This window comes from Desertivirga brevis, assembly GCF_017355835.1.
The window spans coordinates 1-57,671 of record NZ_JAFEWF010000003.1; the positions used below are offsets into that span (position 1 = coordinate 1).

44 protein-coding genes and 1 tRNA gene (1 of these 45 running past the window's edge) are annotated in these 57,671 nt (G+C 39.6%); 32 read left to right on the forward strand and 13 right to left on the reverse strand.

Annotated features, from left to right (window positions below; all coding sequences use genetic code 11):
- The 5 genes from J4N25_RS10435 to J4N25_RS27135 form a co-directional block, all read left to right on the forward strand.
- Window positions 1-206: GIY-YIG nuclease family protein (locus J4N25_RS10435; protein WP_207422148.1), on the forward strand; the 206-nt coding region annotated here is incomplete at its 5' end.
- Window positions 207-269: 63 nt separating this feature from the next.
- Complete coding sequence (locus tag J4N25_RS10440; RefSeq protein WP_242695863.1) at window positions 270-554, forward strand: GIY-YIG nuclease family protein; 285 nt, start codon at window positions 270-272, stop codon at window positions 552-554.
- Window positions 555-617: 63 nt separating this feature from the next.
- Window positions 618-902: a GIY-YIG nuclease family protein gene (locus J4N25_RS10445; RefSeq protein ID WP_242695864.1), complete on the forward strand. Its 285-nt coding sequence runs from the start codon at window positions 618-620 to the stop codon at window positions 900-902.
- Between the two features lie 96 nt (window positions 903-998).
- Window positions 999-1,250 carry a GIY-YIG nuclease family protein gene (locus J4N25_RS10450; RefSeq protein WP_207422149.1) on the forward strand — a complete coding sequence of 84 codons (252 nt, stop codon included), beginning with the start codon at window positions 999-1,001 and terminating at the stop codon, window positions 1,248-1,250.
- A 95-nt stretch (window positions 1,251-1,345) separates the two neighbouring features.
- Window positions 1,346-1,522, forward strand: coding sequence for a GIY-YIG nuclease family protein (locus tag J4N25_RS27135; protein WP_207422150.1), 177 nt, complete (start codon window positions 1,346-1,348; stop codon window positions 1,520-1,522).
- A 98-nt stretch (window positions 1,523-1,620) separates the two neighbouring features.
- Here J4N25_RS27135 and J4N25_RS10460 read toward each other — a convergent pair whose 3' ends face one another.
- Window positions 1,621-2,196 carry an alpha-ketoglutarate-dependent dioxygenase AlkB gene (locus tag J4N25_RS10460; RefSeq protein ID WP_207422151.1) on the reverse strand — a complete coding sequence of 192 codons (576 nt, stop codon included), beginning with the start codon at window positions 2,194-2,196 and terminating at the stop codon, window positions 1,621-1,623.
- A 93-nt stretch (window positions 2,197-2,289) separates the two neighbouring features.
- Entirely contained in the window at window positions 2,290-3,900 is a 1,611-nt protein-coding gene (locus J4N25_RS10465) for a M1 family metallopeptidase (RefSeq protein ID WP_242695865.1), read from the reverse strand.
- A gap of 141 nt (window positions 3,901-4,041) precedes the next feature.
- On the opposite strand from J4N25_RS10465, the gene J4N25_RS10470 reads away from it, so the two are divergent.
- The 3 genes from J4N25_RS10470 (at window position 4,042) to J4N25_RS10480 (ending at window position 8,052) form a co-directional block, all read left to right on the forward strand.
- Window positions 4,042-5,202, forward strand: a complete 1,161-nt coding sequence (locus J4N25_RS10470) for a GNAT family N-acetyltransferase (protein WP_207422153.1) — start codon at window positions 4,042-4,044, stop codon at window positions 5,200-5,202.
- 62 nt (window positions 5,203-5,264) lie between these two features.
- Window positions 5,265-6,668 carry a dihydrolipoyl dehydrogenase gene (gene lpdA, locus J4N25_RS10475; protein WP_207422154.1) on the forward strand — a complete coding sequence of 468 codons (1,404 nt, stop codon included), beginning with the start codon at window positions 5,265-5,267 and terminating at the stop codon, window positions 6,666-6,668.
- Between the two features lie 364 nt (window positions 6,669-7,032).
- The gene (locus J4N25_RS10480; protein WP_207422155.1) at window positions 7,033-8,052 is read left to right on the forward strand and encodes an acyltransferase; all 1,020 of its coding nucleotides are present in this window, start codon (window positions 7,033-7,035) and stop codon (window positions 8,050-8,052) included.
- Between the two features lie 88 nt (window positions 8,053-8,140).
- Here the strand turns inward: J4N25_RS10480 and J4N25_RS10485 are convergent, their stop codons facing one another.
- The 5 genes from J4N25_RS10485 to J4N25_RS10505 form a co-directional block, all read right to left on the reverse strand.
- Entirely contained in the window at window positions 8,141-11,317 is a 3,177-nt protein-coding gene (locus tag J4N25_RS10485; protein ID WP_207422156.1) for an efflux RND transporter permease subunit, read from the reverse strand.
- Window positions 11,318-11,341: 24 nt separating this feature from the next.
- Window positions 11,342-12,406: an efflux RND transporter periplasmic adaptor subunit gene (locus J4N25_RS10490; RefSeq protein WP_207422157.1), complete on the reverse strand. Its 1,065-nt coding sequence runs from the start codon at window positions 12,404-12,406 to the stop codon at window positions 11,342-11,344.
- A 7-nt stretch (window positions 12,407-12,413) separates the two neighbouring features.
- A complete protein-coding gene (locus J4N25_RS10495) occupies window positions 12,414-13,778 on the reverse strand; it encodes a TolC family protein (protein ID WP_207422158.1) in 1,365 nt (454 codons plus the stop codon).
- 14 nt (window positions 13,779-13,792) lie between these two features.
- Window positions 13,793-14,401, reverse strand: a complete 609-nt coding sequence (locus J4N25_RS10500; protein WP_207422159.1) for a TetR/AcrR family transcriptional regulator — start codon at window positions 14,399-14,401, stop codon at window positions 13,793-13,795.
- A 169-nt stretch (window positions 14,402-14,570) separates the two neighbouring features.
- Window positions 14,571-15,155 carry a TetR/AcrR family transcriptional regulator gene (locus tag J4N25_RS10505; RefSeq protein WP_207422160.1) on the reverse strand — a complete coding sequence of 195 codons (585 nt, stop codon included), beginning with the start codon at window positions 15,153-15,155 and terminating at the stop codon, window positions 14,571-14,573.
- A gap of 96 nt (window positions 15,156-15,251) precedes the next feature.
- Here J4N25_RS10505 and murB point away from each other — a divergent pair, with 96 nt between their 5' ends.
- Window positions 15,252-16,268 (forward strand): UDP-N-acetylmuramate dehydrogenase, encoded by a 1,017-nt coding sequence (murB, locus tag J4N25_RS10510; protein ID WP_207422161.1) that lies wholly within the window; start codon window positions 15,252-15,254, stop codon window positions 16,266-16,268.
- Window positions 16,269-16,434: 166 nt separating this feature from the next.
- Complete coding sequence (locus J4N25_RS10515; RefSeq protein WP_207422162.1) at window positions 16,435-16,974, forward strand: sigma-70 family RNA polymerase sigma factor; 540 nt, start codon at window positions 16,435-16,437, stop codon at window positions 16,972-16,974.
- Between the two features lie 898 nt (window positions 16,975-17,872).
- On the opposite strand, the gene J4N25_RS10520 is transcribed toward J4N25_RS10515, so the two are convergent.
- On the reverse strand, window positions 17,873-18,598 hold the full coding sequence (locus tag J4N25_RS10520; RefSeq protein WP_242695866.1) for an esterase family protein: 726 nt from the start codon (window positions 18,596-18,598) through the stop codon (window positions 17,873-17,875).
- Between the two features lie 35 nt (window positions 18,599-18,633).
- Window positions 18,634-19,236 carry a GDSL-type esterase/lipase family protein gene (locus J4N25_RS10525; RefSeq protein WP_207422163.1) on the reverse strand — a complete coding sequence of 201 codons (603 nt, stop codon included), beginning with the start codon at window positions 19,234-19,236 and terminating at the stop codon, window positions 18,634-18,636.
- Window positions 19,237-19,476: 240 nt separating this feature from the next.
- Between J4N25_RS10525 and J4N25_RS10530 the strand changes: the two genes are divergently transcribed.
- Window positions 19,477-19,881, forward strand: a complete 405-nt coding sequence (locus J4N25_RS10530; RefSeq protein WP_207422164.1) for a response regulator — start codon at window positions 19,477-19,479, stop codon at window positions 19,879-19,881.
- A 159-nt stretch (window positions 19,882-20,040) separates the two neighbouring features.
- On the forward strand, window positions 20,041-20,997 hold the full coding sequence (locus J4N25_RS10535) for an acetyl-CoA carboxylase carboxyltransferase subunit alpha (RefSeq protein ID WP_207422165.1): 957 nt from the start codon (window positions 20,041-20,043) through the stop codon (window positions 20,995-20,997).
- Between the two features lie 76 nt (window positions 20,998-21,073).
- Here J4N25_RS10535 and J4N25_RS10540 read toward each other — a convergent pair whose 3' ends face one another.
- The gene (locus J4N25_RS10540; protein WP_207422166.1) at window positions 21,074-24,097 is read right to left on the reverse strand and encodes a glycosyltransferase family 117 protein; all 3,024 of its coding nucleotides are present in this window, start codon (window positions 24,095-24,097) and stop codon (window positions 21,074-21,076) included.
- 204 nt (window positions 24,098-24,301) lie between these two features.
- On the opposite strand from J4N25_RS10540, the gene J4N25_RS10545 reads away from it, so the two are divergent.
- From J4N25_RS10545 to J4N25_RS10565, 5 genes are all read left to right on the forward strand, one after another.
- A tRNA-Gln gene (locus J4N25_RS10545) sits at window positions 24,302-24,372 on the forward strand.
- Window positions 24,373-24,441: 69 nt separating this feature from the next.
- On the forward strand, window positions 24,442-25,386 hold the full coding sequence (locus tag J4N25_RS10550; RefSeq protein WP_207422167.1) for a ribose-phosphate pyrophosphokinase: 945 nt from the start codon (window positions 24,442-24,444) through the stop codon (window positions 25,384-25,386).
- A 32-nt stretch (window positions 25,387-25,418) separates the two neighbouring features.
- Window positions 25,419-26,000, forward strand: coding sequence for a 50S ribosomal protein L25/general stress protein Ctc (locus J4N25_RS10555; protein ID WP_207422168.1), 582 nt, complete (start codon window positions 25,419-25,421; stop codon window positions 25,998-26,000).
- 149 nt (window positions 26,001-26,149) lie between these two features.
- Window positions 26,150-26,710, forward strand: coding sequence for an aminoacyl-tRNA hydrolase (pth, locus tag J4N25_RS10560; protein WP_207422169.1), 561 nt, complete (start codon window positions 26,150-26,152; stop codon window positions 26,708-26,710).
- A 203-nt stretch (window positions 26,711-26,913) separates the two neighbouring features.
- On the forward strand, window positions 26,914-29,367 hold the full coding sequence (locus J4N25_RS10565; RefSeq protein ID WP_207422170.1) for an outer membrane beta-barrel family protein: 2,454 nt from the start codon (window positions 26,914-26,916) through the stop codon (window positions 29,365-29,367).
- A gap of 35 nt (window positions 29,368-29,402) precedes the next feature.
- On the opposite strand, the gene J4N25_RS10570 is transcribed toward J4N25_RS10565, so the two are convergent.
- Complete coding sequence (locus J4N25_RS10570) at window positions 29,403-30,554, reverse strand: adenylyltransferase/cytidyltransferase family protein (protein WP_207422171.1); 1,152 nt, start codon at window positions 30,552-30,554, stop codon at window positions 29,403-29,405.
- Between the two features lie 383 nt (window positions 30,555-30,937).
- Here J4N25_RS10570 and J4N25_RS10575 point away from each other — a divergent pair, with 383 nt between their 5' ends.
- Window positions 30,938-31,282, forward strand: coding sequence for an ArsC family reductase (locus J4N25_RS10575; protein WP_207422172.1), 345 nt, complete (start codon window positions 30,938-30,940; stop codon window positions 31,280-31,282).
- Window positions 31,283-31,333: 51 nt separating this feature from the next.
- Complete coding sequence (locus J4N25_RS10580; protein WP_207422173.1) at window positions 31,334-33,313, forward strand: M1 family metallopeptidase; 1,980 nt, start codon at window positions 31,334-31,336, stop codon at window positions 33,311-33,313.
- Window positions 33,314-33,500: 187 nt separating this feature from the next.
- Here the strand turns inward: J4N25_RS10580 and J4N25_RS10585 are convergent, their stop codons facing one another.
- Together J4N25_RS10585 and J4N25_RS10590 are read right to left on the reverse strand one after the other, a co-directional pair.
- A complete protein-coding gene (locus tag J4N25_RS10585; protein WP_207422174.1) occupies window positions 33,501-35,210 on the reverse strand; it encodes an IPT/TIG domain-containing protein in 1,710 nt (569 codons plus the stop codon).
- A 16-nt stretch (window positions 35,211-35,226) separates the two neighbouring features.
- A complete protein-coding gene (locus tag J4N25_RS10590) occupies window positions 35,227-36,042 on the reverse strand; it encodes an autotransporter outer membrane beta-barrel domain-containing protein (RefSeq protein WP_207422175.1) in 816 nt (271 codons plus the stop codon).
- Window positions 36,043-36,238: 196 nt separating this feature from the next.
- Here J4N25_RS10590 and rhaT point away from each other — a divergent pair, with 196 nt between their 5' ends.
- The 13 genes from rhaT to J4N25_RS10655 form a co-directional block, all read left to right on the forward strand.
- Window positions 36,239-37,315 (forward strand): L-rhamnose/proton symporter RhaT, encoded by a 1,077-nt coding sequence (rhaT, locus tag J4N25_RS10595; RefSeq protein WP_207422176.1) that lies wholly within the window; start codon window positions 36,239-36,241, stop codon window positions 37,313-37,315.
- A gap of 69 nt (window positions 37,316-37,384) precedes the next feature.
- Entirely contained in the window at window positions 37,385-39,505 is a 2,121-nt protein-coding gene (locus J4N25_RS10600) for a bifunctional aldolase/short-chain dehydrogenase (RefSeq protein WP_207422177.1), read from the forward strand.
- A gap of 132 nt (window positions 39,506-39,637) precedes the next feature.
- Window positions 39,638-40,912 carry a sugar isomerase gene (locus J4N25_RS10605; RefSeq protein ID WP_207422178.1) on the forward strand — a complete coding sequence of 425 codons (1,275 nt, stop codon included), beginning with the start codon at window positions 39,638-39,640 and terminating at the stop codon, window positions 40,910-40,912.
- Window positions 40,913-41,033: 121 nt separating this feature from the next.
- The gene (locus J4N25_RS10610) at window positions 41,034-42,422 is read left to right on the forward strand and encodes an FGGY-family carbohydrate kinase (RefSeq protein WP_207422179.1); all 1,389 of its coding nucleotides are present in this window, start codon (window positions 41,034-41,036) and stop codon (window positions 42,420-42,422) included.
- Window positions 42,419-43,153: a (Fe-S)-binding protein gene (locus tag J4N25_RS10615; protein WP_207422180.1), complete on the forward strand. Its 735-nt coding sequence runs from the start codon at window positions 42,419-42,421 to the stop codon at window positions 43,151-43,153. Before J4N25_RS10610 ends, J4N25_RS10615 begins: the two co-directional genes overlap by 4 nt.
- Window positions 43,154-43,238: 85 nt before the next feature.
- Window positions 43,239-44,618 (forward strand): lactate utilization protein B, encoded by a 1,380-nt coding sequence (locus J4N25_RS10620; protein WP_207422181.1) that lies wholly within the window; start codon window positions 43,239-43,241, stop codon window positions 44,616-44,618.
- Between the two features lie 167 nt (window positions 44,619-44,785).
- A complete protein-coding gene (locus J4N25_RS10625; protein ID WP_207422182.1) occupies window positions 44,786-45,367 on the forward strand; it encodes a LutC/YkgG family protein in 582 nt (193 codons plus the stop codon).
- A 131-nt stretch (window positions 45,368-45,498) separates the two neighbouring features.
- Window positions 45,499-46,092 (forward strand): RNA polymerase sigma-70 factor, encoded by a 594-nt coding sequence (locus J4N25_RS10630; RefSeq protein WP_207422183.1) that lies wholly within the window; start codon window positions 45,499-45,501, stop codon window positions 46,090-46,092.
- Between the two features lie 124 nt (window positions 46,093-46,216).
- Window positions 46,217-47,227: a FecR family protein gene (locus tag J4N25_RS10635; RefSeq protein WP_207422184.1), complete on the forward strand. Its 1,011-nt coding sequence runs from the start codon at window positions 46,217-46,219 to the stop codon at window positions 47,225-47,227.
- A 182-nt stretch (window positions 47,228-47,409) separates the two neighbouring features.
- The gene (locus J4N25_RS10640; RefSeq protein WP_207422185.1) at window positions 47,410-50,970 is read left to right on the forward strand and encodes a TonB-dependent receptor; all 3,561 of its coding nucleotides are present in this window, start codon (window positions 47,410-47,412) and stop codon (window positions 50,968-50,970) included.
- A gap of 28 nt (window positions 50,971-50,998) precedes the next feature.
- Complete coding sequence (locus tag J4N25_RS10645) at window positions 50,999-53,014, forward strand: RagB/SusD family nutrient uptake outer membrane protein (RefSeq protein WP_207422186.1); 2,016 nt, start codon at window positions 50,999-51,001, stop codon at window positions 53,012-53,014.
- Between the two features lie 523 nt (window positions 53,015-53,537).
- Complete coding sequence (locus J4N25_RS10650) at window positions 53,538-55,754, forward strand: fasciclin domain-containing protein (protein WP_207422187.1); 2,217 nt, start codon at window positions 53,538-53,540, stop codon at window positions 55,752-55,754.
- Window positions 55,754-57,671 carry the 5' portion of a SusC/RagA family TonB-linked outer membrane protein gene (locus J4N25_RS10655; RefSeq protein ID WP_242695867.1) on the forward strand. Its footprint extends 1,397 nt past the window's final position, so the window shows 1,918 of its 3,315 coding nt (coding positions 1-1,918); the start codon lies at window positions 55,754-55,756; its stop codon lies off the right edge, out of view. Before J4N25_RS10650 ends, J4N25_RS10655 begins: the two co-directional genes overlap by 1 nt.

Here is a 57,671-nt window from a genome sequence, read left to right on the forward strand (position 1 = left end):
ATATCGGTAGTACCTCTAACTTGCCTGAGCGTTTAAGGAAGCACAATACCAAGCATAAAGGTTTTACTGGCGGTCCGTCGGATTGGGAGGTTGCTTTTATGGAGAAGTATGAAAGGAAAGAAGATGCCCTAAAGCGAGAGAAGCAAATTAAGGCGTGGAAGAGTCGGATTATGATCGAAAGACTGATTAGCTCAGCTGGTTCATAGCATCCCGATTGCATCGGGAGAGTCACTGGTTGGAATCCAGTATCTCCCACAAAAGCTGCAGAAATGCGGCTTTTTTTATTTTGGCCTTATCCGGATATGTATATCGCATACATTCTTTATTCCTCCTCCTTAAACAAGTATTATATCGGTAGTACCTCTAACTTGCCTGAGCGTTTAAGGAAGCACAATACCAAGCATAAAGGTTTTACTGGCGGTCCGTCGGATTGGGAGGTTGCTTTTATGGAGAAGTATGAAAGGAAAGAAGATGCCCTAAAGCGAGAGAAGCAAATTAAGGCGTGGAAGAGTCGGATTATGATCGAAAGACTGATTAGCTCAGCTGGTTCATAGCATCCCGATTGCATCGGGAGAGTCACTGGTTGGAACCCAGTATCTCCCACAAAAGCTGCAGAAATGCGGCTTTTTTTATTTTGGCCTTATCCGGATATGTATATCGTATACATTCTTTATTCCTCCTCCTTAAACAAGTATTATATCGGTAGTACCTCTAACTTGCCCGAGCGTTTAAGGAAGCACAATACCAAGCATAAAGGTTTTACTGGCGGTCCGTCGGATTGGGAGGTTGCTTTTATGGAAAAGTATGAAAGGAAAGAAGATGCGCTAAAGCGAGAGAAGCAAATTAAGGCGTGGAAGAGTCGGATTATGATCGAAAGACTGATTAGCTCAGCTGGTTCATAGCATCCCGATTGCATCGGGAGGGTCACTGGTTCGAACCCAGTATCTCCCACAAAAGCTGCAGAAATGCGGCTTTTTTTATTTTAGCCTTATCCGGATATGTATATCGTATACATTCTTTATTCCTCCTCCTTAAACAAGTATTATATCGGTAGTACCTCTAACTTGCCTGAGCGTTTAAGGAAGCACAATACCAAGCATAAAGGTTTTACTGGCGGTCCGTCGGATTGGGAGGTTGCTTTTATGGAGAAGTATGAAAGGAAAGAAGATGCGCTAAAGCGAGAGAAGCAAATTAAGGTGTGGAAGAGTCGGATTATGATCGAAAGACTGATTAGCTCAGCTGGTTCATAGCATCCCGATTGAATCGGGAGGGTCACTGGTTCGAACCCAGTATCTCCCACAAAAGCTGCAGAAATGCGGTTTTTTTATTTTAGCCTTATCCGGATATGTATATCGTATACATTCTTTATTCTTCCTCCTTAAACAAGTATTATATCGGTAGTACCTCTAACTTGCCTGAGCGTTTAAGGAAGCACAATACCAAGCATAAAGGTTTTACTGGCGTCCGTCGGATTGGGAGGTTGCTTTTATGGAAAAGTATGAAAGGAAAGAAGATGCGCTAAAGCGAGAGAAGCAAATTAAGGCGTGGAAGAGTCGGATTATGAAATGCGGCTTTTTTTATTTTATGCTGTTTTGGCTTTCTCCCAAAACATACTTCTTTTTATAAGCTTCCTCTTAACGTTCTCAGAGTGATAGAAAATCTTTTCGTCGTAACAGGTGCAATACTATGTTCCCAGTCAATTCTTGCTTCTCCTTCTATGATATAGAGAGACCTTCGCTGTAGAGGGATGGAGATTATAGATGACCGCGTTTGCTCGGATTTTTCATATGGACGGAATCGGAATTTGCAGTCGGTAAGCAGGGATATGCCTGCGATGATATCAAAGGGAGGGGCATCACGGTGCCAGTTAATGACTGAGCCATCAGGATACTCGGTGACCAGTAGCTCTTCAATTTCTTTAGAGTCCAATGGAATAAAAGAAGCTACTTTTTCAATAATGCCATTAAAATCAGCTGGGATGTTTTTTCCTTTTGATAATGTTCTTGTTTCAAAGCTCCAGTCGCAGCCGTAACTAACTACTTTACGTTTTGCCTTATAGCCCTGAAATTTAAAAGTGTGAAGCTCCAATGCCGATACTAAGCTAAGAAGCGTGTCTTCCTCTTCCTTACTGATAAAGTTTGGTACATATCTAAAACCAGAAGGATATATTGGCTGCAAGGGAAATAAAGTATTCATAGAGGAGGATAAAGTACCTTCATTTAGAAATACAATTTGATAGTACTTATGTTGGACGTGAGACAGTATTCTTGTTGAAGGAAGGAGGTTGTGTTATTTTACAACTGTAGTGATGTAAAAATTATCTGTATCTACTTTGATATTTCCAAGCCCACTGCTCTTTAATGTCTTCAACGCGGTCGTGGGATAGATTTGTCTCCATTTTTTATCTCCAGGCAACATGATCCTTACCGGCATATTAAAAGTGGCGATATCAGCTTTCCACTTATACGAGATAGAGCCATTGCTTCTCCGGTTAATTTGAAGCTCAGGTATGGCTGTATGGTTTAGATATTGAATAAAAACACTAGTAAGATCTTTTTTAGCGTGCCTGTTAATATAGGTTATGATATCGTTTGTAGTTACAGTTTTTAATCCATACTCTTTATTAAGGCCTCTCAAAATACTTTTCCACAAGCTATCATTCCCAATTATTGTTCTAACAGTGTGCAGGAGGTTTGCTCCCTTAAAGTACATGTCGCCCGAGCCCTCTTTATTCACGTTGTACGGACCAATGACAGGCTTGTCATTCCTGATATTTTTCCTTTCACCCCTCAGGTATTGGATAGCTGCCTCTTTCCCCCAGTTGCACTCGATAAATAAACTTTCCGAGTACGTTGTAAAAGCTTCATGGATCCACATATCAGCAATATCTTTGGATGTAATATTGTTACCAAACCATTCATGTCCTGATTCATGTATGATCAGATAATCCCATTTTAGTCCCCAGCCCGTGCCTGATAGATCTGTACCCGCATAACCTTTTTGGTACTTATTCCCATATGCGACGGCCGATTGATGCTCCATGCCGAGATAAGGAGCTTCTATAAGTTTGTACCCGTCTCGATAAAAAGGATAGGGTCCGAACCAGTTTTCAAAACAACTTAGCATAGGTTTAACATCCGTGAAATGCTCTTTTGCTTTCTGAAGATTTTCTCTCAATACATAATAATCTAAGGGAAGGCGTCCATTTTCTCCGGTAAAGTCATCTGAAAAGTGTTCGAAATCGCCAATGTTTAGTGTTACGTTATAGTTGTTTATCGGGTAGGAGACGAACCAGTTGAATTTAGTGGACCCGTCCGGCTGCACTTCTTTGGATCTCAGGGTTCCGTTGCTGATATTCTGTAAGCCTCTTGGAACGGTAACACTTATGAGCATGCTGTCCACTTCATCTGATTGGTGATCTTTATTAGGCCACCAAGAACTTGCGCCTAATCCCTGGCAAGCGACAGCTATCCAAGGAGCCCTATTACTATCTTCGGTAAAGATGAAGCCACCGTCCCAGGGTGCTTTTCTTGCAATGACAGGGCTGCCCGAATAATAGACAATGAACTCCGCTTGCATTCCCCGCCGAATGACCTCAGGAAATTCTACAAAGACTGCGTCGTATTCTGTAGTATAGTTCAAGGTTTGGTTTTTATATTCGATTTTCTCGATCTCAAAGTTATCAAAAAGGTCAAACTGTAGTTTGTTTAAGTCTTTCGTGGCAGTAAATTTAAATAGATTAGACCCTGATATTGAGCGATTGTCGACATCTACTCTTATATCAAGATGATAGTAAGCGATATCATAGCACGCTCTCAAGTTAGACAGCATTCCTCTAAGCGTATCAGCCCTGGTAAAACCTTCTTCGCCACTTTGCGTTTGAGAGAAGGCGTTACACATTGAAATCAAGAAAACTATTAAAACTGATAATCTTTTTATCATCTTGGCCACACCAATATTCTGCTAATATCAATAATATTAAAATAATATGCTCAACTATAGTCCCGAGACAAGGACTACTTATGAATATTTCTCTTGCTGATGAAGTTAATTGAAGTTCAGACAAATGAACAACAGAGGAAGTTTTTAGAACTCCCTTTGTTTATTTACCAAAATGATAAAAAATATATACGACCGCTTGATGAGGATATCGAAAGGGTTTTTGATCCTGAAAAGAATCAATTATTAAGGGAAGGTAAATGCAGGCGCTGGCTACTGCAGGATGTGAATGGGAAATTCATTGGACGTATAGCTGCCTTTATTAATCCGCTAACTTTCGGAGTGGAATTCGAAAAAGTTGGGGGGATGGGTTTTTTCGAGTGCATTAATAGTCATTCAGCGGCAAATCTTCTATTTGAAGTGGCAAAGGGCTGGCTGCTGGAGCAAGGGGCAGAAGTAATGGAAGGGCCGATAAACTTTGGCAGCCGGGAGAGATGGTGGGGGCTCCTTGTCGACGGGTTCTACTCCCCATGCTATTGCAGTAATTATAATCCCCCTTATTATAAAGATCTGTTCGAATACTATGGCTTTAAACTTTACTTTAAACAATATACCTACCATCGTAAGGTTCGAGAACCTCTAAAACCGGCATTGCTGGCGGTATCAGAAAGGGTGTGTCGAAATAAGGACTATCAATTTCAGCACTTTAAAATGGATAAGCTCGACAAGTTTGCAGGTGATTTTCAAGAGGTGTACAACAAAGCATGGGTGAACCACCAGGGAACGGAGGAAATGAGTTTAGAACAGGCTAAAAATCTAGTGTATAGTTTAAAGCCTGTGATCGATGAACAGATTATATGGTTTGCTTATTATAAAAATGATCCGATCGGATTTTTTATCAGCCTGCCTGAGTTAAACGAACTGTTTGTGAAGTACGTTGGAGGGAAATTAGACACCTTCGGAAAACTGCGTTTACTCTATAATAAATGGAGAGGAAATTCTAAGACAATGTTCGGTCTGGTGTTTGGAATTATACCAGAATATCAGCGGAAGGGTATTGAGGTTGCATTAATTGTTTCTGCCGCTCATGAAATTTCAAGAAAAACAAACTATTCAGATATTCAAATGAACTGGATTGGTGATTTTAATCCAAGAATGATGCAAGTGGCCGAACAAATTGGGGCCAAAATTTATAAAACTCATCACACTTACCGCTATCTGTTTGATAGAGGTAAAGAGTTCAATCGACATCCTTTGATATAATTCATTTATTTTTCCTTAAAGCTAATATTCGTTTAACTTTGGGCAACCAACAAATACAATTCATGCAATACGACGTAACAGTTATAGGTGGCGGACCAGGCGGATATGTAGCCGCAATCCGTTGCGCACAGTTAGGACTTAAAACAGCTATCGTAGAAAAATATAGTACTCTTGGTGGAACATGCCTTAACGTTGGTTGTATTCCTTCAAAAGCGCTTCTTGACTCATCGGAGCATTATTATAATGCATCTCATACATTCAAAACACATGGTATCAACCTTGAGAATTTAAGCGTTGATCTTCCTCAGATGATCCAACGTAAAAATGAAGTGGTAGAGCAAACTACAGCAGGAATTACTTTCCTGATGAAGAAAAACAAAATAACTACTTATCAGGGTTTAGGATCTTTTGTAGATAAAAACACCATCAAAGTCGCAAAGGCAGAAGGGGGAGAAGAAACGATCACAACTAAAAACGTTATCGTTGCTACGGGTTCAAAACCGACAGCTTTGCCATTCTTACCTATTGATAAAAAACGTATCATTACTTCTACCGAAGCTTTAAATCTTCAGGAAGTGCCTAAGCATCTGATCGTTATTGGTGGTGGAGTGATCGGCCTTGAGTTAGGATCAGTATATGCCCGCCTGGGTGCTAAGGTAACTGTGGTTGAATTCATGGATGGCATTATTGCAACTATGGATAAAACAATGAGCAAAGAGCTTCAGAAATCATTGGCTAAACTTGGTTTCGATTTCAAGTTAAGTCATAAGGTTACCGGAGCAACTGTGGAAGGCGATAAAGTAGTTGTAACAGCAGATAGTTCTAAAGGAGAAAAAGTAAGTATTGAAGGAGATTACTGTATTGTAGCTGTTGGCCGTACGGCATACACTGAAGGATTAGGTCTGGATAAGATCGGAATTCAATTAGAAGAGCGCGGAAAGAAAATCCCCGTAAATGATCATCTTGAAACGTCTGTAAAAGGGATATATGCGATTGGGGACGTTATTCGCGGGGCGATGTTGGCGCACAAGGCTGAAGAAGAAGGTGTTTATGTTGCTGAAACAATTGCGGGACAGAAGCCACATATCAACTATAACCTGATTCCGGGAGTAGTTTACACCTGGCCAGAAGTGGCCAGTGTAGGTTTTACCGAAGAACAATTGAAAGAGCAAGGTAAAAAATACAAGGTAGGTTCATTTCCATTCAAAGCAAGTGGTCGTGCCCGTGCAAGTATGGACATTGATGGCCTGGTAAAAGTTTTAGCTGATGCTCAGACAGATGAGCTTTTAGGCGTTCATATGATTGGTCCTCGTGCTGCGGATATGATTGCTGAAGCAGTAGTTGCAATGGAGTTCCGTGCATCTGCAGAGGATATTGGTCGTATATGCCACGCTCACCCAACATTTACAGAAGCATTTAAGGAAGCTGCTTTAGCTGCTACCGATAATCGTGCTGTTCACATTTAACAAAGGATAGCATATAAAATAGCAAAGGCTCCTAGAATGGAGCCTTTGCTATTTTATATGCTTCTAACTGGAGGTAAAAGGCAGACCACTGGTCTATATTCATCAAGCCTATTTTATTTATATTTTTTAAAGCGGGTGTTTTTTCGCTATCATCCTCACCCGATCAAGCCCTTATTCGTTTAATAAAGCTGCCAATGAAAGGATTTTTTAAGGCAGTCAGAAAAGCGTATTTTATAGTAGCAATTTCTGAAGCTTATTATAATTAATTTTGAAGCCTAATTAGGATACCGGTATAAAAGAGGCTTAAGTAGTCTCGAGTGGTTTAGGTAGGTCAATTATATTATTAAAAATTGCTTTTTGAACGATGAAGATTGCAAAACATACATGGCCAGATAATCTCCGAATTATTGCAACTATTAGTATGGTGCTTCTTCATGTTACATCTCCGATTTTATATCAATATGGCAAAATTTCGTCTGAACTTTGGCATGCGGCTAATATCATAGACAGTTCCGTTCGTTTCTGCGTTCCTGTTTTTGTTATGCTCTCAGGGGCTTTGCTACTTGGACGAGAATATCCTATAAGAGAATTTTTAAAAAAGAGAGTTATAAGAGTATTGCTTCCTTTTATTTTTTATAGCCTCATTTATACTGGACTTGATCTTATAAGGAAACCCTCTTTGCACCTTAGTTTTTTCCCTTTCATCTGGAGTAAATTAGCCCACGGGGCTGCCTACCATTTATGGTATATTTATATGATAGTTGGTCTGTATCTTTTTATTCCGGTGATAGGAAGATGGATAAGAGCAAGTACGAAAAAGGAGATTAGTTATTTTCTTCTAATATGGATAGGGACGATGGTTGTAAGTCATCCTCTTCTTTTCAAGCATAAGCCCAATTTTGATCTCTCTTACTTTTCAGGTTTTCTGGGGTACCTGATTTTAGGATATTATTTGTCGCTTTTTAAATTTTCGAATAAATGGAGGCGGGTATATTCCATAATATTGATTCTTGTTGGAATTACTATAACTGTAGCCGGCACTTTTCTCTATTCAGATGATAAAGGTAGTCTGGATACTTTATTTTATGGTTTCCTGACTCCCAATGTTTTCCTTATTGCGGTAGGTGTTTTTATGCTGGTGGGTGATTTTAAGTTTAAAACAGTAGTTCCGGAAAGTGTGCGGTCCTTTCTCTGTCGTTACAGTTTCGGCATCTATTTAATACATGTTTTAGTGTTAGGTGAATTGACTAAAGCTGGACTTAATTGTTTTTATGTTCATCCAGCTGTTGGTATTCCGCTTACAACTTTAGCCTGTCTGGCCCTATCTGGCTTGATTGTTTTTCTTATCAGCAAGGTGCCCGGCGGAAAATATATTTCGGGATAGAAATTCATCTATAAGAAGCGGTTCAAACTAGAAAGGGGGACTCCTTTCGGAATCCCCCTTTGCTCACCTCAATTAGCCCCGTAAGGGGTTATTTTTGAAGCTCCATAGCTTCGTACTCCTCATCCAGAATCTCGTCTGTATAGGGCTCAGTCATAAGGGCTTCTATATCTTCATGCTTTTTATTTTTTGTAAATCGCTTGATGATTTTGTCAAAAGCTTCATAAACTACTGGTACAACGATGAGGGTTAGGAACAAGGAACTAACAAGTCCCCCTATAATTACCCAGGCCAAACCGTTCTTCCATTCGGCTCCTGCGCCCTTTGCAATTGCAATCGGGAGCATACCTATTACCATGGCAATGGTGGTCATTAAGATTGGACGAAGACGAGCATGGTTCGCATTAATCAGTGCTTCACGAACTGATTTTCCTTCTGCAATCTGCTGGTTTGTAAAGTCCACCAGGATGATCGCGTTTTTCGCAACAAGACCGATTAACATGATCAGACCTAGAATGGTAAAGATGTTAAGCGAGTTGTTAGTTAATGCCAGGGCTAGTAGTGCCCCAATTATTGACAATGGTATTGAGAACAACACCACGAAGGGATGCACATAGTTATTATAAAGGGCTACCATGATTAGGTATACCAGAACGATCGACATTACTAATGCAACACCAAGTGTTCCAAAGCCTTCGGACTGGTTCTCCATGTCACCACCGAAAATGTAATTCACGGAGGCTGGACGAGGAAGATCTTTAATCTGATTATCCAGTTCAGTGAATATTGTACCTGAAGGACGACCAACTACCTGGGCTTGTACAGATACTTTAGTTGTTTTGTCCTGACGTTCTAACCTTGACGGTCCAGACCCTTCGGAAACAGTAGCAAATTGGTCGAGCTTAATCTTCATACCTGAACTATTAATAAAAGTCAGATTACGGACGTCGTCAATGCTTTTACGGTTGAAATCGTCGAGACGGATATTTATATCATATTCGTATTCTCCCTGGCGGAACTTACTATTTGTATTACCGTTAAAAGCTGTTTGCATAGTAGCACCAACGGTCTGAAGGTTTAAGCCAAGTGCCGACATTTTATCACGGTCCACCTGTACCTTTACCTCTGGATTACCACCTTCAACAGAAAGTTTCAATTCGGTTGTTCCAGGGATCTTAGCCAGTTTGTCTTTAACTACATTGGAGAAGGCCATTACGCTGTCGAGTTCGCTCCCCCTTACTATAACTTCTATAGGCGCACGTTCTGCCATGCCAAGAATACTTACAGGAGTTGTCTTAACTTTAGCTCCAACTAGCTGTGCTGCAAGTTCCTTTTTAATTTTCGCTGCGTAGACATCTGCACGATCTATACGGTCTTTTCTTTCAACCAACTGTACGGTGATCTCTGAAGAGTAGGCAGGTGCTTGTTGTGCTCCAGAACCGTCGCTCGATTGACCAACAAGAGTAATTAAGCGAGTTATTTCTGGCTTAGAGTTTAATATCTGTTCAGCCTTGGATGTCATTAAGTTTGTCTGCTCTATAGAAGCATCTTTTGGAAGCTCTATTTGCACGATGAACTGCCCACGGTCACTCTTCGGGAAGAACTCTGCTCCGATAAATCCACCGCCAAGTAAGGCGAATGAAGCGAAGAGTAGGAGTAATGTACCTCCAACTACGGTCTTCTTGTGGCCCAATGACCATTGAAGGATATTAGTTATCCAAGCTGTGAACTGATCAAGCTTTCTCTCAAATGCGAGGATCAAGCGTTCGAAGAAATTCTTTCCTTTAATGTGTTCCAACTTCCCAAATCTTGAAGAAAGTAAAGGAACGATAGTAAAGGAGGTCAGCAAGCTTAGTAGGGTGGCTATAATAACTACCATACAGAACTGCCGAAGGATATCGGAAACGAGACCTGTACTGATAGCAATAGGGAAGAACACCACGACAATTACTAAAGTAATAGAGGTAACGGTGAAGCCAATCTCTTTTGTAGCATCGAAAGCGGCCCTCACCCTGTTCTTGCCCATTTCCATATGGCGGTAAATGTTCTCAAGAACCACGATGGCATCATCTACCAGGATACCTACAACCAGTGATAGTCCTAATAGAGACATCAGGTTAAGAGTATATCCGAGCATCTTGATTCCAATAAAGGTTGCAATTAATGAGGCAGGTATGGATACCATCACGATCGCCGCATTACGTAAGCTGTGTAAGAAGAACAGCATTACAAATGCCACAAGGATCACAGCCAGGAATAAGTCATGAATTACGGCATCTGCAGATTCAAGAGTATATACTGAGCTATCATTGGCGATAGTAAGATCAAGATTAATGGTCTTGTATTCTCCGGTTAGTGTCGCGATATTAGCCTTAACACCCTCACTTACTTTCACCGCGTTTGCATCGCTTTGCTTAACAATTTGTAGCGCAATAGCCGCCTTGCGGTCTACCCTGGCAAGTTTCTCAACATCTTTCTGAGTATCACGAACCTCGGCAATGTCACCTAATCTTACCTGAATACCGTTTTTATCGGATACTACCAGGCTTTGTAGTTCGGCAACACTCGCATATTTACCAGAAAGACGAACCAGGATATCACGGTTCTGCGTACGGATGCTACCGGTAGGGAAGTCAAGGTTAGAAGTCTGAATAGCTTGCTGAACCGATAAAAGGGAGAGACCGTAGGCTTCCAGCTTATTTTCATCCATGTTCACTTGTATTTCACGCTCGCGGCCCCCAATAATATTTACCTGTGCCACTCCTTCTACCCTTGAAAGACTGGGAACAAGTCTGTTTTTAACCAGGTCGTAGAACTGTGCGTCATCCATGTTTGCTGTCGCAGACATGGTGATAATTGGAAGATCATCCAATGAGAACTTATTCAAAGAAGGAGCTTCTACATCATCAGGTAACTGCGACAGGATAGAGTTAACCTTTCTTTGAGCATCATTCAATGCAACGTCTACATTGGTCCCGGTTTTCAACTGGATACTAACCAGGGACATACTTTCGTAAGACGTTGACTGTATCTTTTTAATGTTTTCCATGGAAGAAACAGCGTCTTCCACCTTTTTTGTCACGGTATTCTCTACCTCACTGGGAGAGGCACCGGGATATATAGTTACTACAGATACCACTGATGGCGAGAATTTAGGAAGCATCTCGTAGTTCAGCGATTTGTAGCTTATGAAACCAAGCAAGGAGAGTACTGTGAATAGTACTACAACAATTGTTGGTCGCTTTATTGATATTTCAGCTATTTTCATCTTTATTAGATTTGAGATGTAGGATTACTTTACTGCCTGCACTTCGGTACCATTTACCAGGTTGATTTGTCCACTGGTAATTACCGTTTCTCCGTCCTTTAATCCCTCAAGGATCTCAACACGTTCGCCTAGAATTCTTCCGGCGGTTACATTTCGCTCTTCAGCTTTATTTTCGTTTAGTACAAATACCTTGTTACTGTTAACGCTACCTATAAAAGCAGTCCTTGGAACAGTAAGTGCCGGTGCTTGCTGCGGGAAGTCAAACACTGCTGTACCATACATTCCTGCTTTAAGCTGTCCGCCAGCGGTATTGCTTACTTCAACCTCCACAGGGAAATTTAAACTGTTATCAGCTTTAGGTGCTATGAAGCTCACTTTTCCACTAAAGGAGCTTTGAGGAAACACGGATGACTTTATCATCACTCTGTCTCCCAGCTTTAGGTTCACTACCTGCCCCTCATTTGCTGTAACTTTTAATTTTAGCTTGTTTACATCAACGATCTCGAACAACTGAGCTCCCGGATTTACGTAAGAACCTTGTTCGATGAAGCGCTTATTAACGATGCCTGAAATAGGTGCTTTGATATTGGCATCACTTGATTTTCTTGCCGCAGCCTGAACCCTTGCCTGTAATGTACGCACGTTTAGTCTTGCGTTATCCAGTTGTTGTTGAGTAACACCGCCTGTTTTGAATGAACTTTCATAGCGCTCAAGATCACGCAAAGCATTTTGATAACTAGCCTGAGCCGTTTCAACATCCACACTCAAAAGTTCATTATCTATTCTTGCGACTATTTGTCCTTTACTTACTCGTGCACCTTCATCAACCAATACTCTGGTTACTCTTCCTGAGTTTTCGGCAGAAAGCGTTAAGTCTTGGTTGGCTAAGAAAGTTCCGTTTGAACTAAAGTCAAGGTCGATATCTGTTTTGGTTACTTTTTCTGTTTTAACAGTAACTGCACCAGAGTTACCCGAAGCTACTACTGCTGTAGTTTCCGCGTTCTTTTTCTTGTTGTTTTGTAGTACCCATCCAATCAGAAATAAGACAACAACTACTGACAAAACTGTTATTATACCCTTCTTCTTCATCTTTATATTAGTTCAATAATGATTTTATATTTCCGTTCGACTTGATTAATTGTACCTCTGCCAGGCGATAATTCAATAGTGCCTGATTGTAGCTATTCTTTGCTTCTGTTAGTGAATTTTCAGCATCAAGCAGGTCTGTTAACGTTGCCAGACCGTTTTTATAGTTGTTTTGGGTGCTTTTCAAAACCTCCTCCGCAAGGTTCACGTTCTCTTGCTGCGAGTTGATAGTGTTAATACTGTTTTCAATTTGAAGTTTCGCGTTCTCAAAGGCCAGGTTTAAAGCATTTTCTGCGTTTTTAGTATCCTCTTTAGCTTGTTGAATGTCAACTTCCGCTTGCTTTACGCGCGATTTACGGGCATTTCCATCGAAGATTGGAATTCGTAAGCTTAGCCCTACCGTCGCTGCATCAACCCATTTAACGCTTGAATTTCCCTTGAAGAAATCAAACTTGTTGCTGATTCCATTATAGAGGTAGCTGCTTGTTAAGGACAGAGATGGGAAATATTCTGCCTGGTAAGCCTTCTTCTGATAGCCTAGTAGTTCCTCCTGTTTCTTCGCTAGTTGATATTCTTTCAGCTGAGTTAAATTCAAAGAAGTTGAAACTAAGCTGGCATCTGTTTTAATTTGAGATAATGCAGCAGCTGGAATGTTAATCCGGGCAGCGATAGGCATGCCTATATTGTATTTCAGTGCATTTTCTGCCAGCGTTACCGCGTTTTTAACTTGCTGACGCTGGTTTTTCAAATTAGTAAGATTAACCCTAACCCTGTCCAGGTCAATTTTTCTTGCCAAGCCATTCTTATATTGAGTTGCTACTGTTTTTTCAACTCGTCCCAATGAATTTATATTGCTATCTATTACAGCAAGGTTTTCACGGGTAATTAGTATTTGGTAATAAGCAGAAGTAACATTTTGCAACAGCGTTTCTTCACTTATTTCCGCATTTAAATTATAGAAAGCTTCTCCAGTTTTGGCTGCGCGTAGTCCTGTAAATACTGACTGATTAAAAAGCTGTTGACTGAACTGTAAAGCGGCATTCGCATTCCATTTCTGACCAAAGGCAACCAAGATCGTTTCATCTGGTTTTCCCTGGAAAATGTTAGGAATAGCATTTCTTTGTATTATTAAATTGTCTGTCAATCCTGCACTTCCACTAATTTGCGGCAGAGCTTGTGCTCTGATTTCATCTGTTCTGTATCGTCCGCCCTCTGCGTCAAGTCGTGCTTTTTTTACTGCCGAATTGTTTTGAAGTGCAAAATTTAAGGCGTCCTTCAACGTAAGGTCTACTGGTTGAGCGCTGGCTGCTCCTATACTAAGGATCGATGCAAGGACAACCATTATTTTACTCCATTTATTTATTATCGTTCTCATTGTAATCCTCTTTATCATTTTCTATTTGAGAGTCCATCAAGAAATATTTCCGTTAGTGCTTTTTGCTTTGAAATGACTTCCTCTAATCCCTTGCTTTCAGGAATTAATTGCTTTGTTTGTTTTGCCATAAGGCACATGCCCAGCCCCATTAATGAGTCGAGGTACAACTCGGCTATGGGCTCAGAAGGAAGTTTGCTAAGTGATTGGTCTTTTGTAAAGACATCCTGTATAGAGTTTTTTTCTTTCTCCCTGCTTTCACTCATTAAGTTTCTGAAAGGCTCGTTATTAATATTAAACTCACTTGTTGATTCGGTGAGATGAAGCATATAATATTTCTCGAGATATTCTTTACGTAACTCAATAAGCGCAAACAAGGCATCCCTTGTAGTGCTGGCATTTTCCTTAATGACGTCTAGCCTTTGAAAAAACTCCTCAAATATTTTTCCGGCAACAGCAACTGCTAAACTGATTTTATCAGGAAAATAGTAGTACAAAGAAGGTTTTGAAATAGACAAGTCCTCTGCTATTTCATTCATTGTCGTTTTGTTAATTCCAAAATGAGCAAACCTTGTCAGTGCTTTCTCGATTATCTGCTCACGTTTTTTATCCGCTGTCTCTATCACCTTTAACCTTTCTACTAATTAACCTTTTGACTTTCTGAATTAATTAGTCAAATATACAGACATGCGAAATGCTTTGCAAGAGTTTTGCATTTTTAAATAGGAAGGGAAATGAAGATTACAAGATAATGACGGAGAGGGGGAGGTAGAGAAAGGTTATGAAAAAAGCAACTTATAAGCTCAAGCCCTTCAAAAAGATCTCACCTAGTTTTTTCTGCCGTTCTAGTAGAGACTCGAAAATTTCTGGGTCAAGTTGAAATGTTTTTTTGCTATGGAAAACCGGAATTCTCATTCCGATAAAAGCATCGAAAAGAAGACCTGCAGCTTCAGTTGCATCTATCGAAAGCTCTTGTTGTTTTTGGACTGCTAAGGAAATCTGTTCGATTTCTGTTTGTTTTGCTTTTTCCAAAACCTCTATTAGCTGTTGCGGGATTTCTGTAGTTCTTACCGACTCAAATACGTTTGCATACTTTTTCAAGAACTGATGTCTTTGGGTAAGATAGAAGTTTAATGCTTCAACACTATTATTAATAGGCGTTAACCCAAGTCGGATTTCTTCGCCTATATGTTTAACCAGATGGTCGAGTACTGCAGCATAAAGGTTGATTTTATCAGGGAAGTAGTAATAGAGAAGAGCTTTTGATAATGACAAGTCGGACGCGATTTCTGTCATTGTGGTTTTAGCTAAACCGAAGTGTGCGAACCGTTTAATAGCAGCTTCAATTATTACTTCTCTTTTTCTATCCTGATTTTCCATGCGAACCAAAAATAGCAATTATGTTAGGATTATATTGAAGCTGTAACCATAAATCAAATTAAACTGCGACCTTCGCAATTGTAAAAAATCATTTTTATGCCTCAAGTTCTCGAAAATATTTCTCTTAAAATGCTTAATACGTTCGGAGTAGAAGCTAAAGCGCGCTGGTTTGTAGAAATTAACTCAGAAGATGATTTAGTCGAGCTATTCTCTGATCAACGTTGGAAACGGACTGAACGATTAATAGTAGGAGGAGGAAGTAATCTGTTGTTTACCCGGGACTTTCCTGGTTTAGTGATCAGAATGAATATAAAAGGTATTACGCAGGTTATAGATGGCGATGATATCTATGTAACTGCAGGGGGGGGGGAAGTATGGAATGACCTTGTTAACTACTGTGTGGAGCGAGGCTTCGCAGGAATGGAAAACCTTAGTTTGATACCAGGGTCTGTGGGGGCATCTCCAGTGCAAAATATTGGAGCATACGGAGTAGAGTTGAAAGACGTATTTTTTAGTTGTAAAGCCTACATGATAGAAACAGGCGAAATAGTGTCTTTCACTAATAATGATTGCAAGTTCGATTATCGTGACAGCATATTTAAAAGAGAATTAAATGGGAAAGTTCTCATTACTGCGGTTACCTATAAATTATCATTTCAGCCTGCTTTAAATATAACTTATGGAGCAATTGCTACTGAATTGCAAAAGCGGGAGATCGCTGCTCCTACTATAAAGGACATATCTAAAGTAGTCTCTGACATAAGAGTTAGCAAATTACCTGATCCTTCTACAATAGGTAATGCAGGTAGCTTCTTCAAAAATCCTGTCGTTTCTAAGGACACCTTTAAGCAGATACAGTCTGTTTTTCCAGACACTGTCCACTACTGTCTACCAAACCATACAGTGAAATTGGCTGCTGGATGGTTAATTGAACAATGTGGCTGGAAAGGAAAAAAAATTGGTGAAACTGGAACCTGGAAAAACCAGGCTTTAGTCCTCGTGAATCATGGAAACGCCTCAGGAGTAGATGTTTACAATGTTTCTGAAGAAATTATATCCGACGTTAAAGAGAAATTTGGAGTTGTTTTAGAGCGTGAAGTGAATATAATTTAATGTAAATTGTTTTAAATTTCTGTTAATTCTTGCTTCTGGCAAAGATTCATTTGTAAATATCCGGAGGTTTAGCACAGTTGTTGTAATATTCATGGCAAGTTTGTTTAAAAGAAAAAACATTCTGCTTAAGATAAATTATTAACAATCACCCTTAAGACCTCAAAGTATGACTAAGATAGAATTCAACACCATGGTGATGCGCCAGGCAAGTTCGTTAAGAATGTATGCTTTACATTTTACTCACGATGCGGATGACGCAAACGACTTAGTTCAGGATACTCTTTTAAAAGCCATTACTTATTATAATAAATTTAAAGAAGGTACAAATCTTAAAGGTTGGTTGTATACAATTATGAAGAACACTTTCATAAACAACTATCGCCGCTTCGTAAAGATCAGTTCTTTCGTGACTAAATCCGATGAAATTTCTTCTGCAAACTTGGTTTTCAGTTCAACAAAAAATCAAGGAGAGTCTAAATTTATAATGGATGATATAAAATTAGCTTTAGGCAAACTTCCTGAAGAATATTTTGTTCCCTTTAGTATGTATTTCGAAGGATTCAAATATCATGAGATAGCAGATCATTTGGCAATACCTATTGGTACAGTAAAAACAAGGATTCACGTAGCTCGTAAGCTTCTTAAAAAGAGCTTAAAACCATATGATAACGGCTTAAGAAAGCCAGTATATGCCGAGCTTGACTAAATAGCCCCTTTTCTAAACTCATCATACTTAAGAGCGTACAGGTGCCAGCCTGACGCTCTTTTTTTGTTTTCGGAATCTTGTTTAGTATAGACCAGATTTGTAAATGCAATCTACACGTACTTCGCTCGAACTGTAGCTTAGAAGTTGAAATTTTTGACATACTTCCTTAAAATGAGCAAAGTAAGACAGAAGTACTTTATCTGTTTTGAGGGTTCAAAAACCAAAGGCTTTTAGATTTAGGAACTGGGTTTAAATAAAAGGCATTAGATTGGAAGATCTATTGGAATAAAAAAACCCTCGCAACATGCGAGGGTAATGCGGTATAATTGGTTAGTTAGTATGTCTTAAAGATAGGTCTTTTTTTGATATTCGCAAAAAAGTTACATATCATAAAAGTACTATTAGTATTCTTTGATTGATTTCGTTGTTTTATTGATAATTCTTAAAACAGAGTGGCTGCTGTTTAGAGAATTCGCCTTTTTTCTATTGATTTGATGTAATATTGATTTCAAAAATTGTCGCACAAAATGAATAAAACGAATTAATATTCTCTTAATATTACTCTCAATACTTTTGTGTACAGCAATTTTAGTTATGTACGTACAAAGAAATGATTCTTTTCTTTACACCTGTAAAGAAGCTTTTTTCTTGGGAATCCATCCCTTGGATTCAAACAGCCGCACTTCTGAAGGATACAAGTCTCTTGTCTCAATATTTAAAAATATCCCCGATAATAAGAAGGAGGATTTGTTTTTACATTATTTGAACGAGGAGAAGTATTATTGTAATTTATGGACGGCTCATTTGATGTTACAATTCTCGAATGCGAGTCCCGAACTTCAAATCAAATGCAGGGAAGTTTTGGAAGGAGCCACTTCAAACATTGTCTAAAATGTTATTAGAAATAAAGGCCTAGCATTTGTCGCCAGTGCCTAGGTTTATGGGCTTCGCCTTCCCACAAATAAAGCGAATGCCCTATTTCCTTCTCAGCCATAAGAGAACTAAGAAGAAGATTGTTCTCTAAAAACAAATCTTCTTTTCCCATCGCTAAAACTATTTCTAACTGCTGCAAGCGATTAATTAATTCCTTATCATCAAGATTAGCAATATATTGTGAGGGCATATTAAAATAAATGTTTTCGTCCCAGTATCCTTCAAAAAGATTCTTAAAATTCCCGATCTCGTAACACAGATCATAGCGCCCACTCATTCCCACTACTTTGCGGAATAAATGTGGATACTTAAACGCTATGTTAACAGCGTGAAAGGCGCCCATACTACAACCAGCAGAGATAAAAGAGCTATTGTCCCCTCTATTCACTAATGGCATTACTTCATCTATAATGTATTTTTCATATAGTAAGTGCCTCTGTATTCTTGACTCTGGCCTGCACCAATAGCAATAAAAGCTTTCTACGTCTACACTGTCAAGGCAGATAAAACGATAAATTCCATCATTAATTTTCCCCTTGGCTCCCTCCAAAACTTGCCAGTTTTCGTAGTCGTAAAAACGAGCGCACCTGGTAGGGAAAAAAAGTACAGGAATACCAGCATGTCCGAAAATCAATAATTCCATTTCCCGATCGAGACTAGGACTATGCCACTTATGATACTCCCTATGCATTTTTAGAAATATCTGGTTTTTTTGCAAAAACCAGGTTAAATGAGGTTGAAGAAATAATTAACATTCAGTGATATGACATTCTTCCAAAGCGAATAGCCTTTTTCATTAAGGTGCAAGCCATCCGGTTGGAAGAAGTTAGTATTTGGCTCTCCCTTCTCGTCCAGCATTTCCTGATATATGTCAATATAGTGCAGCGAGGAGTGCTTTAATATTTCCTTTTGAATAATATGGTTAGTATATTTTATCTGATTCGTTATGTTTCTTCTACTAACACTAGGTTTTATGGAAACAAAAAATACAGGAATAGCGCCATACTTATCTTTTATTTGCGCCACGAGTTGTTTGAAACAGATAAAAACTTCTTCAGGATGCCTGCCATCACCCAGATCGTTGTCTCCGGCATATAATATAATAAGCTCCAGGTCGTAGGCGGTAAATATCCTTTCGAAATACCATACGCAAGCTGCTAAAGTGGAGCCGCCAAAGCCCAGATTGACTGGTGATAATTCAGGAAAGTCATCTTTTAAATGAGGCCATAACCTGATTGAAGAACTGCCATAGAAAGCAGTTCGCGGAGAAAAGGTAAGAGAACTTCTTTCTCTTTCTAATCTCTTAACCTCGTCTTCGTACCAAAACATATAAACTTTAAAAGTTTCTAAAATAAGTGAAAGCTAAAATAATTAAGAAAATAATTAAGTGATTGTTTAATGTAAATCCTAATTCATGAGCTTACTCATTAAAAACGTATTTTTTAAGTAATTAATTAGTGCAGAATAACCTAAATAGTACTGATTTACAGGATAGTAATTGTTGCGAAATTATTAACAAATGTTGTAACATCATTTATTTTCCTATATTTGAATACACAATTATAGAGAATGCCCCGAGTTATACTTATTGATGACGATCCCACGCATCACCATTTAGCCAAAACATTAATGAAGCATTATAATTTTTTTGATGATTATAAATGCTATACTGATCCTAAAAGCGCGTTGATAGACTTAGTGGACGCTTACTATGGCACTAATACTATGCCTGACATGATTCTTTTGGATCTTAATATGCCTGAAGTTAATGGTTGGGATTTTTTAGAGATGTTCGATAACTTGAGAGCACTCGTTGCTAAGGATATCCCTGTTTTTATAGTTACTTCTTCTATTGATCCAAATGACGAAGCCCGGTCTCAGCTTTATTCGGCTGTAAGAGGTTTTTACTCAAAGCCTTTGTCTCCAGCCATATTAAATTCTGTTGTTAGCAGCAGTATAAAGAATAGGGCCTGATCGAATTTTGCTGAAACTTATTCGCTACTCTGTCATTTCAATTGATTTAGCTTTTATTTCGATTGACATTGAAGAGAGGACGCAGGGCTGTATAGAACGTTATTCTTCTGGAAAAGCATTTAAATTCCTACCTTAGCCCAATTTTGTTACAAATAGCAAATGAAAACATCCTTTGATTTTGAGAAACCTATTGCTGACTTGCAGCATCAGATAGAGAAAGTTAAACAGGTTGCGGAGAAAACAAAAGTAGATATGTCTGCTACTCTTGCTGAGCTTGATGCAAAGCTTGAGGAAGCTAAAAAGAATATTTACTCCAACCTGAGCGGTTGGCAGCAAGTGCAGATATCTCGCCACCCTGAAAGGCCATATACTCTACAGTATATTGAACTAATTTGTGATGACTTTATAGAGCTTCACGGAGACCGGACTGTCAAAGATGACAAGGCGATAGTTGGAGGTTTTGCAACCATTAACGGTCAAACTGTAATGGTAATAGGGCACCAAAAGGGAACGAATACAAAGCTTCGTCAATATCGTAACTTCGGTATGGCCAATCCTGAAGGTTATAGAAAGGCTTTGCGATTAATGAAGCTTGCTGAAAAATTCAATAAGCCCGTAGTAACTTTTATTGATACACCTGGCGCTTACCCCGGCCTGGAAGCAGAAGAACGCGGGCAGGGAGAAGCCATCGCAAGGAACCTTCTGGAAATGTCGGTGCTGAAAGTGCCAATTGTTTGCTTTGTGGTAGGAGAGGGGGCATCTGGGGGAGCTTTAGGAATAGGTGTAGGCGATAAGGTTTATATGCTTGAGCATACGTGGTACTCGGTAATTTCACCTGAATCTTGCTCTTCAATTCTCTGGAGAAGTTGGGACTATAAAGAAAGGGCGGCCGAAGTATTGAAGCTTACTGCTGAAGACATGCACAAAAATGGCTTGGTTGATGGTATTATTCCCGAACCGATAGGTGGAGCACACCAGGATCCGGAGGCGATGGCTGCTACTATAAAAACGCGTATTCTTGAGGATCTCAATACATTAAAACAAAAAGAGGTAGATGTATTAATTAATCAGAGGATCGAGAAGTTCTGCTCTATGGGAGTGGTTGTGGAGCAGTAGATTAGATTTTGATCTTTTTATAAAACAAAAAAACCCGTGAAGTTTTGCTTCACGGGTTTTTTTGTTTTATAAATGTTTAGAACCCTGATCCTGAAAATCGGGCTTCAAGAGATTTAAATTTATTTTGAAGTTTGCTTGTGAGCTCAGTTTGTTTGTTTTGTTCAGTTGTTTTGATCATTTCATTCAGTACAGAAATTCCAAGTTGAACATCATTCATAGCTAAGTTTGGTTTATTCTGAGATACGTCGGCCAGGTAATTCAGCTCTGCGTCAATATAATTTGCAGTTTCTTCAATAAGTTTATTAGCTTTTCCTGCTTCATTTACTTTATATAGAAGATCTGCAGTATAGTAACGGTGTAAAACAAAGTAGAAAAGATAATTCTTTTCAGGAAGTACCTCTAAAGCCTTATTAAGTGTTGTTTTCGCCTCTGCTATTTTACCTTCCTGAAGCTGCTTCTCTGCCAGAGTATTAAAAGTTTTCATAATGGTGGCGATCATCCTGGTAGATTCAGGATCGAGGTACTTAGCGTTTTTCATATTCCCCCACTTGAATTTACCAATTACATTGCTATACATAGCCTGGCTGTTTAGTAACTCTGGAGCTTGTTTTGTTGAATCAACAGGTACTGGCTTTAATGGGACTAAGCGATATGCAAACCCCTCATTGTAAAGATATTTTTGTAGCCCAATATAGTTTTCAGAAGGAACGGTAACTGCGAAATAAATCGGTCTCTTCCAGTTATTATGCGCAAGAATATCGAACATTGCCAGTTCAGCTTTAGTTACATAGTTCTGATTGTAAGTCCACTGCATTGTAGCAGCAATGCTGTCTTTCATTTCGGGACTTACAGTCTTTGTTGCAAGAACCTGAGCTGGATTGATAGTAAGTTTCAAGTTTTTGGTAGGAAGAATATTCTCCCTGCTACCATCCTGCAAAGTTACTTTATCATTCTCGTCATCAGAGGTGATAATATCAAATATGTCTTTTAGTTCAACCGTATCTTTAGTGTATTCACTATAGTAAATCACATCCCTTACACCTTGAACAAACTTACTATTGGGCATTGTAATGGGTAGCGGTTCTGCTGAGTTCACCTTGTCTTTCATTTGGCGGATGTACCAATCCGTACCCAACAAACTGAGGTTTACGATTCTGACATCAGGCCGAACGCCTTCAACTTCCTGCACGTACCAAAGTGGGTAGGTGTCATTATCTCCATAAGTGAAAAGGATGGCATTAGGTGCGCACGATTCCAGATAGTCAATGGCAAAATCTCTTGCCGTTGTTTTATCAGACCGGTCATGGTCATCCCATCCTTCTTTGGCCATAAGGCCGGGAGCAACTAGAAGGCAGAGAACCGTTGCTGCAATGCTGGCATTAGTCGAGGATGTTTTTTTACTTAACCATTCTGCGATGCCTGCTACTCCTAGTCCTATCCAAATTGCAAATGCATAAAACGAACCTGCATAAGCGTAATCTCTTTCCCTTGGCTGTAATGGAGTTTGGTTAAGATAGAGCACAATAGCCAGTCCTGTAAAAAAGAATAACAGTCCGACTACTCCGGCATCTTTCTGATTTCGTTTGAAATGCCATATTGCTCCAATTAAACCAACAATTAGAGGTAAAAAGTAGAAGCGATTGTATGCATTGTTTTCTTTAATACTCGGAGGCAAGTGATCCTGGGATCCTAATCTTGCTGCATCTATAGGCTTTATACCGCTGATCCAATTACCAGAGGTGAAATTTCCGTGTCCTTGATCATCGTTTTGACGACCTGCAAAGTCCCAAAGGAAATAACGTGCATACATAAACCCTACCTGATAGGAAAATAGGAATCCCAAATTGTGAGCAAAAGTAGGAGAGGACCCTTCTGGAATCCGCATCCACTCTCTGTAAAAGTCCGCGTGCTGCGGACTGCGGCTATACATTCGAGGTAACAATGTATTGCGATCGAATACTGTTTCGTATTTCTTTCCTGCTACTTCGTATTTTGTTTCACCTTTGCGGTAAATATTTCCGTCTTCCTTATTCTCAATCGGCTGAGAGTCGAAGTACTCTCCATATAATAGAGGACGGTCGCCGTATTGCTCACGATTCAAATAACTTAGTAAGGCAAATGCGTTATCAGGGTCATTATTATTTAACGTTGTGTTTGCTTTGGCCCTTATTACAATCATAGCAAACGAACTGTAGCCAATCAGTATGAAGGTAGTGCAAATTAGAGCCAGGTTCAATACTGCTTTAGAATGCTTGATAGAATAAAGGATCCCATACGTTAATCCGGCAATTACTAATATTGCAAACACTATCACACCAGAACCAAAGCCCATTCCCAAAGTGTTAACAAAGAAAAGATCGAAATAAGCCGCGAATTTTACTATATACTGTATAATTCCATATTGGACAATACCAAGGATCACGATACCTATTAATAGAGCTTTAATAGTTCCTCCGCTGGTGATTTCTTTCGAGCGCCTGAAGTAGTAGACCAAGGCGATGGCTGGAATTACAAGAAGATTTAAAAGGTGGATACCAATTGATAGCCCCATTATATAGGCAATAAAAATAATCCATTTGTCAGATCCTTGTTCATCTGCGTGATGCTCCCATTTTAAAATTGCCCAGAATACGATGGCAGTTGAGAGGGAAGACATTGCATACACCTCGGCTTCTACTGCAGAGAACCAGAAGGTGTCTGAAAATGTATATGCTAATGCTCCTACTACTCCTGAACCCATGATTGTGATCATTTTTGCGGAAGTTATCTCTTCGTCCTTCTTCGCAAGTACTTTCCTGGCAAGGGCTGTAATTGTCCAAAAAAGAAAAAGGATCGTCGCGGCACTTGAAAGAGCAGAGCTCATATTCATCCAATAGGCAATCTTAGTTTTATCACTTCCGGCAAGCAGGGAGAATATCTTAGCGATCATTAAAAATAATGGAGCGCCCGGTTGATGCACTACTTGCAACTTATATGCTGATGCAATAAACTCACCACAATCCCAAAAGCTGGCAGTAGGCTCTAGGGTTAATGTGTAGGTAATCGCAGCAATGGCGAAACAAAGCCATCCAAGAAGGTTATTCGTTTTATTGTAATTCATATAGCTAGTATAGTAAGCCGTAATTTTATCGATGCCGAAAATAGCGATTAGTATTCAATTAGCAATTCCATGAAAGCGCGTTTAACATATTTTAAGAAGTAAATCAGGATGTTATCAAAAAAATAAAAAAAAGACTTGTGTGATGTTGTTTATCACTCTATATTTGCACCACCATTTGAGAGAGACACTTTCTCAGCGGGAGATTGCCCGATAGTATAAAGGTAGTACAACTGATTTTGGTTCAGTTTGTCTAGGTTCGAATCCTGGTCGGGCAACGTAAAAAGAAGAGTCGGATTGTGAAAACCACAATCCGAATTTTTTTTAACCCATTAGAAAATACAGCAATGCCGCAACAGTTCAATCCTGTTAAATTATTCCCCGGTTCAGGTTCAGTCGATCTTGCTGCAAAAATAGCCAAAGCTTACGGAAGAGAATTAGGTGACGTAGTCATTTCCCGTTTTAGCGATGGTGAGTTTCAGCCATCATTTAATGAATCTGTAAGAGGGTGTGACGTATTTCTTATTCAGTCTACCAATCAACCATACGATAATTTGATGGAATTGCTGCTTCTCACTGATGCAGCCAAAAGAGCTTCAGCTCATTACATTACTGTTGTTGTACCTTATTTTGGGATGGCAAGGCAGGATCGGAAGGATAAACCCAGGGTTGCAATTGGTGCAAAGCTTATTGCAAATCTGATAACTGCGGCGGGGGCTAATCGTATAATGACAATGGACTTGCACGCTGCTCAGATCCAGGGATTTTTTGATATTCCTGTGGATCACTTGGATGCTTCGGTAATCTTTGTGCCTTATATCAAAAGTTTAAAGCTTCCTAATTTAACTATAGCGTCTCCTGACATGGGAGGTTCTTACAGAGCTCGGACCTTCGCAAAGTTTTTCAATGCAGAAGTTGTGATCTGTGATAAAAGAAGGAAAAGGGCGAACGAGATAGAGTCAATGTCAATTATCGGTGATGTGAAGGACAGAGATATTGTGCTAATTGATGATATCTGTGATACTGCAGGAACCCTTGCTAAAGCTGCTGATCTTATCATGCAGAACGGTGCTAGTTCTGTGAGGGCGGTTTGTACGCATCCGGTTCTATCAGGTAAGGCCTATGACACTGTTGAGAATTCAGTCTTAACTGAATTAATTGTTACAGATACTATCCCACTTAAGCAGGACTCCTCTAAAATAAGAGTGCTGTCAACTGCGGAGTTATTTTCAAAGGCCATTGCTAATGTGAATCAACATGGTTCAATTAGTGATTTGTTTAGAGTAGAATAAATTGCATTTTTTTAATATAAATATATAATAACATGAAAACTATCGCTATTAGCGGTTCCAAAAGAGGGAACGTAGGGAAACGCGATGCAAAGGAGCTGCGTTACGAAGGTAAAGTGCCTGCTGTTTTGTATGGTGGAAACGAGCAGATTCACTTTGCTGTAAACGCAAGTGATTTAAAAGCAATCATTTATACTCCGGAAGTTCAATTTGTAGAAATTGATATTGAAGGAACTAAAGTTCAGGCTATTATCCAGGATTCACAGTTTCACCCTTTAAATGAGCAAATTCTGCATGTTGACTTTTTTCAGTTAAATCCTGAAAAACCATTAACAATGGGGATTCCTGTTAAATTGACAGGTACATCTCCAGGCGTGAAAATGGGTGGTAAATTAGTTCAGAAATTACGTAAACTGCGCGTTAAAGCTCTTCCGGCTAACATGCCTCAGAACGTTGAAGTTAGCATTGAACCATTAGAAGTTGGCAAGTCTGTGCGCGTTCGTGATTTAAAGTTTGATAACTTCGAAATTACGAATACACCAGAGGATACAATCGTATCTGTTACCACCTCTCGTGCTCTTCGTCAAGCTGAGCAGGAAGCAGCAAAAGGAAAATAAGATTTTTGGGATCACACTGATTAGAGGTGATTTCACAGATTTTGAGGAGGCAGTCCGTATGGATTGCCTTTTTTGTTTTCTGACTACGTAAAACTGCTAAATCCTGATTCCTAAAACTGAAAAATTGTAAATAAAGTTATTTTTGCGCTATGAAATATCTTATAGTAGGTCTTGGAAATATTGGGAGTGAATATGCGGATACCCGTCACAACATAGGATTTATGATCTTGGATGTTATGGCGAAAAAAGCAAGTACTAACTTCTCAAATTTGAAGCTTGCCTATTATACCGAGCTAACTCATAAAGGAAGAAAACTACACCTTATTAAACCCACAACATATATGAATTTGAGTGGTAAAGCAGTCAACTACTGGATGCAGGAGCTCAAAATTCCTATTGAGAACGTACTTGTTCTGGTAGACGATCTTGCAATTCCATTCGGCGCTATCAGAATTAAACCAAAGGGTAGCAGTGCAGGTCATAATGGACTTAAAAGTATAGAGTCTGTTATAGGGGGACAAAATTACCCGAGACTAAGATTTGGGATCGGTGATAATTATCCCAAAGGTAGGCAGGTTGATTATGTACTGAGTGGTTTCGACGAAGACGAGACTCCTGAATTACCTGCACTGATTGATAGATCTATCGAGATGATTGAAAGCTTTGTAACTGCAGGTGCTGAATTAACAATGACCCGTTACAATAAATAATTTTTTGTAACGAAACCTAAAACCGGGCGTCTTTTATTTAAATATTGCTTAACTCTTTTTAACATTAGACTTTATGGAACTTCATTAATTTTAGCATCTGATTTCATAGTTACAGTGAAGTAGATGGTGCTTGGTGGCGTAGCGTTTGGAATTAGACTGGAAGAATTCCAGTATGGATACCTAGATAACCTCAAAATCAAACTATGAAACTAACCCTAAAGCAAGAGATCTCTACCCTCTTGTTATGCCTGGCCTTCCTTACAGGCTTTAGTCAGGAAACAAAAACTTATTCTATTAAGGGCACTGTTACCGATTCGGTAGTTGGAAAAGGCCTGGATTTCGTAACAGTGGCTTTGAAAACGCTTGACGGGAATCCTGTTAGGTCGGCAATTAGCTCAGGAAATGGAGATTTTTCTATTGCGAAGGTGCCTACGGGGAAATACCGGCTTTCCCTTATCAATGTTGGTTACAAAACTTGGTTTAAAGATATTGAGCTCGTTGGCGATGCCCAGGTACTTAACTTGGGGAGACTTGTTATTTCTCCTCTAAGTGGTCAGCTGAAGGAGGTTACTATTACAGGGGACCGGCCTTTGATTAAACAGGAAGTAGACCGTATTGCTTACGATGTGCAGGCGGATCCTGAAAATAAGGTGAACACTGTGCTTGAAATGTTACGTAAAGTGCCACTGGTAACAATTGATGCAGATGACAATATTCAGGTGAAAGGGAGCGGTAGTTTTAGGGTTTTGATAAATGGAAGACCGTCATCCTTAGTGGCTCGTAGTCCTAAAGACGTTTTCAAAAGCATGCCGGCCAGCAATATACAGAAAATTGAAGTAATCACTACACCTCCTGCAAAGTACGATGGAGAAGGATTAGCAGGCATCATAAATATTATAACTAATAAAAAGGTCGACCAGGGATATAACGGCTCGGTAACTACGAGATACAATTTTCCATATGGGCCAGGTTCAAACGTACAATTAACGGTCAAGGGAAAGAAGCTGGGTATATCCTCCTATGTTGGTGGAAATCTTCGAGATTTAGGAGCCACAAGTTTCGCCCTTGCTAGAACAACTTTAGGTGAGAATTCCACTTCTTTAATAATGAATGGAAGTAGGGCAAACCAAGGTAGTTATATGTATTCCAATGCAGAGTTGAGCTATGAAATTGATACGCTAAACCTGGTAACTGCCGAGTTGGGATATAATTATGGAGACGGGAGAAATAACAACTCTCAGTTCATGAACGAATATTTGGTCGGCAGCAATTCGAGGACTAGCGGCTATAATATTTCGAATCCGAGCAGCTATGATTGGAATGGTTATGATCTTGGCCTTAATTATCAGTTAGGATTTAAGCGAAACAAAGAGCAGCTATTTACGGGAAGTTATAAGATAAATTCAGGTAAGGACAATAACTCCAACAACTTCTTTGCCTATGATCGTTTTCAGTATGATTGGAATTTGCATCCAAATTACGGACAGAAAAATAATTCCGGAACGAATGAACAGACCATTCAAACGGACTACGTTCATCCATTTAAAAAATTAAATGTTGAAGGGGGGATGAAGCTTATTCTCCGTAATAACTTTAGTGAGTTTGAATATGGAACTTATGCTGGAGATACGAAGGAAAGTCTCTATACGGTAGACAATTCAAGATCTAACAATTTTAATTATGATCAAAATGTGTACAGCTTTTATAATTCGTATCATTTGAAGCTTAAAGACTGGGCCATTAAAGGCGGCCTGCGTTTAGAGAGGACGGTCGTAGATGCCTACTTCGAATCCGTAAATACACCTCTAAATACCGACTACAATAACTTTATCCCTTCTTTGTCAATTCAAAAGAAGTTTAAGAAGAGCAGTAGTGTCAACCTGGGGTACACGCAGCGAATTCAGAGACCCAATATTTGGGAATTGAATCCTTTTGAAGAGCAGCTGAATGATAAATTCATCCGATCAGGCAACAAAGATCTTGAGCCCGTACTAAATCATAATTTCGACTTAAACTATAGTTGGTTTAAAAAGGGATCATTAAATCTTGGCTTAAGTTATTCTTTTGCTAACAATACTATCCAGTATGTAAATCGGGTTGAAGGTAATGTCGGACGAGCGACTTATGAAAATATTGGTAAGAATAAGAATTTCGGATTTAATGTGAATACTAATCAACAGATAACTAAAGCCTTTAACATTAATTTAAATGGACGTTTGTCGTATGTATTGATGGACGGGGTTATTGACGGTGTTAACATGCAAAACGAGGGAATGCAGGGAAATATCTATACTTATCTGGGATATAAATTCAAGAACGACTGGAGAGCAGGTGTGAATGCTGGTTTCTATAGCGCTTGGATCACCTTGCAGGGACAGTCTAATCCATACTACTATACATCAGCCAGCTTATCTAAGGAGTTCTACAAGAAGAAAGCTTCAGTTTCTGCTTCTGTAAATAATCCTTTCCAGAAGTTTAGGAATTGGACAAATGAAACAAGTTCTTTGCAGTTTATACAGTCTGAAACCTTTCAAAATTTCTACAGAACTTTTGCCCTTAGTTTAAATTACAAGTTTGGTAAATTGAATGGGGCTATTAAGAAGAATCAGCGTGGAATTCAGAATGATGATGTTGCCGGTAAAAGTGGAGGCAATTAAAGTCGGGTGATTAAAAAAGGGCCTGAGCCCTTTTTTTAATTCGAATCTCGTCTTCTGATCTTGATTCTAATAGCATTTTCAATCGGTTTTTCTGATACGAAGATCAAATAACCACCGCCACCTGCGCCACTAAGTTTCCAGCCGGTAGCCTGGTCTTTATATGCCTCAATCTGATCGAATATCTCTTTGGAAGCCATGTTAGGGAACATCGCTATTTGAGCCCTAAACGATTGAGTGAGGTACTTTCCAAACTCCTTTACATCTTTATCCAAAATAGCTTTCCAGCAAGCATCCGCTGCATCCGCTAATGCTTTAGCTCCTTCTTCGTTTACGTTTGTATTTTCAAGAACTGAGTATTCTGATGTTCGTGGGCCAAGGGTCACCAGGTAAAGATGAGATTCTATCCAGTCAAGGAGCTCTTCATCGTAAACCGACTCAATGCTTTCAGGCCAATAATTTCCTTTATAGTTCAGCTTATTTAATCCCGGAAAGACAATTCCAATCGCGTCTTGAGAACCTGCTACCTCTTTAGTTCCCGGAGGATTCTCGTAGGTAAAAAGGATCTTCGCAAGTTTTTCTCGGTCACCTGTAGGGATTTCTGTTCGCCATAATTCTATAGCCTTGTTCCTGGTACTTGACGACATTCCACTACGGTTATTAAATTCTATAGTTGGCTCAATTGATATAGTCAATACCGGTCCCGGGTAATGCTTTGAAACGAAGGGCTGGTCTAACCAACCACCTGCTAGATCAATTCTAAAGGGAATCAGGCATTCGGTACGAAGCGTTGTTGTTGAACGTGGTGGTAAATTTTCATGAGGTATCCGTTGCAAAACATGATATTCAATGTTTTTTTGCTTGCATATCTCAGATTTTGCCGGAGTTGCTCCGTCTTCATTAACCAGGAAGATGTCTGGTTGTATCTCATCCAGTTCTTCCATGAAGTCAATAATTCCAAAGCCTCTGTTTACTCTGCACTCTTTTATCCCTGCAAGGGCTTCGATCATATATTTTCTCTCGGCTTCGGGATTTACGGGATATCTTCCTTTTAACTGGTAAACGTTTGCATCGTTCCCTATACAAACGTGAACATCGCCCATTTTTGCTGCTTCCTTTAGAAAGGCAACATGGCCACTATGTAAAAGGTCGAAACAACCCGTAACCATAACTTTTTTAGGTCTGCTCATAAATGTTTATCCAAATAGTATTTTCGTAAGTTGAGATTGTAAATTAACAGCTTTTTTCTGAAAGTTTAATTGTTTTTAAGAGGCCAAAAAGAACCTTCGAGCTGTTTTCATCCTCGGTTTGTGAGCTTTTGCTCATGAAGGTTTATTAACCTCCACTCTTACTTCCCATGACCCTTCCGTTGTCTTTCATCTGCCTGCCGTAAGCAGAAGGAATTGAACTAAGAGAGGCAGGAGATAGATAAGGAGTTAATAGTTCATAATTATACCAGCTTATTGCACTGTTTTTGGTATATATTAGTTTTTTTACTTCAATGCTTGTTTCAACATTTTTTTATTAAGTAACTTGCACGTCCAGCCAAATTTCAAACATTATTCTTATTTCAATGACAATTTACGGGATCAAAAATTGCGACACGGTTAAAAAGGCCTTGAAGTGGTTAGACGACAAAGGAGTTCAGTACGAGTTTCACGATTTTAAAAAATTGGGTGTTAGTACCGAGAAGCTTAGCGAATGGTCTGCACTTGTAGGTTATGAGGCTTTGGTCAACAAAAAGGGAACAACCTGGAAGAAATTGAGCCAGGAGGAGCAACAATCAATAATCAGCGAAGAGTCTGCTTTTCAGTTGATGCAAGACAAGACTAGTATTATAAAGCGCCCTGTAATAGAGAAAGAAGGTAAAATTGCTTTAGGTTTTAATCCGGAAGCGATAGAGGGGTTGCTAAAGTAAACAAAATCCTCAGGTATGTTTTATAACACCTGTAAATAATGGATATCAACTATGTACAGATATATTTGTTCAATTTTATACTTTCTAATATTCCAGCTTAGCGTTAATGCTCAGCAATCCTCTGGATCAAAAAACCAGGTAACAAGTAATTATAGTTATATAGAGGCTTTCAAGCCTAACTTTTACAAAAATGGTGGCTCGGAATATAGATTAGCAAGTGGGAAGCCTGGACCTCTTTATTGGCAGAATAGGGCTGATTACCAGATAGCCGTAAGGTTAGATGAGACTAAAAACGAGGTGTCAGGTTACGAATACATCACTTATACGAACAACAGCCCTGATAATTTAGAGTTCCTTTGGTTGCAACTAGATCAAAACTTATTTACGAAAGGTTCAAGAGGATCTGCAATTGTGCCTTTAAGTGGAAGCAGGAATGGGGGCAGAGGGCAGGTCTTTGATGCAGGTTTTAATATAAAATCTGTCAGAATTGTTAAAGGTACTACTGAGACAGATCTTCGTTATTCTATCAATGATACTAAAATGCAAGTTTTTCTGCCCGAGGATGTGAAGGCAAAAGGGGGGCAGATAAAATTCCGGATAGAATTTTCTTTTATTTCGCCGGCTTATGGATCCGACCGAATGGGCATACTCGAAACCAGGAATGGGAAAATCTTTTCAATGGCCCAGTGGTACCCCAGAATGTATGTTTATGATGACATGAATGGATGGAACGTTATTCCTTATACCGGACCAAGTGAGTTTTATCTGGAGTATGGAAATTTCGATGTGAAGATTACTGCTCCCTCAAATCATATTGTTGTTTGCTCTGGCGAGCTTCAGAATCCCAAAGATGTATATTCGGGAGAGCAACAAAGGTTATGGCAGGCGGCTTCAAAGAGTGATGAAACAATAGTGATTCGAACTTCTAAAGATGTAAAAAATGGCGCGGACCGTCCTAAAGGGAAGCCAGAATTAACCTGGCATTATAAGATCGAAAGCTCCAGGGATGTTGCATGGGCGTCATCTTCAGCTTTTATTATCGATGCGGCAAGGATCAATTTGCCATCGGGGAAAAATGCCTTGGCAATCTCGGCTTATCCAGAAGAAAGCAGCGGTAATAAGGCCTGGGGCAGGGCTACCGAATATACTAAGTCGTCGATTGAGTTTAATTCAAAGAAATGGTATGAGTACCCTTATCCTGCAGCGGTTAATGTGGCAAGCAATGTAAGTGGGATGGAATATCCGGGTATTGTTTTTTGTGGTTCAAAAGACAGAGCAGAGAGTTTATGGGATGTGACGGATCATGAGTTTGGCCACACTTGGTTCCCTATGATCGTTGGAAGTAATGAGCGTCTATTTGCCTGGATGGATGAAGGCTTTAATACTTTTATTAATACCTTAACGACAGATAATTTCAATAACGGCGAATATAGACAGCAGAAGAAAGATATGCACCAATGGGCTGCAAGTTTAATGTCATCACAATTGGAACCTGTTTTTGTTAGTCCCGATAATATGAAGGAAGCAAATATCGGGATGCTGGCCTATTACAAACCAGGAGCGGGGTTGTCGTTGCTAAGAGACGAGATCTTAGGACCTGAGCGCTTTGATAGGGCTTTCAAAGCCTATATCGATCGCTGGGCCTTCAAACACCCTGGTCCCGATGATTTCTTCAGGACTATGGAGAATGTCTCTGGGGAGAAGCTCGACTGGTTTTGGCGGGGATGGTTTATGGGTAATTGGCGTTTGGACCAGGCTGTACTTGGCGTTAATTATATAAAGTCTAGCCCGAAGAACGGAGCATTAATTACAATCGCTAATCTCGAGAAACTACCCATGCCACTAACCGTAGATATAACGGTAAAGGGAGGGAAAACATCAAGGGTAAGCTTTCCAGTAGAAATCTGGGCTAGAAACAATAGCTGGACGTTTCAATATCCATCAACAGAGGAAATTGAGAAGGTTGTTGTAGATCCGGAGAAAGTGCTTCCCGACTTTAATTCAGGAAATAATATTTGGAAGAAGAATTAGGGACTTACTAAGTCTGATGTTTCTTGATAAACCTGTTCGGTCTAAAACTGAGCGGGTTTTTTGTTTTCGCTGCATTTTCAAGCGTCTTCTAAACCAGGGGATGAAGTATTTGGGGTTTAGAGTTTTTTATAAGCGAGAAATTTCTAGAAGGCCTCAAAGAGAATGTACTTTGAGGCCTTAGAATTAATTATTGAGTAGTAAAAGTGAAATTATTCTGACTAACAACAGTCTGACCATAACTATTAGTGACGCTTATCTTCATGGCTCCAGGTGTAAGCCCGGAAGGAACAAGAACTTTTATACTTGAATCAGTAGGCGCAATAATTGGAGTTGCAACAACGGTTCCGAATTTTACGCTATTGTTATAAAGATATGGACCGGGAGTGAAGCCAGTTCCATGAATTGTCACTTCTGTGCCTGCTACCCCAGAGGTTGGTGAAAATGAAGTAATAGAAGGTGCCAAAACCGTAAAGTTGTCGGCTGCAGTAACAGTGGTGTTTCCCGCTCTAACTGATATTTTCACCTCCCCTGTGCTCACCCCGGCTGGTACATTAACTTTAAGTGCAGTTGTACTTGTACTATACGTGGATGTTGTTATTGATCCAAAATACACAGTATAATTATAATTAGGCACAAAATCTCCTTGTATGGTCACCTCTTTGCCGGGAGCCCCGGACGATGGAGAGAAATTGCTGATTGTTATAGGCTTCACTCTAAGTCTTTGTGGTGCCTCAACATTAAATGGTCCACATTTTAAGACTACCTTGTGATCTCCAACGGGAAAGTCATTTGGAATAGTAACATTAATCTGCCCAGTTGAAACAATATTTACATTCGTTGCTGGTACGTCTCCAATAGTAACTGAAATTCCTCCGGGATAATATGAGTTGGAGTTGTAAAAGTTATTTCCGAAGATTGAAAAAGAACTCCCAGCCAGACCAGATGAAGGGGATATTGATGATACTGTTGGTGGTATAAGTGTAAATTCCCCAGGAATGACGGTTTTGATTCCATCAATTTCTACTGCAATCTGGAATTTCTCTTCAGTAACGTTGGAAGGGATCGATACAGTGAGAAGGCCTGAGTTTATGCTAAAATTGCTTGTAGAAGCAACAGACCCGAAGTAAACTCTTAAGGAATTATAAGAATAATAACTTGGTAGATTGGTGGCTGAAATACTAATTGTAGTATTAAGATGACCTGACTTTGGCGAGAAATCATTAAAAGTTGGGATTAGCTTAAAACTACTGCTAAGTTGTGTAATTCCTCCTCCTACATTTACACTAATCGGAATTTGGTTGTAGCTATAAGAGGAGCTGTTTATGCCGGAAGGAACTTCAACGACAATTTTTGAAGAATTAATACTGACAATATTAGCTGAAACATTTGCGAACGTTACCTGGACTTCGTCTTTACTTAATGAATAAAAGTTTCCTGAAAGTGTTATTTGGTCTCCTGTTTTACCATAGGATGGGCTAACCGAAGAAACTGCAGTGTTTGGAAGTTGGACAGAAACAACAGAACCGTAAGCAGTCCCGTTCTCATCTGTCAAATATGCTCTAACAAAAACAGTACGATCGTAACTTGAGGAACTGGTAACAGTAAATTCAGAACTTATAGTTTGTTCATTTACATTCGCTCCAAGAGAAACTTTTGTTCCTGCCCCTGCAGTTACGGCAGAGCTCGAACCGTACAGAAAGCCATGGTCGATTATCTTGAACGAACCTTTGTGAACAATTTCTCCAGTAGCCTTAACTTTTGCAGGAGAAATGGCCTGAACGTTAATTGTTCTGATTTCCGGATGAGATTCTTCATCTTTTTTGCATCCCACTAGAACACATAAAAAGAGAATGAGACAAGTAAGGGAGTAAAGACTCTTTGGTAATATGATTTTCATTGTGACTTAAGATTGATTAGAAGATATAACCTATGCGGATACCGTTCATTAATGTCGGCCCAAAAGATAAACTTTTGTTTTTCAGCACTGGGTCATTTATAGGAGTAGTACTTGTATTTCCTGTTTGCGTGATCTCGGTGTCCTTGTATTTCGTCGAATTAATTCCAAAATTAAACTCGTAGCCTAGGAAGAAATTTTTGGCCATATAGAAGTCAAATCCTGTTATTAAATGCAAGCCTACTCGGGTGTACCCATAATCGCTCGGGTTTATTGAGTATAAAACTTGGGTCGAAGATCCATTATAGTAAGTATAAGGAATTGGACTTGCCCAGCTGTTTTTGTACTCGGTAACTACTTGGCCGCTCGTTATCTTTTGATTAGCTGATCTATCTGTAACAGATATGTCAACCCCAATAAAAGGAGATAACCTTCTGGTTCCTTTAAAATGCTTCTCGAAACCAATATTTGCTCCTATAGTAAAACTTTCACGTTTGCTTTCATAGTTGGCATTTGTGTTAGTTCCGTAATAGTTTTTACTGGAAAATGTTGAGTCAACAGAGCTTGCGTTAAATCCGACTCTTATTGCAAAGTCTGGCTTAGTAAAAAACCTAAATTTGATTTGATTAAGAGAATTATTAAGCTTTAGGTCCCCTTTGAAAGGGTTGAAGTTCAGTTCAGTTGAAATAGCTCCCCGATTGGCTTTTAACTGGTCTTCATTGTGCGTTTTTGTTTTTTTTTGTCTAACAGTTTTCTGTTCAGGTTGGGACTCTTGTCCATTTGCAAAGAAGGCACTCAGGCATACTGCCATAGTGATTAAGGTTTTTTTCATCATACAAGTTTAAATTGGTGGTAAAATTAATAGAAATTGATTCAACCCATAATTAATTCTTGTTAATTTATTTATCAAAGATTAAAAGTTTGGTTTGATGTACTTAAATGCACTTTTCTCATGACAGTGCATGACAGAAGAATATAATTGCTTCTGTAATTTTACCAGCATAAACAACAATTAGAACCATACAAACGAAATGCAAGCAATTTTTGGTGTTATTTTTCACTTCATAGGCGGGTTCGCCTCGGGGAGTTTCTATATCCCATACAAAAAGGTAAAAGGATGGGCGTGGGAAAGTTATTGGATTGTGGGTGGAATTTTTTCATGGCTTATAGTGCCTCCATTAGCTGCTTATCTTACAATTCCTAACTTCTTCGAAATTATTAAGGGAACAGATAGTGGTATTCTTGGTTTGACGTATTTGTTCGGAGTTCTTTGGGGAATAGGTGGTTTAACCTACGGTTTAGGGGTTAGGTATTTAGGGGTTTCTTTAGGCAGTTCAATCATTTTGGGTTTATGTTCTGTTTTCGGAGCTCTTATTCCATCTATTTATTATGATTTAAACCCAACTGAGGGGAAAGATACCTTTACTGACCTAATAAGTAATACGTGGGGCCAGGTTGTGCTTCTTGGAATTCTAGTTTGCGTTATCGGTATAATAATAAGTGGTAAGGCTGGTGCGATGAAAGATAAAGACCTGCCAGCCTCAGAAAAAGGAGAGGGTAATGCGGAGTTTAAATTGGGATTAGGTTTGTTGGTTTCGATTATTTCAGGTGTGTTGAGTGCTTGTTTTAATTTCGGAATAGAGGCTGGACATTCAATGGCAGACCTTGCCAATCAACAGTGGAAAGCTGCTAATCCAGGTCCAGATAACTTCCTTTATATGAACAACGTCACTTACGTTGTTATCCTTTGGGGAGGCTTAACTACTAATTTCATCTGGTGCATGTTCCTTAACTCCCGAAATAAAACATTTGGAGACTATGGTAATAGTAAAACGCCTTTGCTAGCCAACTATGTATTTTCTGCACTAGCAGGAACAACATGGTTTTTACAGTTCTTTTTCTATGGAATGGGCGAGAGCCGTTTAGGTAACGGTCCAAGTTCATGGATCCTTCATATGGCTTTCATTATTTTGATTGCCAACACGTGGGGATTAGTACTGAAAGAATGGAAAGGGGTTTCTAAAAAAACGTATTCAACAATTATTACTGGAATCCTTGTGATCCTTCTTTCAATTCTGATAGTTGGATATGGGAATTCACTTAAATAACGTACAGTACCAGGATTGGCGTGGGGTACGCCTGTCCATAAAATAAATTAATAAATTGTAATAATTAACATGTCTGTCCAAACAACACGTTTTAAACACGTTAGCTACCTATGGGACGAAGCTAAAGCCGCAGAATTAGCAGGTGATGAAGTAGCTTTATTAATCTACCGCTCCAATTTACTGGGAGCAGATTTAAGGTTAACAAACTATGGTGGTGGAAACACTTCATGTAAGGCAATCGCCAAGGATCCTTTAAGTGGTGAAGAAACTGAAGTAATGTGGATTAAAGGTTCAGGTGGTGATATCGGTACCTTAACGAGAAGTGGTTTAGCTGCTTTGTATGTAGACCGTTTAAGAAGCCTGAAAAATGTTTACCGTGGTATCGAGCACGAAGATGAGATGGTAGAACTTTTCAATCATTGTATCTACGATCTTAGCTCTAAAGCTCCATCAATTGATACTCCATTACATGGATTCCTTCCATTCAAACATATCGACCACTTACACCCGGATGCAGCTATCGCAATTGCAGCTGCAAAAGATGGTAAAAAGATCACTGAAGAATTATTTGGTGGAACTATTGGTTGGGTAGAGTGGCAGAAGCCTGGTTTCGACCTAGGCCTTCAACTGCGTCAGTGTCTGGATGAAAACCCGGGTATTCGTGGTATCATGTTAGGTTCTCACGGTTTATTTACATGGGGTGATACAGCTTATGAAAGTTATATCAACACATTAGAGGTAATTGAAAAATGTGCGGAGTTTCTTGAGGAGAACTATGGTAAAAAGGGAGAGGTTTTTGGTGGCCAAAAAATCCAGTCGCTTCCACAAGACCAACGTAAGAAGCAAGCTGCTGCAATTGCTCCAATTTTAAGAGGGTTCTGCTCAAGCGAGCGTCATATGATCGGTCATTTTACTGATGATCCTCGCGTTCTTGAATTTATCAACTCTAACGATCTTGATAGGTTGGCTCCTCTTGGAACAAGTTGTCCAGATCACTTCTTGCGGACTAAGATCAGCCCTTTGGTGCTAGATCTGACACCTGATGCTGACCTTTCTGATGTAGCTTCTTTAAAAGAAAAATTAGCTCCTGCGTTTGAAGCTTACCGAGCTATGTACACAGAGTACTATAATACTTGCAAACATCCAAATAGTCCGGCTATCCGCGACGCAAACCCGGTAATTATCCTTTATCCTGGTGTTGGTATGTTCGCTTTCTCAAAAGATAAGCAAACTGCACGTGTTGCTGCTGAATTTTATACTAACGCAATTAATGTAATGAAAGGTGCAGAAGCAATTTCTGAATATACTTCATTACCTCGCCAGGAAGCATTTAATATAGAGTACTGGTTGTTAGAAGAAGCGAAGTTGCAACGTATGCCAAAGCCTAAAGCTCTTTCTGGTAAGATTGCTTTAATTACCGGTAGTGCGGGTGGTATAGGTAAAGCTATTGCGAAAAAATTTGTTGAAGAAGGTGCTGTTGTAGTCCTTAACGATATGAATGCCGAGCGTTTGCAAGGTGCTGGTGATGAATTCAAAGCTAAATACGGAAAAGATTCATACGCAACAGCTGTTCTTGACGTTACCAATGGTGGTCAGATCCAGGAAGCAATGGAAGTAGCTGCTTTGGCATTTGGTGGTGTAGATATTGTTATCAACAATGCAGGTCTTTCTATTTCTAAAACCATTCAGGATCATACAGAAAAAGATTGGGATTTACTATATGATGTATTGGTAAAAGGCCAGTTTTTCATAACCCAGGCTGCAGTTGAAGTAATGCGTAAGCAAGCTATTGGTGGTGATGTTATCAATATCGTTAGTAAAAATGCATTAGTAAGTGGTCCAAACAATGCTGGTTATGGTAGCGCTAAAGCAGCTCAGCTACACCTTAGCCGCTTAAATGCTGCTGAACTAGGTGGTGATAACATCCGCGTTAACGTTGTTAATCCTGATGCCGTTATTAGTGATTCTAATATCTGGGCTGGTGGATGGGCTGAAGGCCGTGCTAAAGCCTACGGAATTACCGTAGCCGAATTGCCAGCTTACTATGCAAAACGCACATTGCTAAACCAGATTATCCTTCCAGATGATATCGCAAACGCTTGTTTTGCTTTCGTTGGTGGATTATTGCACAAATCAACCGGAAACGTATTAAACGTTGATGGCGGTGTTGCAATGGCATTTGTTAGATAATACTTAGTCAGAAAGACTGGAAGTCGGAAAAGTCCGAAGGATTGTGAGATCAATCATTTTGCATCTTATTTTTCTTTCGGACTTTCGGACCTCCGACTTTCGGACTTCCGAATAAACGACTATTAATAAACCATGAAACTAGAAAAGTATCAGATTGAGGAGCATAACAACCAGTTAGCTCAACAGCATGAAAGAAAATTTCAGTTCACAGCTGAGGAAATTGCAGGCGCAGAACAGATCATTGAAAAACTAATTAAATTTCAAATTGCTATCCCTAGCTGGGCACTAGGAACAGGAGGAACGCGTTTTGGACGATTTTCTGGTGGTGGTGAACCTCGCGCTTTAGAGGAAAAAATCGAAGATATTGCTTTACTTCATCAATTAAATCAATCAAGCGGGGCTGTTTCACTTCATATACCATGGGACATCCCTTCAAATCCGGCGGCAATTAAGGCTTTGGCTGCTCAGAACGGAATTCGTTTTGATGCTGTAAACTCAAATACTTTCCAGGATCAGCCAAATCAGCAGTACAGCTACAAATTTGGTTCTTTACACCATGTGGACAAGGCTGTTCGTAAGCAAGCAGTAGAGCATAATATAGAGGTAATTAAACATGGTGTGGAGTTGGGATCAGATGCCTTAACAGTTTGGTTAGCTGATGGATCTTGTTTCCCTGGCCAGTTGAACTTCCGCAAAGCCTTTAATAATACGCTGGAAAGTTTACAGGAGATCTACTCTGCCCTTCCAGAAAACTGGAAAGTGTTGGTTGAGTACAAACCATTTGAACCTAATTTTTATTCAACTACCATTGGTGATTGGGGACAGTCATTATTGTTGGCTAACAAGTTAGGTCCAAAGGCTAAAACTCTTGTAGATTTAGGTCACCATTTACCCAATGCCAATATTGAGCAAATCGTAGCTCTTTTGTTAAACGAAGGCAAGTTGGGTGGTTTCCACTTTAACGATTCCAAGTATGCGGATGATGACGTAACTGTTGGCAGTATAAAGCCATACCAGTTATTCTTGATCTTTAACGAACTTGTGGATGGACTAGATGCTGCGGGTCTTGATCATGCTACCGGTTTAGGTTGGATGATTGATGCTTCCCATAATGTAAAGGATCCTCTTGAAGACCTCTTACAGTCGGTTGAGGCTATTATGATTGCATATGCACAAGCACTTTCAGTAGACCGGAATGCTTTAGAAGCAGCTCGTGATGCTAATGACGTTGTAACTGCACAAGATATCCTTCAGAATGCATTTCGCACAGATGTTCGTGCATTAGTAGCTGAAGCAAGACGTCGTTCTGGTGCTGCTATCGCTCCTGTTCAGTTATTCCGCGATTTGAAAATACGCGAACAGTTAATTGGAGAAAGAGGTCTTAAAACAGTAGCAACTGGTTTATAACAATTCAAGTTTGAGACTCTAGGGACTACCTAAGGTCTCAAATCTTTTTTATTTATAAAATTACTTGCGGGATGAATTGAGCAGCATGCAAATTCAGATCCCGCATTTCATATCTTAAAATATGGGGAAGATACCTGTAATTGCAGTATTTGATATTGGAAAGACTAATAAAAAGCTTTTTTTCTTCGATGAAACGTACAAGATCGTACTTGAAAGAACAGCCAGGTTCGACGAAACGACAGATGAGGATGGAGATCCCTGTGAAAATCTTGATTTCTTAACGTCATGGGTAAAGGAAGTGCTAGGAGAGGTAATTAAGCTTGAAAAGTTTGATATAAAAGGAATAAATTTTTCGGCTTATGGGGCAAGTTTTGTTCATATAGATGATGAAGGGAACCCACTAACTCCTCTTTATAATTACCTCAAGCCTTTTCCGGACAATTTGAAAGAGAATTTCTACAAAGAATATGGGGGCGAGCTTCAGGTATCTACAGAAACAGCATCACCTGTTTTAGGTAATCTAAACTCAGGAATGCAGTTATTCAGACTGAAGCATCAAAAACCAGAGCTTTTTTCCAAAATCAAATATTCATTACACCTTCCACAGTATTTAAGTTTCCTGATTACAGGAAAAGCATATTCTGATATTACAAGTATAGGTTGTCATACTAATTTGTGGAACTTTACAGCAAATCATTACCACGAGTGGGTAAAGAAGGAAGGTATAGCAGAGAAATTAGCTCCTCTTTACCCTTCTGATTCTGCCGTAGAGGTTAGCGTAGAAGAGCTGAAACGGTTCGTAGGTATTGGCCTTCACGACAGTTCAGCAGCTTTAATTCCATTTTTTACCAGCTTCCAGGAACCTTTCACTTTATTGTCTACTGGGACATGGTGTGTAACTTTAAATCCATTCAATTCATCTCCTTTAACTCAAGAGGAGTTGAAATCCGACTGCCTTTGCTACATTAGCTACAAAGGTAAGCCGGTTAAAGCTTCGAGAGTTTTTGCAGGAAACGAGCATGAACAACAGTCCAAAAGAATTGCTGCTCATTTCAACAAGCCAGAAGACTTCTACAAGAAGATTAAATATAATTCTACTACAATTAGCAGGCTTCAAGAAAAAAATGATTCAGCTAAGTTAGTATTAGATTCAGCGAAATTAGCCACCTCCGCCTTTGCAAATCGTGATTTGAGTTCTTTTGTTAATATAGAAGATGCTTATCATCAATTGGTTATAGACCTTGTTGCCCTTCAAACCGAGTCGACCCGTATGGTTTTGAATGATGAGGTAAAACGTATTTTTGTGGATGGAGGATTCAGCAAGAATGAAATTTTTATGCAGTTATTAGCTGCTGCGTTTCCAGATAAAGAAGTATTTGCGGCATCTGTCGCACAGGCGACATCTCTCGGTGCTGCTTTATCTATACACAAACACTGGAATTCGAGATCGCTTCCTTCTAACATAATTGAATTAAAGTTTTTTTCAGCTTCACAGGAGTTAATAATATGATAGTTGGGTTATTTGTTCCCTGTTACGTTGATCAATTCTACCCTAATGCAGGGATAGCAACATTACAGCTACTTGAGAAATTTGGCGTTGAGGTTGAGTATCCCTCAAAGCAGACCTGCTGCGGGCAGCCCATGGCAAATTCTGGGTTTGAGCATTTAACTGGAGAATGTGATGAGCTATTTACAGAAAGCTTTGCTAAGTACGATTATGTCGTAGCTCCTTCCGGGAGCTGTGTTCTCCATTTGAAAGAGCACCTGCATTCCAAGAAAAATCCTGAGGCGGCTGAAAGGCTTCGGGGAAAGGTGTTTGAGCTCGTCGAGTTTCTAACCGACGTTCTTAAAGTAAAAGATCTTAAAGCAAGGTTCCCTCATAAAGTTGGTGTCCACCAAAGTTGCCATGGATTAAGAGGCTTAAAATTGTCTCAGATGACAGAACTGGTGGAGCCTGGATTTTCCAAGCCCGAGTACCTACTTAATTTCGTGGAAGGTTTAGAGCTTATAGATCTTACCCGAAAAGACGAATGCTGCGGTTTTGGCGGAACTTTTTGTGTGGCTGAAGAAGCCGTATCGTCTAAAATGGGTAAAGATCGCGTAGCCGATCACATCCAAAATGGCGCAGAATATATTACCGGCGCAGATCTATCCTGTCTTATGCACATGGAGGGGATTTTGAGACGGCAAAAGAGCAATGTGAAGGTCATTCATATTGCTGAGATACTAAACGCAGAATAGTTCAGTATTCATCTACAAGAAACAGTTATTAGAGGGTCAGATAAGCAAACACTATATTGCCGTTCTGACTAATGTTGTTAAGCTTATGAATGTGGAAACGAAAGACCATTCTGGTCTAGCAGATATATTTAATCAAAACGAACTGCGGGTTAACTGGCATGATGAAACATTATGGTTTATCAGGTCGAAAAGGGATAAAGCCGCTCATGGACTTCCGGAATGGGAACTACTGCGGGAAACCGCCTCTCAGATAAAACATAACGTTCTATCGAATCTGGATGTTTATTTAGAGCAGTTTGAGTCAAATGCTAAAGCAAATGGAATTACAGTTCATTGGGCTGCAAATGCAAAGGAACATAATGAGATAGTTCATTCTATTCTGAAGAAGCACAATATTAACAGGATGATGAAAAGTAAGTCCATGTTAACAGAAGAGTGCCACCTAAATGACTATTTAAAGAAGAACGGCGTTGAAGTTATTGATACAGATCTTGGTGAGCGTATTGTTCAATTAGCTGATGAACCTCCAAGTCACATTGTATTGCCGTGTATTCATAAGAAAAAAGAAGAGATCGGCGATCTGTTCCATATCCATCTTGGCACGGCAGCAGGTGAGGCCGATCCCCAGGTATTGACCGAAGCAGCGCGTCAGCATCTTCGTGAAACCTTTGTAACTAGAAGGCTTTCATTAACGGGAGTAAATTTTGCCGTGGCAGAAACAGGTGAGTTCGTTGTTTGTACAAATGAAGGTAACGCGGATATGGCGTCTCATCTTGCAGACGTCCACATTGCTTGCATGGGGATTGAAAAACTGATTCCTCAACGTAAGCATCTAAGCGTGTTTTTACGATTACTAACCCGTAGTGCTACAGGTCAACCTATCACCACTTATTCAAGTCATTTTAAGAAGCCTCGTCCTGGTCAGGAAATGCATATTGTCCTGGTGGACAATGGAAGAACAGTACAGCTGGGTAGAGAAGATTTTAGGAATTCGTTAAAGTGTATTCGTTGTGGAGCCTGTATGAATACTTGTCCGGTTTACAGGAGAAGTGGAGGACACAGTTATCATAACGCTATTGCTGGTCCTATCGGGTCTATTCTTGCTCCAAACCTGGATATGAAAGAGTACGCCGACCTTCCTTTCGCTTCTACTCTTTGCGGTTCATGTTCCAATGTTTGTCCGGTAAAAATTGATATTCACGATCAGCTATATAAATGGAGGCAAGTTTTGGTAAAGGAGGGACACGTTAGTCCTGTTAAGGCAATGGGTATGCGGGCTATGGCGCTTACTTTCTCAATGCCAAAGTTTTTCTCATTTGCAGGAAAAGCCGGAAGAACGGTAATGAAGTATTTTCCTTCTGTTGTCAATAACAAACTTAATCCCTGGTATAAAGAGCGCGAAATGCCGGCACCACCTAAGCAATCCTTCCGGGAATGGTACGCTAAGGAAAGAGGAGTTAAATAGACAAGGAAGTTACAAAGTTTAAGGTAGATTTGAATTACGGTTATACAAGATAGAATATGCATTTGTATAATGGTGTAGATCCAAGTACATTGGTAATCTAAGTTATATCGTTGTATCGAAAGCTATATCGATGTAATCAAAACTCAATCAGTGTAATCATATTATTTATGAGTAGTCGCGAAAAGATTTTAACAGCAATACGAGCCAACAAGCCAGGTCAAAGGGAATTACCCGAAGTCAATATCCCTGTCTCTTATGAAGGACTAGTAGAGAAGTTTACACAAATAGCTACCGCCATCGGAGCTCAGGTTTTTGCTGTAGACCGCATCACAGATATAAAAGCTAAGCTGGCAGAAATATTCAGTCCATCAAAAAGATGGGTGTCTTCAATGGTAGAGTTTGGTGATGTAGCAGAAACATCAATTGCTGAAGTAGATCCTCACACTCTCGAAGACGTGGAACTGTCTATTATCGAAGCTGTTCTAGGCGTAGCCGAAAATGGTGCGTCGTGGATTCCAGAGCAAAATTTGCCTCAACGAATCGTACCATTCATTTGCCAGCATCTTGCTATTATCGTTCCAGCTAATAAGATTGTTCCTACGCTTCATCAGGCGTATGAAATCACTGCTGGTTCTGAGTATGGCTACGGGGCGTTCATAGCGGGACCTTCCAAAACAGCAGATATCGAACAATCATTGGTACTGGGTGCACATGGCCCACGCAGTCTAACTATTTTTATTCTTTCTTAAGCATAAAACATGATAGAACGGGTTGCAGATATGTAACTTTAGTATTAAGTTTACTTTATAACCAATTTGTTACGCTAACCAATTAGAAAGAGGACTTTCTAGTGCTACTGTAACCTAAGTATAAGGTGCTGATGACAAAGACTAAAAACTTATCTGACGAAGTTCTTATAGGATTACTTAAAGATGGAGATGTAGCCGCTTTTGAAGAAGTATATAATCGCTACTGGGAAAAGCTCTATAATGCAGCAGCAAAGCGGGTAAGCGCAACAGAAAGTGCAGAAGAGATTGTCCAAGACTTTTTTACCAGTTTATGGTGTAACAGAGCAAAAGTCAAAATACACAGCTGTTTTAATAATTACGCCTTCAGTTCCATAAGGTATTTAGTTTATAATCACTACCAAAAGGAATCTTTACGAAAAGCTTATCAGGAGAGCCGTCTTAAGTCGTCTGTCATGGAGGATAACTCAACGGAAGAATTTATAGCTTTAAAAGAACTTAGTTATGTGCTTGAGGAAGGAGTAGAGAAGCTTCCCTCAAAATGCAAAACTGTTTACGAGCTTAGCCGTAAGGAGTATAAGAACAATAAAGAAATTGCCGCTCTTTTAGGAATATCTGAAAAGACGGTAGAGAACCATCTAACTAAAGCCCTTAGAAATATTAGGTTGAGCCTCAGAGACGCCCTGTCTCTTACAGCCCTGATTTTTAATTTCATATTCCGAAACTAGACCCGTAAAAAAATCGGCTTCAGCTTTTTTATCAGATCAAGTAATAAAAATTTATTTAGCGCAAGTAGGGGATAGAAAAGGTTTGGCCCACTGTAAAGTAACTTGCGACCCTAAAGTTATTCAAATGAAGCCGAAGGCACCATCAGAGTTAATAGACAAGTTCCTGAAGGGGAAATGTAGCCAGGAGGAGGAGGAGAGATTGTACCGGTGGTATGATTCTTTCGAAAACCTCTCTAATCCTACAACTCATTACTCTGAGGAGGAGAAGGCCCGGCTTAGGGAGAAGATGTTCGGGCAAATAGCTGCACAATTGAATATCGATCCGGAACTGTATCCTAGGAAAAAAAACGCAGTATCTTTGTTATATCGGACGCTGGCCGGAGTAGCGGCAATGTTATTTTTGGCCATTTCCATTACTTTTTATTTTCAACAAACCTCCGTTACAAAGAAGGGAATTGTCCTACCTACCTATGTTTCTGTTAAAAATTCATCCAGAAGCCTTAAAAAGCACGTTTTCCCCGATGGTAGCATTGCTTGGATGAGGCCTTTTGCTCAGATTTCGTACAGGAAGGATTATAATAGCGCGTCCAGCAGAGATGTAACAATGCAGGGTGAGGCGTTCTTTGAGGTGGCTAAAAATCCGAAACGTCCCTTTATTATCAAAACCGGTGATGTATACACTAAAGTTCTTGGGACTAGTTTTAATGTAAGGTGCAATGTTGGAACTGAAGAGACAGAGGTATCTGTTGTGACTGGTAAGGTTATGGTTTATACTTTAATCCCCAATACAGACAATGTAAAACAGAGGACTTTCTTGTTGCCAAAGGAGAGTGTTGTAGCATCTGTGGCCGAAGTAAAGCTTGAGAAAAGGGCTGAAACGAACAATGCTATGAGTATTTGGCGAAAGGAGACACTTTCCTTCAATAACACCCCAGTAAAGGACGTTGTAAAGGCCCTGAATGAACGATTTGCATCAAAGATCCAAATTAAAGATTCTACTATAAATCAATATCAATTGAAAGCAGACTTTACTAATGTGAATCTGCCATCAGTTCTCGAACTACTATCTAAATCATTAGGAATTACCTATGAAATTAATGAAAGCGGCATAACGATGTCTAAACCAATTGACTAACTAACCATTTATTTAATCAAAATTCTCAGATATGATATAAACAAAAGCAGAAGATCTCTTTCATAAAAAGTTAAGAAGTGTGGGGGCACTCCTTAACTCAAAACCATTGATTAAACCGAGTTGAAAACTTCGGATAGGTTTTTTATTGTCTCATTCTTTGTAAAAATAAAACAAACTAATGTATGAAATTTTTTTCAGACCTCTCAAGTGACCTGCGTTATATTATGAGAATAACATTAAGCCAACTGATAATTGCAATTATACTGAGTGGAGTTTCTTATGCTTCAAATGGCATAGCCCAGGGTATATTAGACAATTCAGTTAAGATAGAAAAAACATCGTCATCCTTGCTTGATGTTCTTGAAAGCATCGAAAAGGTAGCCGCTGTAAAATTCGTATATAGTAAAAATCTGATCGACCTAAATCAGGAAGTTGATCTGTCAGCGAATAATGAAAAACTCTCGGACGTTCTTGATCTTATTTTAAAACCTAGGGGAATTAATTATGAAGCCTTTGAAAATCAAATTGTATTAAGCAGGCTTAAATCAGTAGATATTGCTAGAAAAAGCGTTTCCGATATCACACTGACAGGAACGGTGACTTCAACAAAGGGAGAAACTCTGCCGGGTGTAAGTGTGAAGATCAAAGGAACTGCAATCGGTGCATCTACTAATGTTAATGGCGCTTACTCCATTAAAGTACCAACAGCCCAAGCCAATGGTACACTTGTTTTTACGTTCGTTGGTTTTACCACCCTGGAAGTACCGATCAATGGCAGAACGGTAATAAACGTAACGCTTGAAGAAAATGTGAAATCTTTGAACGAAGTTGTTGTGGTTGGTTATGGAACACAAAGAAAAGGGAGCGTAGCGCAAGCTATCACTTCCGTTGATATGGCAGATCTTAAACAAGTTCCTGTGACCAATGTTAGTACAGCCCTGCAAGGCCGCGTTCCTGGCTTGGTTGCTACTCAAGGATCATATCGGCCTGGTTCTGGAGCTTCTATTCGCATTAGAGGGAACCGTTCCCTAACGGCAACAAATGATCCCTTGTACGTGGTTGACGGTATTCCAATAACTTATAGTATAGATGATATCAACCCACTTGATATTGAATCAATAGACGTTTTAAAGGATGCTGCCGCAACAGCTATTTATGGATCAAGAGGAGCGAATGGTGTAATCCAGGTAACCACCAAGAAAGGCAGAAGCGGAAGATTTACCATTGATTACAGTGGAAATACCTCAGCAGAGGAGATACTGAGAAAACTAGAAGTATACAATGGGGCCGAATTTGCCCAGTTTCGAAGAGACGCCTATATAGGTTCTGGTGTTTATAACTCTACTTCAAGTTCAAATAATGCTGCCAGACGTTATTTTCCTGATCCTGCTGCCGATTATTCTGCCTTTAATAGTACAGATAAAGCACTATGGAATAATGTAGCACAGGGTTATACATTTAAACAACTCGATCCAGCTAACGGGATTTTTGTTGCAGAGACACGACCTACAACTGCAGAGGAAAAGGCTCTTTTGCAACGCTTGGGATATCCCGTTTTAGATGAGGTAGCTATTTATGACCCATCAAAAATTACGACGTTCAACTGGGGAGATGCAGCATTAAGAACAGGAACCACCCAAAACCATAACATCTCTATCACTGGGGGAGCAGAAAAGCTTAATAGCGCTTTTGGCGGAGGGTATTTTAAGCAAAAGGGTATATTGCCAGGACAAGATTATACCCGGTATAGTTTGTCTAACAGTAACAATATTAAACCGCTTAAATTCTTAAGTATTGGAACAAATGTTAATTATTCTAATGCTATTCAAAATCAGGGCCCGGATGTGTATTCAGCTGCCACCGGACAATTTCCTTTGGCCCAACCATATGACGCTAATGGGAACTTCATATTTAATCCCGGCGGAGACTCACAAGTTGTAAATCCTTTAAATGATCCAAATACTGTATTTAACGAATTTAGAATTAACCGTCTCCTGTCAAATATTTCCGCTCAGGTAAATATTGTGAAAGGACTAAGTTATAGAAGCGCTTTAGGTCTTGACCTGAATAATGTTCGGCGAGGAGTATTTAATGGATCAGTATCCTCTGTAAGACAAGGTAATGCTCCGAATGCTCAGAGAATGTCTGAGAATAGCTTTGTATGGACACTGCAAAACCAGTTGAACTATAACATTACCATACGTACTAAACATGATCTTTCAGCTACTGTTGTGTCTGAGTTGAGAAAAGAGCGTCGGGAATTAGACACACTAAGAGCGGAAAACCTTACTTATGAAAGTCAGAAATGGTATGCACTTCAAAATAACTCCCAGGGAAATGTAGTTAATACAGGTAATTATTTCCAAAGTAATCTGGCTTCAGTTCTTGGCCGGGTTAATTACTCTTACGCTGGTAAATATATTTTTACTGCAGCATTGCGGCTAGATGCCGCCTCAGTTCTGGCAGAGGGAAATAATAAAGAGTACTTCCCTTCTGCTTCAGTTGCATGGCGTCTCGACCAGGAAGATTTTATAAAAAATATTCCTCAGATTGAACAGTTGAAGATTAGAGCTGGTTTTGGAGCCGTAGGTAATTCAGGTATTAACCCATTCCAAACAAGGGGTGTATTGTCGGGCAATCCATCATACTATAATTTTGGCGGTAATGTAGCTTTAGGTTACTACCCGGTTGGTTTGCCTTTACCCGATCTTCATTGGGAAAGGACCAACACCAAGAACCTCGGTATCGATTATGGATTCTTTAAAGGTAAGATTTCCGGTTCTATTGATGTTTATGAATCCAACTCAAATAATATTCAAAGAAAGTCATTACCAGCTGCGGGTGGCTACACATCGATGCTAGTGAACCTGGGAAAAGTGCGAAATAGAGGTATTGAGTTAGCTTTGTCGACAGTAAACATCGATAGGTCTCAGAATAAACGGGGCTTCAAATGGACAAGCGATTTTGCTTTTACGAGGAATAGGGAAGCAATTGTGGAGCTAAATGAAACCGGTTCAAATGATATTGCCAATCAATGGTTTTACGGACAGCCAGTAAGGAATTACTACGACTTTAAATCCGAGGGAGTTTTTCAGTACGCAGATACTCTCGCCGGAGGAATTTTAAAGGATTACTTCTGGAAAAAAGCAGGTAATAGGTCAAATGCAAACTTACAGCCGGGTCGTATAAGGGTAAAGGATATTACTGGGGACACGATCATTACAGATGCGGATAAAATGTCGCTTGGTTCTGCTAATCCAAATTGGACTGCAAGTATTAACAATACATTTTCTTATAAAGGATTTGATCTAAGTGCATTTATTTATATCAGCGATGGGGGCTTGGTAAGAGATATCAGGCCCGGATTGGTTGGCCGTTACCCGGGCGTTAAAGTTAATTACTGGACGCCTACTAATCCGTCTAACGACTATCAGCAACCAAACCGTGGAAGTGATATACCTTTATACTGGCAGTCGCTTTCCTTCAGAGATGCGTCTTACGTTCGTGTAAGGAGTATTTTATTAGCTTACCATATACCTGCACCCTTGCTGAGTAAAATAAAGGTTAACAGCATGACAGTTACTTTCAATGCGTTAAATCCATTCTTATTTAGCAAGTACAAACGATACGATCCGGAAACCGTCCCTTATACATCTACTTATCCTTCCAGTAGTACGGCCAATCCCTCGCCAACATCTTATAGCTATAGAAGCTTCGTGTTTGGTTTAAGGGTAGGTATATAGTTTAATCTTTAACAATAAAGAGGTACAGATGAAAAAATATTATATCGCCATTCTGGCATCACTGATAATTGCCGGAACATCATGTAAAAAGTTTGTGGAGGAGGAGTTGGTAAATACTCTTTCTTATGATTATTATAAAACAGATAAGGGGCTCGAGGATCTTGTAAGATCAGCATACGCTCCGGTAAGGTGGAAGTTCAATGGTGAACAGGCTTATGCCCTGCATAATTTCGGTGACGATGAGTTCATTCTTGGAGACCAGTTTAACTTCATGCATTATAATACTTACGATCCTAATTTGGGAGCAAATGAGCCATTGTTGAATGGTTTATGGATGAATAATTATGATGGAATTAATCGTTGTAATGTTGGAATAACTCTAATTCCTGATTTTCGCGACGATTTATCAAGGACTTTGGCTACAGATGCACAAAGGAACCTGCGTGTGGCAGAGCTTAGATTTTTAAGAGCCTTTTATTACTTCCAACTGGTACAACAATTCGGCGGAGTGCCTTTAGTTCTTGATTATAGTTTGACGCCCAGAACCGAGTTTCCCCGCGCTAGTGTAGCAGAGGTTTATAACCAAATCATTTCCGATCTGCAGTATGCTAAGAATATCCTTCCTGTTACTGCTGCAGAGCAAGGAAGGGTTACAAAGGGAGCAGCTCAACATTATTTAGCAAAAGTTTATTTAACCCGTGGTAGTGCTGTTACTGAAGCCAGAGGACAGCAAACAACTGATATTGACAGTGCTGCTTTTTACGCAGACCAAGTTATAAATAGCGGTACTTATGCGCTGGAGGAGGATTACATGTCGTTGTTCAGCGGTGTTTATCCTGATAATTACCCTAATGTTAGAACCCCCGCAATTGGACAGAACGGCCCTGCCCCTGCAGGAGACTATTCAAAGATTCAACAGGCAAATCGTAGTCGTGAAGTGATTTTTGCTGCACAATTTACTAATAATACAGTAGCAAATGGAGCAAACGGTAACCGCGTTCATGAGTATTTCATAATGCAATACGACCTAAGCATTCCTGGTTTAACAAGAAATGCGGATAACTTTAATGGACGTCCATTTCGTCGGTTAGGCCCTTCTGATTATACGATCGACCTGTTTGATAGAAGGAACGATTCAAGATTTTATAAAAGTTTTAGAACAGTTTATTACTCAAATACAAATGCAGACGTTCCAAGGTTCACGGCAACGAATGCTCCAAATCCATCCTTGGTTGGGAGAGTGAAATATGGAATAGGAGATACCGCGGCATTATTTATTGTAAACGATAGAACTAATCCAATACTATCTACTGATATTTCTAAATTCCGTTATCCCGTTTGGCCCAGATACATTAAGAATGCAACTACTGGAGCTATTACCAAAGGCTTTAGTAACAGTAAATATCTAACTCTGGTAAAACACCTAGACCCGGTAAGGATCACCAGTAACTTTAACGAAGAAAATGGTGTAAAGAATGGTATTCTAGCACGTCTCGGTGAAACCTATTTAATCGCAGCCGAAGCCTACGGTCGTAAGGCTGATTATAGCAAGGCACTTACCTATATCAATAAAATTCGTGAGAGAGCAGCTTATCGGTCTGGAGAATTTAGAAACCCCCAGACCTGGATGTTCGACGGTGGGGTTAAAGGAGATGTTAGCAGCACTTATCCTGATTTGAGAGCAACAGAGGCTTTATTTGAAACAAGCGTAGCTTCAGAACTATATCCGATCGGTATTGCTACAAAGAGGGACCGGTTCATTCACTTTATGTTGAACGAGAGGACAAGAGAGTTATGCGGAGAGTTATATCGGTGGGAGGATTTGGTCAGGACAGAAAACCTTTATAGGCGGGTAAGTTCTGATCAGGGAAAATATGTTGACAAAAGCGGAGCTCAAGTTCGCTATAATCCTGATGCTACTAACATTCAAATGCATCATAAGCTACGTCCTATCCCTCAGCAGCAGATTGATTTAACCACAAGAGATGGTAAGCCTATGGATACCGATATGAAAAAAGCTTATCAAAATCCCGGATACAATTAAAAGATCTAGTAAAGATAAAGGAAGGCGCTGCCCTTCCTTTATCTTTTTGTCGTATTTGTTGTTGAAATTCGAATTTCCTCTTTAACTAATAAGCTAAATCTATAACAGCGATTTTTTTTGACTAGCCTTTTCACTTTTGCGACTTTCTTAAAAAAAAACACAGTAATTCTCGTTGTTTATAAAGATGGCGATGTTCTGTTTTTTTCTTGAAATCAAAACGCCGAAGTTTTTGTAATTCTTTGTTTCTTCCCTTTTGTTATTTACTGGCCAAAATGAAGGCAGACAGGATGCTACAGGTTGCCATCCTGGTTCAATCAATCTAAATTAGTTGCAACCAATTGATAGTGTGAACGTACGAGAGGTTAAAGAGTAACCAATTTTACCAATTAAGTAACCAAGGATTTCTATGATAAAAATTTTACTTTCTACTTTTCTTATATCTGGGGTGCATAATCGTGTCGCAAACTAAGGCAACGTGGCCTGATCAGATTTAAAATTCAAAAATTACATTTCAAAATACAATATGATGAGATCGATACAAAGGTTATTGTACTTTTTATCAGCTGTTTTCTTATTTACTGGTTGTAATAAAAAAGAGTGGGATGAATATTACGGTAGGCCAGATGATTTGGCACCTCCCATTTATCAGCAGTTGCAGGCCAAGGGAAACTTTAAGACCCTGCTTTCCGTAATTGACAAGTCAGGATATAAAGATATTCTAGGGAGATCAGGAGCCTGGACTTTTTTTGCTCCAACAGACGAAGCCTTCCAGAAATTTTTCCAGGATAATAATATCGCAGGGGTAGATCAGGTAACACCTGAGATGGCAAGAAAAATAGCAACTTATGGGCTTGTTTATAATCCTTTTAGAAAAGAGGAACTTACCTCCTTCCAAACGCCTGCAGGAAGAATTGCTGATGGTGCCTTCAGAAGAAGGACAGCCTATTACGATTTCGTGTATACAGAGAATAACAGGAAGGTTGTAGATAACAGTCGAAATGGAACTACAGTAGTTGTTAATGAAAATAATAATAAGTATATTCCTTATTTTATCCCAAGTTACTTTGATTTCAATCAGCTAAATCATGCTTCTACTTATTCCTCCTTTTATCCAGGGCAAGTTCATTCCGACTTTGACGTAGCAGGTGCGAAGGTTATAGAAGCAAACGTTCCCGCTGAAAACGGAATTATCCACGTAATTGACAAAGTTATTACGCCGCTTCCTAACATCGAACAATATATAGCTTCAAAACCGGAATATAGCGACTTTAAAAAATTACTGGATTCTCTTGTAACTTATATTCCCAATGCGGATTTTACAGATAGATACAGAGTTTTAACGGGCTCTTCTGATCCGGTTTTTATAAAGGCGTACAATCCGGGTCTTGCATTCTCTCCAAATAATGAAAGTTATTTGGCTGGTTCTACCGATGGTCAGGCGGCAGCTTGGTCTATTGCTGTTCCTACTAATACTGCATTAAAACCTTTAACTGATGTTATTCTGGAGCATTATAAAACCTTTAGCGCCGCTCCGCAATCCTTGCTGCTTAATCTTGTGAATTCTCACATGTGGCGGGTTCCAGTGTGGCCAGAAAGAGTAAATAGTGAACTTAACTCTCAGTCAGAAAATGTTACTTTCTCTGCTTCAAACATAGTGGAGCGAAAGGCTTTAAGTAATGGTTTCTTGTATGGTGTAAATAAAGCTCAGGAAGCTAACGTCTTCAGGACAATTTATGCTGCCGCATTTCTAAACCCGAACTATATGGCTATGACAAGAGCTATTGATGGTTCAGATCTCAGATCTATAGCTCAAACACCGTCCCTTCGTCAAACGATGATTCTGATGAATAACGTTGACTTACAAGCTGCTGGTTATCGTTTTCGTGAGGACTCTAACCAATGGGAATATGTTGCTCCTGGTACTAGTCCGGTATTTGGTGCAATTCCTTTGGCAAGAATCAATCGTATTATTCAAAGCGCTGTACTAACTACACCAAATGGTGAATTTGATAATTTATCAGGAACCGGAATCGCTGAAGGGTATAATGGAGAATACGTGAAATTTGAAAATAACCGGTTGCAGGCTAGTGGTAACGTGGTAGATAATTCCTTTGTTACGGTCACGGGCAGTCGGGACTATGTGAATGGTAAAGTATATTATGCAAGTGGTGTTTTAAAATTCGCTGAAGATGGTCCCGTAACAGTAGGATCAACATTGGAAAGTCTGTCTACCTCAAAAGCAAGTTCTTTTAGCCACTTTTTCAACTACCTCAGAAACTCTTCTTTATGGAATAATACTACTAAGGAAATTTCGGGAGTGGAAAAAGGAGGATTTTCTACGTTGTTTGTACCCACTAATGCTGCTATAGAGCAGGCAATTAGGGAGGGCAGGCTCCCTGGAACAGTCTCCGGGGCTACTGTTACTCCATCCTTCCTTTTATCTCAACAGTCCGGACCACAGAGAATTGCAGTGGAAAACTTTATTAAGTATTCATTTATAAGTAAAGCAACAGTTGCTATCGACGGAAAGAAGGCTGCTGCTTATCAAACCCTATTAAAGACAGGCACTGGGGATACAAGGTTGATTAGAGTAGAATACGAGGGCTCTAATACGGCTGCCAATTTCAGATTAAAAGACGATAGTGCCACTCCCGCATCAGCAAGCGCTATTTTAACTAACAGCAATAATCTGAGCAACAGGGCTCTTATACATTCTATAAATCAAGTACTGAAATTTTAATGAAGATATTCAAAGGTATGAAAAGCCCATTCTACAAAGTATTTAGTTTAGTGATAATACTGGGTCTTTCTTTTTGCGGGGTAAGTTTAAAAGCTCAAGCGCCGCAAAGGATTACAGTAAAGGGAAAGGTTATCGACTCAAAAGATAAGCTATCAGTTATCGGAGCGTCTGTTGTTGAGCTCGATAAAGATAAGCGTATTGTCAGGGGTGCAACTACCGATATAGACGGTAATTACGCTTTACAAATAAGTAATCCTAATAACTCTATTCAAGTGTCATACTTGGGTTATAAAACTCAAGTTCAGGCTATTAATGGTCGTTCAGTAATTAACATATCACTTGTTTCTAATACCAGTGAACTTGCTGACGTTGTTATCACTGGTAAGCGTACCGTGAATAACGGAACTGGTTTAAGCATTGATGAAAGAAGCTCTACCTTTGCAACTACAACGGTAAATGCTAAGGACTTACAAGAGCTTTCGGCAGCCTCTATCGACCAGGCACTACAAGGCCGGATGCCGGGTGTAGATATCGGAACAACTTCAGGAGACCCAGGTGCTGGGATGTCAATCCGTATTCGTGGTACAGCTTCCTTAAACGGATCTGCTGAGCCGATGATCGTTGTTGATGGAATGCCATTTGAAACAAACATTCCTAGTGACTTCAATTTCTCTACGGCTGACGAGCAAGGTTACGCTCAGCTATTGAATATAGCTCCAACAGATATTAACACAATCACTATTCTTAAGGATGCCGCTTCTACCGCTATATGGGGTGCAAGGGCTGCAAATGGAGTACTATTAATTACCACTAAGCGTGGAGTAGTTGGGAAGCCAAGTATTGGTTATAATTTTAGGGGGACATATTCAAAACAACCTGAAAATATTCCACTTCTTTCTGGAGATCAATATTCAACAGTTATCCTGGAAGCGGTTAATAATAGGAATGGTCTTCCATTAAACACAACTCAAAACACAGAGTTTCTATACGATCCCATGATGCCTTTCCAGTATCACAACTATAGCCAAAATAGTAACTGGATCAACGCAATTACTCAAATTGGTTATTCTCAAGATCACAACGTAACGATGCAGGGTGGTGGGGAAAAGGCTCGTTATTACGCATCTGCAGGCTACTTAAATCAGGTGGGTACAACTAAGGGAACAGATCTCGACCGTATTACCACAACTATCAATCTGGACTATAACGTGTCGAATCGGATCCGTTTCCGTTCAGACTTTAAATATACCCATGTTTTAAACACATTAAACTATTCTGGATCTGTTCGAAATATTGCTTACACAAAAATGCCGAACATGGGAGTGTACCGTTACGATGAATTTGGCAATCAAACACCTAATTATTTTTCTCCAGCATCTAATATTCAGGGATTTTACCAAGGGTTGAATAATAGGAATGAAATAATAGGAACAGTGAATCCACTTGCAATGGTGGAACAATCGTATGCCAGAGTTTATGGTGAGCGTATTACACCTAAGTTTCAGCTAACTTATGATATTTTACCAAACAGTTTGTTAGTATCTACTTTTGATGTTCAGTTTGATATTAATAATCAAAAGACAAAATCATTTTTGCCACAGATTGCAACTGGTAGACCAATCACAGAAACAACGGTAAACAGGGCAGCTGATAGTGATAAAGACTTCTTTGGAGTAAGTACTAAACTAAACTTCATTTTCACTCCCCGGCTGGGAGAGAATCACTCCCTACAGTCATTGTTAACTTTTCAAACCGAGGATCAAACTGTTAACGAGCAAAATATAGTTACGTCAAATACAGCTTCATCTTTTTTACAGGACCCTTCAAATCCGGGAAGGACGCAGAATGCCGATCTTGCACTAAATGGCGGTATATCCAAATATCGTACTATTGGTATTGCTACAACTCAACAGTACG

What these genes read in the sequence shown, in the direction of transcription:
- J4N25_RS10440 (WP_242695863.1), top strand. Translation starts at nt 270, where the DNA reads ATGCGGCTTTTTTTATTTTGGCCTTATCCGGATATGTATATCGCATAC.
- J4N25_RS10445 (WP_242695864.1), top strand. Translation starts at nt 618, where the DNA reads ATGCGGCTTTTTTTATTTTGGCCTTATCCGGATATGTATATCGTATAC.
- J4N25_RS10450 (WP_207422149.1), top strand. Translation starts at nt 999, where the DNA reads ATGTATATCGTATACATTCTTTATTCCTCCTCCTTAAACAAGTATTAT.
- J4N25_RS27135 (WP_207422150.1), top strand. Translation starts at nt 1,346, where the DNA reads ATGTATATCGTATACATTCTTTATTCTTCCTCCTTAAACAAGTATTAT.
- J4N25_RS10460 (WP_207422151.1), bottom strand. Translation starts at nt 2,196, where the DNA reads ATGAATACTTTATTTCCCTTGCAGCCAATATATCCTTCTGGTTTTAGA.
- J4N25_RS10465 (WP_242695865.1), bottom strand. Translation starts at nt 3,900, where the DNA reads ATGTGTAACGCCTTCTCTCAAACGCAAAGTGGCGAAGAAGGTTTTACC.
- J4N25_RS10470 (WP_207422153.1), top strand. Translation starts at nt 4,042, where the DNA reads ATGAAGTTAATTGAAGTTCAGACAAATGAACAACAGAGGAAGTTTTTA.
- lpdA (WP_207422154.1), top strand. Translation starts at nt 5,265, where the DNA reads ATGCAATACGACGTAACAGTTATAGGTGGCGGACCAGGCGGATATGTA.
- J4N25_RS10480 (WP_207422155.1), top strand. Translation starts at nt 7,033, where the DNA reads ATGAAGATTGCAAAACATACATGGCCAGATAATCTCCGAATTATTGCA.
- J4N25_RS10485 (WP_207422156.1), bottom strand. Translation starts at nt 11,317, where the DNA reads ATGAAAATAGCTGAAATATCAATAAAGCGACCAACAATTGTTGTAGTA.
- J4N25_RS10490 (WP_207422157.1), bottom strand. Translation starts at nt 12,406, where the DNA reads ATGAAGAAGAAGGGTATAATAACAGTTTTGTCAGTAGTTGTTGTCTTA.
- J4N25_RS10495 (WP_207422158.1), bottom strand. Translation starts at nt 13,778, where the DNA reads ATGAGAACGATAATAAATAAATGGAGTAAAATAATGGTTGTCCTTGCA.
- J4N25_RS10505 (WP_207422160.1), bottom strand. Translation starts at nt 15,155, where the DNA reads ATGGAAAATCAGGATAGAAAAAGAGAAGTAATAATTGAAGCTGCTATT.
- murB (WP_207422161.1), top strand. Translation starts at nt 15,252, where the DNA reads ATGCCTCAAGTTCTCGAAAATATTTCTCTTAAAATGCTTAATACGTTC.
- J4N25_RS10515 (WP_207422162.1), top strand. Translation starts at nt 16,435, where the DNA reads ATGACTAAGATAGAATTCAACACCATGGTGATGCGCCAGGCAAGTTCG.
- J4N25_RS10520 (WP_242695866.1), bottom strand. Translation starts at nt 18,598, where the DNA reads ATGCATAGGGAGTATCATAAGTGGCATAGTCCTAGTCTCGATCGGGAA.
- J4N25_RS10525 (WP_207422163.1), bottom strand. Translation starts at nt 19,236, where the DNA reads ATGTTTTGGTACGAAGACGAGGTTAAGAGATTAGAAAGAGAAAGAAGT.
- J4N25_RS10530 (WP_207422164.1), top strand. Translation starts at nt 19,477, where the DNA reads ATGCCCCGAGTTATACTTATTGATGACGATCCCACGCATCACCATTTA.
- J4N25_RS10535 (WP_207422165.1), top strand. Translation starts at nt 20,041, where the DNA reads ATGAAAACATCCTTTGATTTTGAGAAACCTATTGCTGACTTGCAGCAT.
- J4N25_RS10540 (WP_207422166.1), bottom strand. Translation starts at nt 24,097, where the DNA reads ATGAATTACAATAAAACGAATAACCTTCTTGGATGGCTTTGTTTCGCC.
- J4N25_RS10550 (WP_207422167.1), top strand. Translation starts at nt 24,442, where the DNA reads ATGCCGCAACAGTTCAATCCTGTTAAATTATTCCCCGGTTCAGGTTCA.
- J4N25_RS10555 (WP_207422168.1), top strand. Translation starts at nt 25,419, where the DNA reads ATGAAAACTATCGCTATTAGCGGTTCCAAAAGAGGGAACGTAGGGAAA.
- pth (WP_207422169.1), top strand. Translation starts at nt 26,150, where the DNA reads ATGAAATATCTTATAGTAGGTCTTGGAAATATTGGGAGTGAATATGCG.
- J4N25_RS10565 (WP_207422170.1), top strand. Translation starts at nt 26,914, where the DNA reads ATGAAACTAACCCTAAAGCAAGAGATCTCTACCCTCTTGTTATGCCTG.
- J4N25_RS10570 (WP_207422171.1), bottom strand. Translation starts at nt 30,554, where the DNA reads ATGAGCAGACCTAAAAAAGTTATGGTTACGGGTTGTTTCGACCTTTTA.
- J4N25_RS10575 (WP_207422172.1), top strand. Translation starts at nt 30,938, where the DNA reads ATGACAATTTACGGGATCAAAAATTGCGACACGGTTAAAAAGGCCTTG.
- J4N25_RS10580 (WP_207422173.1), top strand. Translation starts at nt 31,334, where the DNA reads ATGTACAGATATATTTGTTCAATTTTATACTTTCTAATATTCCAGCTT.
- J4N25_RS10585 (WP_207422174.1), bottom strand. Translation starts at nt 35,210, where the DNA reads ATGAAAATCATATTACCAAAGAGTCTTTACTCCCTTACTTGTCTCATT.
- J4N25_RS10590 (WP_207422175.1), bottom strand. Translation starts at nt 36,042, where the DNA reads ATGATGAAAAAAACCTTAATCACTATGGCAGTATGCCTGAGTGCCTTC.
- rhaT (WP_207422176.1), top strand. Translation starts at nt 36,239, where the DNA reads ATGCAAGCAATTTTTGGTGTTATTTTTCACTTCATAGGCGGGTTCGCC.
- J4N25_RS10600 (WP_207422177.1), top strand. Translation starts at nt 37,385, where the DNA reads ATGTCTGTCCAAACAACACGTTTTAAACACGTTAGCTACCTATGGGAC.
- J4N25_RS10605 (WP_207422178.1), top strand. Translation starts at nt 39,638, where the DNA reads ATGAAACTAGAAAAGTATCAGATTGAGGAGCATAACAACCAGTTAGCT.
- J4N25_RS10610 (WP_207422179.1), top strand. Translation starts at nt 41,034, where the DNA reads ATGGGGAAGATACCTGTAATTGCAGTATTTGATATTGGAAAGACTAAT.
- J4N25_RS10615 (WP_207422180.1), top strand. Translation starts at nt 42,419, where the DNA reads ATGATAGTTGGGTTATTTGTTCCCTGTTACGTTGATCAATTCTACCCT.
- J4N25_RS10620 (WP_207422181.1), top strand. Translation starts at nt 43,239, where the DNA reads ATGAATGTGGAAACGAAAGACCATTCTGGTCTAGCAGATATATTTAAT.
- J4N25_RS10625 (WP_207422182.1), top strand. Translation starts at nt 44,786, where the DNA reads ATGAGTAGTCGCGAAAAGATTTTAACAGCAATACGAGCCAACAAGCCA.
- J4N25_RS10630 (WP_207422183.1), top strand. Translation starts at nt 45,499, where the DNA reads ATGACAAAGACTAAAAACTTATCTGACGAAGTTCTTATAGGATTACTT.
- J4N25_RS10635 (WP_207422184.1), top strand. Translation starts at nt 46,217, where the DNA reads ATGAAGCCGAAGGCACCATCAGAGTTAATAGACAAGTTCCTGAAGGGG.
- J4N25_RS10640 (WP_207422185.1), top strand. Translation starts at nt 47,410, where the DNA reads ATGAAATTTTTTTCAGACCTCTCAAGTGACCTGCGTTATATTATGAGA.
- J4N25_RS10645 (WP_207422186.1), top strand. Translation starts at nt 50,999, where the DNA reads ATGAAAAAATATTATATCGCCATTCTGGCATCACTGATAATTGCCGGA.
- J4N25_RS10650 (WP_207422187.1), top strand. Translation starts at nt 53,538, where the DNA reads ATGATGAGATCGATACAAAGGTTATTGTACTTTTTATCAGCTGTTTTC.